The organism is Archaeoglobus sp. UBA230 (assembly GCA_002507545.1).
GTDB lineage: Archaea > Halobacteriota > Archaeoglobi > Archaeoglobales > Archaeoglobaceae > Archaeoglobus.
Map to the genome: position 1 here is coordinate 1 of DAVR01000037.1, position 50,712 is coordinate 50,712.

The window sequence follows — 50,712 nt, forward strand, 5'->3', positions numbered from 1 at the left end:
CCGAGATTTGAACTCGGGTCACGGCGTCCCGAACGCCGCAGGATCACCAGGCTACCCCACGGCCCCATGGAACCGGGATAACTCCTTAAGTACGGATTTATGAGTTATGAACATTCTCCTGCAGCAATATCTTTCAATTCCAAGCTCATCCAGTGCCTCCTTAGAACTTTTACCCTCCTTTAGCTTTTTCTGGTATTCCTCGTAGAGATGACCTATAACTGAACCGCATGAAAAACATCTGATGGGGAAGTCGCTTGCGCTCTCCTCTCTTGGCACATCCATCGGTATTCACCTATATGAGGTCTGCCTCCTCGCTCTTGCTCCTCTGCCTCCCTGTATCTTTGGAAGCTTTCTTCTGACATCGTTAACCAGAAGCATCCTGTCATACTCAAGAAACGCCTTTCTGAGTTCTTCGTCACCGCTGAACTCAAGCAAAGCTCTTGCTATTGCGGTTCTTGCAGCTTCAGCCTGAGCCATGAAACCACCTCCCCATGTCGTTACATCAATGTCAACTTTCTTTGCCAAGTCTTTGGCTATTATCAGCGGTTCCATGATCTTCATTCTGGCGAGTTCCGGTTCGTGAATTTCAACGGGAACCTTGTTGATTCTCACTCTGCCGACTCCGGGCCTTATCACTGCTCTTGCAGTTGCAGTCTTTCTCTTACCACTCGTAACAACAATTTTCATTTCAGACACCTCTGAAACCAAGATATCTGCTTACCTCTGCAAGAGTAACATACTTGTCTGTTTTTGAAACTTTCTCCAGTATAGCATCTTCAATCCTCTCGAAATTCTTATCTTTAAGCTCTTCGGGCACGCCCATAAATACACGGAGATTTCTGTAAGCTTCTCTTCCACGAGAGCTCTTCCAGGGGAGCATTCCTCTGACAGTTCTCTTGAAAATCTTTTCAGGGTGTCTTGGGAAGTATGGCCCCTTTTCCTTGCTTCCTCTATCGTACCTCTCCTTGTATCTCTCGAAAACCATGTACTTCTCTCCTGTAATCACAACCTTCTCAGCATTCACAACGACAATTTTCTCGCCGTTAAGCAATCTCTTTGCAATTTTGCTTGAAAGCCTTCCGAGAATATGTCCGGAAGCGTCAATAACTGTAAACTCATCGCCAAGAGTTCTTATAACCCTGCTCACATTTACCGCCACAGCATCACCTCACGCCATTATTCTAACTCCGCTCCCCTTCGGATTCTCTCTAAGAAGTTCGTCTATCCTCATGCACGTTCCTCCAGCCTCTGTAATCTTTCTCTTTGCCGTTTCCGAGAAGCTTAATGCTGCAACCTTGACTGGCTTTGTTATGCTACCGCTACCAAGAACCTTCCCCGGCACAACAACGTACTCATCTGCCTTAGCATACTTTTCAATCTTGGAAACGTTGACCTCCGCATGCAGCCTTCTCGGCTTCGCTAACCTCTCTGCTACATCTTTCCAGATTGCAGCACCATTCTTTGCTGACTCACTCAGCAGGACATCAATGAGAGTAACAAGATTTGGATTCGATTTTCTCCTCTGCAACTTTCTGATCTTGCTCATACCCTTTACACCTCAACGTAGTTCTGACCGTTACATCACTGAATTTAAATCTTTGCCGCATGTTAATTCTTTAATGTTCTTCCCCCCTGAGAAGGGCTAAAAATCCTTTCGAAAAGTAGATGTTATGCAGATTGGTGTGATTGGTGCCGGGCAATGTGATGAAGAAACTTACAAAATAGCCTATCGAGTCGGTCAGCTTATTGCAGAGAAAGGTCACATTCTGGTCAATGGTGGTTTGGGGGGAGTGATGGAAGCCAGTGCCAGAGGTGCAAAAAGCAGAAATGGCATAGTTGTCGCAATACTCCCACGAGGAAAAGAAATTGGCAACAAATTCTCGGATATAAGAATTGCGACAGACATGGGACATGCAAGGAACATTATAATCGTCCACTCGTCGGACGCTTTGATATCCGTTGGAGGTGGTTACGGCACGATTTCAGAAATTGCGATAGCGCTTAAAGAAGGGAAAAGAGTTGCATCCATCAGGCCTCCAGTGATTATAGAAGGTATGAAGGTCTTTGAAACTCCTGAAGAAGCAGTCAATTACTGTATTTCCTCCTCAGTCAAATAGCAGCTTGGATCCTCTCCCCACAGATCACCATAACGGTAAGCTCTAACTCTAAAACCTCCACAGAGTGTCTTGAATCTGCATCTGCCACACTTGCCCCTCAAGTATTCTATCTTGTTCCGCAGTTTCCTTAGGAGTTCATCATCTCTCATCCAGATTTCTTCAAAATCCTTCTCAAGAACATTGCCAACTGTGTAATCCCACCAGAACTGGTTAGGGTGCACGTCACCTCTGTGGTCTATACAGGCAAGTCTTGTTCCGCTACTGTCTCCTCCTCTGTACTTCAAAAACTCTAGAACCATTTCTGCTCTATCTTCATTCATCTGCTTCAGCCTTAGGTAGGTGTAGATACCATCTGCAGGGTTATCAACAGTCATAATCTCCATTCCCTCAACAACCGCTTCAGTAATCAGGTCATCAATTAACTTTCTTCTTTCAGAGTTGTTTATGTCATCCTCAAAATCAGCCCTTCCCGATGGAACGAGATGGTAAAGGCAAAATCTTGGAATCCCGTTCTCTCTTGCAAGTTTTATCAGTGGAAGAACCTCGTTATAGTTGTGTCTTGTTACCGTAAATCTTATGCCTGACAGAACAACTTCGCTGGCTATTAGAAGTCCCTTGAAAGCTTTTTCAAAGGCACCATTGACCCCTCTGAACCTGTCGTTTATTCCTTTAAGACCGTCAAGGCTCACTCCAACATATTCAAAAACCTCGAGATTTTCAGCAACGTCTTTGTCAATGAGCGTTCCATTTGTAGATAGAACAGTCCGTATCTTCTTCTTTTTCGCATACTCTGCAATATCAAATATGTCGGCTCTTAGCAAAGGCTCACCACCGCTGAAGAGTATCAACGGCACTTTAAAGTTAGAAAGCTTGTCAATTACCTCAAAGCACTGCTCGGTTGTTAGTTCGTAGGATTCGCTTCCAGCGGAGGCGTAGCAGTGCAAACATTTGAGGTTGCATCTGTTGGTCAGATTCCAGACTACGATTGGATGGAAGGAGGAAGCAAACTTTTTCAGGCTTTCTGGAATAAAGCTCGAGTCTCCTTCGTAAGTTAGATGCCTCGATACAGTCGCTTCACCTGATATCAACTTGCTGAGACTGATCACTCTTGTGACTTATTCCGGCTTTAGAAAAAGTTTGTGGGGAAAAGGATTAAAATCAGGTTTATCAAGTTAACTTGAGCCGGGGTTGCAGAGCCAGGCCACTGCGGGAGACTCGAGATCTCCTGCCCATTCGGGCGCGTGGGTTCGAATCCCACCCCCGGCGTCTTCAACTTATCTCTAACTCTTTATAATATCTGAACTCAGCTCAACTTTGGGAAAACTTTCTCCTCAAATATGGCCTCGTCTTCAGTCGGTAATACCATCTCCCGTGGAGGTTCTGATACCACCACACGAGGCGAAGCTGAATTGGAAGCTTAGGAATCCAGAAGCCCCTCGGAATGCTCTCGACTGGTTTTCTTCTTTCAAAGATAACATCAGCCATTACAAACCCTTCACCATCCTCCCTGCTCATCCTCTCCAGAACTCTTCCCTCAGCATCAACAATCATCGTCTCGCCGAGATAGTAGGACTTGAAGGGAAAACCTGGCAGCAGCGGCATTCCTCCCTCAAACTCACCAGCATGTGCTGCATGTATAACAGGCACACCGAGCAACCTCGCAAACCTAACGGGAGTTTCCCTCATTATTTCGAGATTTGTGTCGTGCAGCTTATCTGGAAACCCCGGAAGTCTTTTCTCCGGCAGCGTCCACCATGCTGAACCTCCAATTACAGCTTCAACTCTCCCTAGCATTCTTTTTGCGGTTCTCGTCCTAATGAACTCCCAGCACAGAGCTACGCCAACTTTTCCGAGGGGCGTGTCGAGAATGCCATCATCACTCCCGCCTATGTAGTAGCAGTTTTCCCACATCGTCGGCTGATCTTTGTCGTGCAGAAAGACGGAACCATCGGGAAACGCAAGAATGAAGGTGTTGTAGGCATCTCCATCACGGTAGGCTATGAAGGATCCTCCAACCACACCGCTGTGTTCTGCTGCAAGGTCTTTCAGCAGCTTGGCAGGTTCACCGTCTATAGGCTGAGGAACATCGAGCAGCTTGGGGCTGAATGCAACCGGGGAGGTGAAGAATTCGGGGAGAATGACTATTTCAGCCCCTTCTTTAAATGCCCTGCGTGCAAGATTTTTTGCCCTCTTCATGTTTTCTTGAACATTTCCCAGTTCAGCCCTCATCTGAACAGCCGCAACTCTAACATTCATGTTAATCCCTGCAAAACATATGGTCAATAGTATATATCATTCACTTTTTGAGCAAAAAGGGGTCTTAGTTTTAGTTGTAGTGTTGGGCGAGTGTAAGGAGATGACTGACAGTAGAAGTTTTTGTGGTAGAAGAAGTTCCCTTGGAGGAACGTTAATAGAATTGAACAAAAAATTTAAGTATAATCGAGGCTATCAACTATTGTGATAACAGTTTATCGAGATTTTGAAAAGTTATGAAAATTTAAAGAAGACTGTATTCTTCTGCCCCGACACTAACATCCTCTACCACCGCTTTATGACGAACTTGGGGATTGATTTGAGAAGTGTTTTACTCGTTAACGTTGTCAGAGACGAGATTGAAGCTTCGCTCAACTTCAAGTACTCTCCCAGCCAAATAGCCGAACTGAAAAAAGATGCCAAATACCAGTCATTCCTGCTCGATGAGTTCATCAACAGGAGGATGAAGAGGTCGAGACTCGCCTGCATTGCCCTGACAGAATACAGAGAGCTCAGAAGGTACGCTGTGGAGATAGAGGGTGTTGAGAGCTCAACAAACGATAAAGAGCAGAATGATTTAACGATCGTCAAAACCCTCAGAAGGTTCGAAAGAGAAAGAGCGGCTTTACCAGTAATGCTCACAGCCGACAGACAGATGGCAGACTTGTGTGAAGCTGAGGGGATAGAATACTTCCACTTCTCCATCCCACATGCCGTGAAGGCTGATTTCTGCGACCATTCTGGGATGATTAAACTGATATATAGCCTTGCAATGGTTTTCGGCGTTGTCAGACTGAACAGCGTTGTTGTATTTGGTGAATTCAAGGGAAAGAAAAAGATTGAAGAGCTGAAACTGAGATTTCTCGATAACGAATTCTGGAAAAGCTTCGAAAAACACCTGCGAATCTGCAGGAGGCTGATGGAACTTGGTATCAAGCAGTAAGTTCAGGTTCTCAGCCAAGAGACTTCAGCGGATTCGTGATAGGGTGAGAGAAATCAGTTTTTTCGATGTAGAGGGAGGCTGGCAGAAGTCCCCTGTAAGTCCGATGGAGGTTGCCAAGCTTTTTAAGAGAATAAGAGTTAAAGATGGGTTTGAACTGATAGCTTACGTTTTCAGAAGTAGTGTAGGTGGAAACGGAATTGTGTGGGCAGTTCCAGAAGGCTATTTTCCAGATGTCAGCGAGTGTGAGAGGCTCGGTGATCTGATGAGGACACCTAAACCCAGATGTGCCATTTCACCACATCACGTGGTTGAGGTGGACGGGTCTCCAGGATCTTACATTCAGAAATCAATTTTTATCAGAGAAATTGAGGAGTTCGGGGCTTTCTGGCATGGTTTAAGCTGGAGCCTGCATGAGATAATAGATAGCAAACCCAAAGGATTTAAGTGGTATGAGGATGTGGAGGACTTAAGTCCAAAGGTTGTGATGGGCGAAAAGGTTACAGTTGAGTTCTTTACCCTAAGCGAGTTCATCGGAGAAGCTGTTTACAGGCATGAGGATGTTTATGAGGGGGAGATGTTAGAGAGCAGCAGGAGAGTGATTGCAAGTGGAGGGATGGGGTATGTACTCTAAGATAAGGGCCGTAATCTTCGATCTGGATAACACTCTTGTTGATTTTGTTGAGGCCAAAATAAAGGCTTGCAAGGCAGTGATTAACAGAATCGGTTGCGGAGATGCAAACGAACTCCTGAACTACTTCCTCAGGTGGAGACACGGCTTTGAGAGCCACGAGAACATTGCCGATTATCTGAAGGATAAGGGTGTTTACAGCGATGAACTTTACAAAGAATGCTGTGAAATTTACGATAATGTTAAGCTGGAAAACATAACACTGTATCCAGGGATCAAAAATGTTCTCAGCAATTTAAAGCAAAGAGGGATAAAGCTGGCAGTCGTAACGGATGCCGAGAACGGTCATGCTATCTCGAGACTACAAAAAACCGATCTACTGAAGTACTTTGACGTCATAGTCTCTGCTGACATGACGGGGAAAAGAAAACCCGAGCCCGACTCCTTACTTTTAGCCCTCAAAAAGCTTGGAGTCGAGGCTGAAGAAGCTGCTATTGTTGGAGATAGCCTTCGCAGAGACATTGAGGCCGGAAAAAAGCTTGGAATGCTAACCGTGTATGCTGCATACGGAGACAGGAACTTCTTTGAGAGAGTAGGGTGTAAAGCCAACTTTGTTGCGAGAAGCCCCGAGGATATTTTGAAAGTTTTATTCTTTGAGTAATTCTTGATATGCTCAAAGCGGGCACTGACGACCTCGTTTAAAGGATGGACTTGGGAGGTATAATTTATCCCACTTTTAATAGTAAATCACCCAACTTGACCCACATACAAAAACATCTTTATAAAATCTTCTCACTGTTTTTTCCGTGATATGGGTGTATCCTCCTCTTGGCATGCTAATTCTGACCATGCTTGGTGGGATTTACACCTTCAGCCTTTTCTACGCTCCTATTCAGGATTACTATTCAATAAAGGACGTAGCCCCTTTAACTCTTGCCTTCTCTCTCATAACGCTTACATACTCAGTTTTTATAGTTCCTGCAGGGGTATTTTACGACAGAGTTGGGCCGAGGTTACCACTCCTACTTGGTGCGCTCGTGATTTTCCTTGGCTACACCTTAGCTTCGCAGATGAGATACTTTGACTGGAACACTGGTAAAATCCTATACTACACTGGACTTGGTGTTGCAGTAGGGTTGGGTATAGCGCTCGTTGATGCAGTTCCACGCCCGTTGGTTTCAAAATGGTTCCCAGACAAAACGGGAACGGCTGTTGGGATAGTGGCGGTTGGTTTTGGAATTGGGGCTGCCGTAATGACGCCGGTAATTTCATATCTTCTTAGCATCGCATCGGTTTTCGATACATTTGTTTACGTTGGAGTCATATACCTTATTGTTATCCTTCTCTGTACAATTCCAATGAGAGATCCAAGGATGGAGAGAAGAGAAGAAGAAGTTTCACTGAATCTTTCTGAAACTCTGAAAGATAGGAGGTTTCAGATTTTATGGTTGGCTTTTCTTCTTTCATCCTTCTCAGGATTGATGGTCATTGGAAATGCTGCACCTATACTGAAAGAAGGAGCGAAACAGACTCCAGAACTCGTGAGTTTAATTTCGACCTTCCTCATTGTCACATCAATAGCTAACGCGTCAGGAAGGCTAATTTGGGGTTTTCTGCTCGACAAAATCGGAGTTGTTAGCTCTATGTTGGCAAATTTTGTTACTACTGCCGTTTCTGCCTTTGCACTCTCGAAAACTTTCTCAACTTACTTAGTTTTCCCTCTGGCGTCTGTGATTTACGCAAACTATGGTGGGGTGCTGGCAATATTCCCTTCTGCAACGGCAATACTCTTCGGAAAGAAGTATGCTGGAAGGATTTATGGTGCGATATTCACAGCGTGGGGATTTTCCGGGCTTATAGCTCCATATGCAGGAGGGCTGGTGAGAGACGTTTTGCAGAGCTACACTGTTGCCTTCTACTTGGCCTCCCTTTCGGCTTTACTGGCAACACTTCTAATTCTTTTAAGCAGAAGATTTTTCAGATAGAAAAATGCGAATTTCTCTGATAAGCCTGTAAAGTTCACCTGTTCTCTTAATTTTGTAGATGGTGTAGGATAAAGGAAGATTCGCAATTAAAAAGGTCATCGGAATCCAGTAGAACTCGTTTTTCAGGAAAAACAGGGTGATTGCATGAATAAGCATCACCAGATTTTCGAAAAGAAGTGGAGTTAAAAAGAGTATCACACGGCTTTTCTGAGGAACCTTGAGGTAGCTTGCGTAATCGAGTTTCATTCCAAACTCAAGTGGGTTATACTTGTAAAATCCTTCAACCCTGATTCCCGAAATTTTCGCTCCTACAATTCTTCCTGTGAGGAAAGAAAAATAGAGGACAGAGAATTCAATTAAAAAAAGAGCAATTGGTTTCGGCAACAGAGGAATTTCTCCTAAGACCAGAAAGAAGAAAATGGTGTTCGAAATGATAAGGGAGAGGACGAAAACGACAACTCCTTTAGTGTAGTCGAGAACAATCTGCTTTTTGAAAAGTTTGTCTCTTAACTCAGCAACTCTTCTCAGAACATCATCATCAATATTTTCTCCTCTTTTTAACTCCCTGACAATTCTCTGGAAGTCTCTCTTAGCATCCTCTCCCTTTTTTACTTTCTCCTCAACAACTTTTAGTGCTTTTAAAATCTCCAATTTCTTACTTGCCCCTCTTGAGAAGGTAGTCATTTCACGAGTATTTTTCTCTCTCAATCCTGAAGATGACTGTGTTTTTGGGGTCGGGACACTGAAGGTGCTCCACAGCATTTATCCAGTCATCTGAAGGTGTCTCTCTATAAGCGGCAGTTATATATGGGATCAAAGCCGAAAAGGCGTATATGCATATCTTCCCCTTTGCCAGCGGGTCATCTATCTCTATCGTATCTCCTTTCTCGTATCCAGCGTAGCACTGTCCTTTAACATCCTCAACCACAATTTTAAGTCTGTGCATACCATGTATTGGATTAATTGTTTAAAAATTTTGAGAATGAGAAAAATTATATACTTCAAGTTTCAAATGAAGAGTAGATTTGGGCATGAAGCGGGCGAAAAAGTTCAAAGACTATTTCGAGGACATAAAGCCTGTAACTGATGAGGAGCTTGAGGAGCTTCTGAATGATCCTCCCAGACAGAGGAGGGGCAAAAGGGAGTTTAAAAAAGCGAAGAAGGAACTCTACAGAGAATTTTAAATCTCAGATAAGGCCAACAAGCTCCTCAAGAGCCATTTTCTGATCCTTAGCTTTGACTATTCCACTCGCAAGTAGCACACCTTCAGCCCCAAGCTCTAAGGCCTTGACGTAGTCCTCATGTGTTGTAATTCCAGCCCCACACAAAACTCTGACTTCTGGATTTACTGATTTTGCAGCCTTTACGGAGTTCTCCACTATCTGTGGTTCTGCTTTGCTTACCGGAATACCGCTTCCGATCAGCTCCGGTGGCTCTACAGCGACAAAGTCAGGGCTCAATGCTGCTGCGGCAGCGGTCGTTGGAACATTGTTCGTGCAGACGACAGAAGTCAGTCCCACTTCTTTAAGCTTCGAAACGTTGTATTCAATATCTGCCAGTTTCAGTCTTCTTTCGGAGTGGTTAATCAGACTGCCCTTGGCTCCGTATTCTGCAATCATTTCTGCGTTTATCCTCCCAGTGTGGCTGCCAAACCCAACGGCATCTACATGCTGGGCGTAAACGTCAACGCTAACCTCTCTTGCGATTACGGGTAGATCGAGGAAGGAAACAGCGATACCTATGTAATCATCGCACCTCGAAGCCACATTCTCAGCAATCCTTGCCAGTTCTAAAGCTCTTTTTCCAAACCCCTCCTTGTAAGCTTTGAAGTTGACAATTACAACACCCATTTTTTCACCTCAGAAGTCCGTCATTATTCTGAACTGATCTGTGTCGGGTTTCATGTGTCTCATGAACTTTCTCACAGCTCCTTCAATATCCCTTGCTTTCGTCACGGCTCTACCGACTACAATGATGTCAGCCCCTCCTCTGATAACTTCTTCGACGTTCTCAGGCCTTATACCTCCAGCAACTGCAACAAGAACATTGTATTTCTCTTTGATTTTAGATGCAAGCTTCCATGGAGGCTCCGCATTCTCGCTATCAATTGCTCTGTGCAGCTCAACTACGTCAGGGATAACACCTGCCTTCTCAATCTCTCCAAGTCTCTTAACAGGGTCTTCAACATTTAACATGTCCACATAGCTCAATATCCCGGTTTTTTCTGCCTCCTTTATTCCCTTCACTATAGTGCTTACCGGAGCAAGCCCGGATATGACGACGGCATTTGCGGTAGCGTCGGCAGCCATCCTCGCCTCAAGATTGCCAACGTCAAGCGTTTTGAGGTCGAGGATGTAGAAGGCATCTGGTTTTACTTCTCTCAGCTTTAGTATCACCTCACTTCCGTATCTCTTAGCGAGCGGCGTCCCAACTTCGAAGATAATGTGGTCACTATCGGGAATCTGCTCAAGAACCTTCAGCACCTCCCCGAGATCGGGGATGTCAATTGCAATCTGCAGATAGGGCGGGTCCCACAGCTTGGTAAGCTTCCTTCCCACGAAGGGGTGGAAGCTGCGATCTTTCTCGTACAGGACAGTATCCACATCCGGAAAGCTCTGCATCGCCCTCCTTATTGCGAGCTTTGTAGCCCCGTAGTTGTAATAGTAGATTTTGTGTTTATTTTTAGCTTCGGGATGGATGAATACACTCGCCACCACTACATAATCTTCAACCTTTTCCCTCGGGATTACCCCCTCTTCAACAGCATCTGCCACAGCTTTGGCAACTGCAGCCTGAGCCGGACCAAAGATAAGTTCAGCTTGTTCCATATCTCGAACGGTAACCTTGGGAACGATTACTGCAGGAGGTTTCGTTATTAGGTTCGGTCTCAGAACGGCGAGCAGTGGTGTGTGCCCGGCTGATAGTGTTGCAAGAGCGTTTGCAAAAGCAATCCCTGCTGGACTGTCTTTTGTGCCAATTATCAGATCAACATGAGCTACCTCGAACCCCTCACCAATAAGCGCCTCCCCAACTCTAAACTCCATGCCACTAAATCGCCAGCACCGTAATAAAGTTTTTGTTTAGCTCTGTCCACCCGCTCTTGCAATGTCTCCAGCAATAATCCTTAAGGTGTCAGCGAAAGCTCCCTCCTCCTCAAACTTCTCCCCCTGAACGATCGCCTTTATAATTCTGCCCGTTCTACTATCGAAGCTCGGTTCAACATTCTGACTGCCGTAGTAGTATCGAAGGATAAGCTTTTTTAGAGTTAGAGCATCTTCAGCCATCTCCCCCCCAGCCTCTATCAATTTGTCAAAGCAGTGCATGAAATTGACAGACTGAAATCCGAAGTTTCTGTAGGCTAAAAATGCCAGACATCCTGCCTCCATGTAGAGATTTAACGCCTCCTGTAATTTACCTTCTCTCTCGGCTTTTTTCGCCTTAAAATACACAATTTTCGCTTTTAGGTCAAGCGGCAGATTTTCGATCTTTTCCAGCCTGCTTAGAACATCCTCAGCTTCTGCCTCATCCAAAAACGGAAGCATGTTCTGCAGAACTGCTGCTAAGCTGGCATCCTCTTCACACTCTTCTATAGCATCGAGAGCCATTTTTAGAAGCATTCCTGCCTCTCTTTTCCTTCCGCTTCTCTGATAGACGACCGCGAGATTGTTTAGCAGCATACCCATTACACGTGGGTTTCTGGTTGCTTTGGCAAGTTTGAAGGCTTCGATAAGGTATTTTTCCGCCCAGTCTCTTAAATCGAGCTTTGCATACATCGTTCCGAGTGCAGTCATGATTGCTAATCTCTGCTCATTTTGCCCGTCTCCAAGCAGCTTGAGAGCGTCGGTGTATGCTCTCTCCGCTTCCTCATACCTTTTCAAAATCTGATATAGATTCCCGAGATTGTAAAGACAACCCGCAACATAGGGTATAAACTGCTCATCTTCCTCAGCAAGCTTGATGTACAGATTCAAAGCTTTCAGATATGTTTCCTCTGCCCTCTGGAATTTCTGGAGGGCGTAGTATATATTACCAAGCGTCCCCAACACTCTTCCTCTATCGTGCCTCTCTAAGGACTCTACAAGTTCAGCTCCAATCTCAGCAAGCTTTTCAAGTTCTGATAAATCCTTTGCAGAGTTGAAACTCTGAATAAACTCATCAGCGTTCATCCTTCTTCCCCTTTTTGAATATTTTTTCAATTTCAGCGTCCATATATCTCCGCTTGTGTTCACTCCCGAGGGCTTTTCTGTAATCAGCCCTCAGCTGTTGGGAAGCAAGCTTTTCGAGGAGTCTCTCCTTTTCCTCGTCGTCCATAGCATTGCTTTGATTTCGGTTCATTTAAAACTTGCCCAAAGTTTTTATTACCCATTCGTCATCTCCAAAATCGTGCAGGTCAAAATCCTTGATACGACGCTAAGGGATGGCGAACAAACACCAGGTGTTTCACTGAGTGTGGAGCAGAAGATAATGGTAGCCGAAGCCCTTGACAATCTCGGGGTAGATATAATAGAAGCAGGGACGGCAATAGCTTCTGAAGGAGACTTTCAGGCGATTAAGGAGATATCTCAAGGAGGATTAAGAGCCGAAATCTGCAGCTTTGCAAGGATAAAGAAGGAAGATATTGACGCTTCTGCAGATGCTGGAGCAGACTCAATTTTCATGGTCGCCCCGTCATCGGACATCCACATCAATGCCAAGTTTCCCGGAAAGAGCAAGGAGTTTGTTATTGAGAAGAGTATTGAAGCTGTAGAGTATGCAAAGGAGAGAGGATTGATTGTTGAGTTTGGTGCTGAGGATGCTTCAAGAGCTGAGCTTGACTTTGTCATCGAACTGTTTAAAAAGGCTGAGGAGGCAAATGCCGATAGAGTTACCTTTGCCGACACTGTTGGGGTTCTCTCTCCAGAGAGAATGGAGGAGATAGTTAAAAAAATTAAAGCTGAAGTAAAGCTCCCTCTTGCTATCCACTGCCATGATGACTTTGGACTTGCGACGGCAAATACAATCTTCGGTGTTAAGGCTGGAGCGGACGAGTTTCATGGAACCATCAACGGGTTGGGTGAGAGAGCAGGAAATGCAGCCATTGAAGAGGTGGTTATTGCCTTGGAGTATCTCTATGGGATAAAAACGAATATAAAGAAGGACAGGATTTATAACACTTCAAAACTTGTGGAGAGACTTTCGAGAGTAGTGGTGCCTCCAAACAAGCCTGTTGTCGGTGAAAATGCATTCACGCATGAAAGTGGAATCCACACCTCTGCCCTTTTCAGAGACGCCACAGCCTACGAACCAATTTCACCCGAAGTTGTGGGGAGGAGAAGGGTGATAGTCCTCGGAAAACACGCTGGAAGGGCGAGTGTTGAAGCAATAATGAACGAGCTTGGTTACAAGGCTACGCCAGAGCAGATGAAGGAAATACTCGTGAGGATAAAGGAGATCGGTGATAAAGGTAAGAGGGTGACCGACGCAGATGTCAGGACGATAATTGAGACTGTACTGCAGATAAAGCGTGAGAAGAAGGTCAAGCTTGAAGACTTGGCAATCTTCAGCGGTAAGAACGTTACGCCTATGGCAAGCGTCAAGCTGAAGATTAATGGACAGGAGAGGGTAGAGGCTGCAGTTGGTCTTGGACCTGTTGATGCAGCCATAAATGCAATCAGAAAAGCAATCAAGGAATTTGCAGACATAAAATTGGTCAGTTATCGTGTTGACGCCATAACTGGAGGTACCGATGCCCTCGTTGATGTGGTTGTGCAGCTAAAGAAGGATAATAAGGTTGTGACTGCGAGAGGAGCGAGGACTGATATCATCATGGCTTCAGTGGAAGCCTTTATTGAAGGATTAAACATGCTTTTCTAATTCTATTTCTTCGTTACAGTATTTTATCAGCAGTAAGCATCGAGATGCTTGTTATAATTCCAGTGTAGGCAAAAACAAAGAGAATCTGCGACAGCTCAATATTTCCTGATAGGGCGAGATTGACGAGAGAAACTGTAGAGCTTATCAGCGGGAAGACAATTGGAAAGAGCACAACAGGTAGCAGCATCTCCCGCGATCTGGATTGAGAGAGCAGAGGAGAGAGGGCAGTAATGGCTACGGCGATGGAGGCATTGCAGGCTGTGAAGACTATAAAGGAGAGGCCAAAGTTCCCTGAAACGTCAAAAAGGGCATAACAAACAGGAAAAATGATTGACTGAACGGTAAACATCAGAATAATGTTAAAGACGATCTTACCAGCAACAATCTGCTGTGGTGTGAGTGGAGAGGCTTTCAACCCCTCGATGGTTTCCGAATCAAACTCTTTTAAGAAAGATGTGGAGTAGCCAAGAATTCCTGTTAGGAGGAATATCAGGAGGAGCAGAGAGGAAAAAATCTCCTCAGGATCGGAAATCGCGGCACTGAAGAGAAAAGCAGATGTAAGGCTGAAAAGGAGCATCAGGCTTAAGCTTGACTTTGTCCTGAATTCCAATTTTAAATCTTTTTTAGCAAGCTCAAGAACCCTCATTCAGTATCTCCACAGCTTCATTGAAGTTCCTTCCGAAGTAGACCCTTTTTCCAAATTTAAGGACAAGGAAGCAATCGCAAAACTCTGCCTCTTCCAGCATGTGGGTTGTGAAGATTATACAGCCTTTATATTTCTTCAGCATGTCAAGTATGGTGTCTCTGACAGAAATATCAAGTCCGGATGTTATCTCATCGAGCAAAAGAAGGTCAGGTGTGTTGATCAGAGCCTTTGCGAAGGCAACCCTCTGTAAGAACCCCCTCGAAAGTTCAGAAACTCTTTTGTCCAAATATCTCTCGAACTCAAGCTTCTCCGCGAGAACTCTGATGTCTGTGCTGCAGCCGTAGAGCTTGGAATAGAACTCAAGGTTCTCCCTGATGGTTAGTTCTTTATAAAGCATAGGGTTGTGGGAAGCGATGCCTATCCTTTTTCTGATTTCCGGAGAAAAAGCGGGATTTTCGCCAAAAACCTCCAGAGAACCTGTTGTAGGTCTCAAAATTCCCCCTATCAGCTTAACCAAGGTTGATTTCCCCGCTCCATTGTATCCAAGCACTGCTAACTTCTCCCTCTCAAGCTCGAAGTCCACTTTATTGATTGCATAGCCTGACCCGAATTTTTTGCTAAGATTCTTTGCCTTTACGATCATCAGTCAAGCACTCCTTTTGCACTTCTGTAATCTTCACCACTTTTTTTCAGTGCTTTTCTGAGAGAGATAGCAAGTGCCTTGAAGGCAGCCTCCATCATGTGGTGGGAATTGCTGCCCTTCACTCTCAAATAAATGTTTAGTCCAGCATTTCTGCAGAGTGTGTCAAGAAAATGCAGAAAATCCTCACTCCTCATTTCTCCATCTCTTATTTCACCATCGAAAACGAAAACGCCTCTTCCGCTGAAATCAAGCCCACAAATGGCCACGGCATCATCCATCGGAACTATTGCATCTCCAAATCTTTCGATCCCCTTTTTGCCAACTTCTCCAATCGCATTTCCAAGGCAGATGGCAACGTCTTCGATGATGTGGTGCTCGCTATCGCCCTTTGCTCTTACAACAATCCCGTATCCCGAATGCTTTGCCAATGTTTTCAGCATATGGTCGAGAAAGGGGATTGTGGTGTCAACCTCGGTCTTGTCTGCACCGAAGGTTACGGTGACTTCAGTCTCCACAGTTTTTCTGCTAAACTTTTTCATACTCCACCTTTATTGCTTCCTCAAATTTAAGCTTTTTAGTATACAGGGCTGAGCCAATTACAACTCCTGCTGCTCCAGCCCTTTTGATAAACCTGATGTCTTCAACACTCGTGATTCCGCCTGCAACGTAAACGGGATTTCTGAGACTTTTAACGATTTCTATAATCTTTTCTCTGTCTATTCCCGAAACCAAACCCTCAACATCGATGTTTGTGTAGAGGAATGAAACATTTAGATCGTCATAGAGCTTTGCGAGTTGAATCGGGGTTAGCTCAACAGTCTCCTTCCAACCCTTCACCGCCACCTTGCCCTTTTTTGAGTCTATCGCGACTGTAACCTTCCCCTCCCATTTTTCGGCAAATTTTCTCAGCTCCTCAACCCTCTTAACCGCAAGTGTCCCGAAGATAACTCTGTCAACACCCAGATTGAACAACCTTTCGGCTACATCAAAATCCCTTACTCCTCCCCCAACCTGAACCTCCGCCATCTTTGCGATTTTTGCAATAATATCCTCATGTCTCAGCCTTCCCTGAAAGGCTCCACTCAGGTCAATTACATGCAGAACTCTCGCTCCTTTTTCAACCCACCGCCTCGCAATTTCCACAGGGTCCTCAGCCTCAAAGGTCACTTCATCTTCCCTACCCTGTCTCAGTCTTACAGCCTTTCCGTCCTTAAGGTCAACAGCCGGGATTACCCTGAACATTGGGTGAAAAGAGTTGAAAAAATTTAAAAATTATTTGATGCAAACAACAGGCTGCTTCGCGTGCAGTATAACCTGCTGTGCAACACTGCCAAAAAGCAGCTTTCCTGCAGGTCTCCTTTTTCTGACGCCTATGACTATCATCGAAGCCTCCACTTCCTCAGCAAACTCTACGATATCCTCTTCGGGTTCCTTACCCCTTATAAGCAAATGTTTCTCTGCCTCAATACCTCTGCTTTCAGCAAGGCTCACGACATAGTCCAGTAACCTCTCTCCAGCCTCTATCTCCTTCTCGCTCGTCTTATCACCACCATAGAGGGAATGTATGAACATCAGCTTCTCCCCCCTGAGCTTTGCCTCCTCTACAGCAAAGTCAACTATTCTCGGAGTCCTCTCAGAATGGTCAATTGCCACAACAATTGCCATAATTAAACACCTAAGTATGCCTTTTTAATATCTTCGCTCTCCTTAATCTCATCAACACTACCGCCAAAAGCGATTTTACCCTCGTGTAGAACGTAGGCATAGTCTGAAATGTCGAGGGAGGAAAATACGTTTTGTTCTACGAGCAGTATCGTCAGCCCCTCCTCTTTCAGCTTGTATATAGTTTCAAATACTTCCTTTACGAGTTTTGGTGCTAAACCCTGACTTGGTTCATCCATGAGAATCAGATTTGGGGATGTCATTAACGCTCTGCCGATTGCCAACATCTGCTGCTCTCCTCCGCTTAGCGTTCCCGCTTTCTGTTCCTCTCTCTCTTTAAGTCGGGGGAAAAGTGTGTAAACAAGCTCCAGAGAGTCCTCAAATTTCTCCTCAGCCCTGCTCAGGTAGGCTCCCATAAGAAGGTTATCCTCGACGGTCATGTTTGGAAAAAGATGTCTACCCTCGGGAACCATTGTGATTCCCATTTCAACTTTCTTGTGTGGTGGGGTTTTGGTTACATCCTCACCAAAGTACTCGACCATCCCATTCCAAGGACTTATTATCCCAAAAATTGCTTTTAAAGTTGTACTCTTTCCTGCTCCGTTCGGACCAAGAACGGTGGTTATGCTCTTCTCCTTTACTTCCAGATCGACCCCCCAAAGAACCTGCATCTCACCATAACCGGATTCAAGTTTTGATACTTTCAGCATCAGACCACCCTCCCACCGAGGTAGACTTCAATAACTTCGGGATGATTCAGAACTTCAATAGTTGGACCTTCCAAAAGTTTTCTTCCCTGATGCATAACCACAACTCTTTCCGCAAATTTTGTTATGGCGTGCATCAAGTGTTCGACCATTGAAACTACTGCTATGTTCTCCTCCTCCTTAACTCTCTTGATCAGGTCGATTATCTTGTCTATGTCCTTTGGATTCATTCCCGCAAGCAGCTCGTCCAGCAACAGAAGTTTCGGCTTCATCGCCAGAGCTCTCGCAAGCTCCATCAATTTCTTCTCAAGAGGGGTTAGAAGTTTTGCTTCCTTGTTTCTGAGTTCGTAAATTCCGACAATCTTCAGGTATTCGTCAGCCATCTCCAAAGCCTCGTCAACTCCAGCGTGAGCCCTTCCGAACATCGCTCCAATTGCCACGTTCTCTCTTACACTGGCGGATCCAAATGGACGGGGAATTTGAAAGGTTCTGGCGAGTCCAAGTGGCGCCCTTTTATGGGGAGGCAGGTTTGTAATATCTTTACCCTCAAATATAATTTTACCCTCATCGGGAATGTACACTCCGCTAATCAAATTGTAAAGTGTAGTTTTTCCACTCCCGTTTGGGCCGACTATTCCAAGAGCCTCTCCCTCCTCAACTTCGAGATCCAGCTTGTTCACCGCAACAAGCCCACCAAACCTCTTTGTTACATTTTCGAGCTTCAGTAGCATTTTGTCACCTCACGTAATGTACTCGATAATTCCCCTTTCCTGTAATTTTTTCTTGACAAATCCCACAACTCCTTCTGGAAAGGCGACGACTATTACAAGCAGTAGAGGTGCGAATACAAGCAACTGGAAGCCCGGTAAGATTACTGAGAGATAGTACTTCAACGCACCGTATATCAGACCTCCGACAACTGGCCCGAGGAGAGTACCAGCTCCTCCGAGCATAACAATGACTATTGCTTCAACCGTGTAGTGGATGAAGAAAACGTCTTCTGGGAAGACGTAGGTAAGCTTCAGCGTCCATGCAGAAGCTCCGATCATGGCTCCGATAGTTGCACTTGTGAAGAATGCGATAAGTTTGTACTTCGTAACATTTATGCCCATAACTTTGGCAGCATCTTCATCTTCCCTAACTGCAAGCAAAGCATAACCGACCCTGCTATTAATCATGTAAACCGTAATCACTGAAGCGATGAAGATTATTATTATCAATGCCGCATCAGCCACAAATGTGGACAAATAGTTTGCAAACTCAGGTCCAAAGGTCTTACGGAGTTTTCCTGAGAGGATTATACCTTCAGAGCCGCCCCATATTTTCGCCCCTTCAATGAGGTATCTCAACCCCTCGTTAACACCGATTGTAGCGATAGCGAAATAGGCCCCTCTCAATCTCAACGCCACTCCACCAACAGCGGTGCAAAGCAGTGCTGCGAAAATTAGGGCAAGGACAAATCCGAGGGGAATTGCCCATATCCCCAAGTACGTGAAGTACCCAAGTGCAACGCCCATGCCGTAAGCACCCATTGCGAGGAAGGCAACATAGCCGAAATCAACATATCCTGTGAGACCCATGAAGTTGTTCAACGCAACACCGATTCCGATGTAAAACATTATGTACATTATCGGCTGCCACAAACCCGGTTGAGAAAGTCCTATAGCTATCAAGATAATGTAGATGGCAAACGGAATTATCAGAGATTTGAACTTAAACAAGTCACTCACCTCCGAGAAGACCTGTTGGTTTCAGTAACAAGATCAGCAGGAGTGCGGTAAAACTAACGAACCTCGTGAGACCAAAGGGCTCAACTCCCGGAATGAGACCGAGCAGAGTGTAGGAACCATTTTCGAGCAGGCCAAATATAAATCCTGCATAGAATGCACCCCATGGAGAGCCAAGGCCTCCAAGAACAGCTATGACGAACGCTTTGAGTGTGTAATCGCCTCCCATGTAAACATTAATACCGACGGGCGTGAAGAGTGTGACGAGAACTCCGCTCGTAACTGTGAGCGCAATTCCTATTGCGAAGCTTAAAGCGTAGACCATGTTGACGTTTATTCCGCAAACCATCGCCCCCTCCTTATCCTCCACCACGGCCCTTATAGCCTTTCCGAGTTTAGTTCTGCTGAACCATACGTAGAGCAATGCTGCGATTACGATACTTGAACCAAAAGCGTAGAGCTTTGTAAACGGCAGTTCTGTAAAGGGTAAGGATATACCGCCTATGTCCCAGCTATATCCCACATAATCCGGACCCCAGAAGAACTTTGAAAGCTCTTCAATGAAAACACCAATACCAAAAGTAGCAAGAAGGGTTGAAAGTTCAGGAGCATCAAGCAATCTTCTAATAATGGTCATGAAAACGACAAATCCCATCGCAAGACCGACAATAACCGCCACTACTATGGAAGCAAGTGGCGGTATGGAGTAGAGAGTGAACATCCAGAAGGCGGTAAATGCACCAACCATTATGAAGGCTCCGTGGCCCACATTAACAACTCTTAAAACACCAAATATGAGGCTTAAACCCATTGTCGCGAGCCCGTAAACACCACCAAGCAGTAAACCGTAAATGATATTGGCTGCAAGCTGCTCTGCAATCATTCATTCACCTCAAAAATTTAAAAATTAAAAATTTTAACTTCCACAAGTCTTGCCCTCCGCCTTCTCATCCCACGTGGGCATTGGATAGCAAGGTTTGGCATTCGCAGCACTTTCTGGCCATACAATCTTCTTCTCTTCGTTCTGCCACTGTATTATGACCATGTCGTGTCCAACCTGCTTCCCTGTTTCGGGGTCAATGCTCCACATTCCGTACACACACATGAACTCTAAGTCATTCATAGCCTCTCTCACTCTATCAACATCCGTGCTCTGAGCCTTTTCGATGGCTTTTGCATAACTTAACACTGCTGCGGCAGCCTCAGCAACATGGTAGCTCGGCTCAGCATCTTCTCCCGCAAGATCCTTGAACATTTTGATGAACTCTTCCTGTGTTGGTCCGTACCATTCTACTCCAAGCTTTTCTGCGACTTCTGGACTGTATTTGACTCCAGTTTCCCACTGGGCTGGTGCAGATATGCCCTCTGCCTTTGTACCCAGAGCCTCGTAGAATGCAGGTAATGATGGTGCAACAAGGATTGATATCGCCTTGATGTTTATGTTAAGTTCCGCAAGCTGCTGAGCGAGCAACTGTCCATCGGCGAAGTGTCCACCACCAATCAATACATCAGGATTCGCTGCTTTGAGTTCGTTAAGTATGGGTGAGAGATCGGTAGTACCCGCAGGGTAGGTTTTTTCGTAAACTATCTCGAATCCAAGTTTCTCAGCGTATTCCTTGGCTGCCTGATGGACTGCTCTTGAGAATTCTTTGTCCTCGTAAACCAAAGCCAATCTTTTTGCATCTGGATCTAAGGTCTTCACCATGTCAAGGAATCCTGTCTGGTATTTACTTGCCGGACTTAGAGTCTGGACAACATAATAGTAACCCTGTTCGAAGATGTAATCACTTGCACCACCATGGCTGTTCATCAAAACACCGTATTTTTCCGCAATTGGTGCTGCTGCCATTGTCAATCCGGAGCTGTATGGTGCCAAGATGAACTTGACTTTGTCCACAGTGGCGAGCCTCTCTATGAGACTTTGGACGGACTCTTTCTTCGATTCATCGTCGTAGTATTTGATTTCAACTTTGTAAACCTTGTTTCCTACCTTGATACCTCCATTCTCGTTTATCCACTGAGCGGCCACCTGCATACCCCACAGAGACATCTGACCTTCTTTGGCGAATTTACCTGACAGGCTTATTGGTGCTCCAAAATATAGCGTTTCTTCCTTAGGTCCAGTAGGCGTTGCTGCGGGTGTTGTTGTGGTTGGCTTCTCCTCTGGTTGTTGTGCACATCCTGCGAAGAACAAAACAAATCCAACGAGTACTAATACGAAAACTTTCTTCCGCATCCCTTCTCACCTCACAGTTTTCACCCTTAAAAAAATTACATTTTAAAAAATTTTTCATTTTTAATCACACCACTCCTTCACTTTTCAGTCCTTCAATTTCCTCGATGTCGTATCCAATAGACTTTAGTACCTCTTCGGTATGCTCTCCAAGTTTCGGCGGTCTTTTAACCTCTATTTCGAATCCTGAAAATTTAACAGGATTGTTAAAGAGCTTTATTTTTCCCAAACCGGGGTAATCTACATCAACAACCGTTTTTCTGTACTTCGTCTGAGGATGTTCTATTACCTCTCTAATGGTGTTCACAGCTCCGCTTGGCACTCCGGCTTTGAGTAAAATTTCAACCCATTCATCTCTTGTTTTCCCTTTCAGCTTTTCAACTATTATTCTCTCAAGTTCTTCTCTGTTTTTCAATCTGTCCCTGTTTGTCGCAAAACGTGGGTCATCAATTAGTTTTTCAAGCCCTACAGCCTTACAGAACTCCCTCCAGTGCCACTCAGTTGCAACAACTATGTTGACGAGCTTGCCATCCCCAGCCGGGTAGGGCTCGTAGGGTGTGGCCAAGAAATATTTAGTTCCCATTCTCAACTCTTCGTCTTTCATTCCCTCTACGATGGCCATGTTCATCAGGTTTAGCATCATGGTAACTGCACAGTCGAAGAGGGAGATGTCAATCTCCATTCCTTCTCCCGTCTTCTCCCTCCTAAGCAGTGCTGCAAGGACTGCATACACACCATACATTGATGCGAGTAAATCGGTTATTGGTATATTGATTTTACATGGCGTATCCCTCGTCCCAGTATAGCTGATTATACCTGCCTCACCCTGAATGAGCTGGTCAAAGGCTGGTCTATCCCTGTAAGGACCATCCTGTCCGAATCCTGATACGTGACAGTAAACTATGTCTGGATTGATCTTCTTTACAGCCTCATAATCTACTCCAAGCTTCTTAACAACTCCCGGAACAAAATTTTCGATGATAACGTCAGCCTTTTCTGCAAGTTTGAAGAAAATCTCCTTTCCCTTTTCGTGCTTCAAGTCGAGGGTCATTGACTTCTTGTTCCTGTTTACGACGCCAAAGTAAAAGCTGAGATCTGCCTTTATGGGAATCCAGTGCCTTGCCAAGTCACCGACTTTTGGTCTTTCGATGTGTATAACCTCCGCCCCAAGATCCGCCAACAGCGTGCCGATATAAGGTCCAGCTACCGCCTGTCCCAGCTCAATGACGAGCATCTCGTCAAAAGGGGGAAAATCCAATGCGATCACCCTACAGTTCTCTCCTAAACGCCTGATACCCAGTAATCGCCCTACCTAAGATCAGCGTGTGGATGTCATCTGTCCCCTCGTAAGTATATACCGACTCAATGTTCGCCATGTGCCTTATCGGAGAGTAGTCCAAGCTTACCCCATTCGCCCCCAGCAGCTCCCTCGCAGTCCTCGCACAGTATCTCGCCACCCTCACATTGTTCTTCTTCGCTAAGGATATCTGCTCTGTCGTGGCCTTGCCCTCGTCCATCAGCCTTGCAAGCCTCCATGCGAGTAGCTGCCCCTTGGTGATCTCAATCAGCATCTTGACGAGCTTCTCCTGCACGAGCTGGAACGAAGCCAAAGGAGCCCCGAACTGCTTCCTCTCCTTTGTGTAATTCAATGCCGTCTCATAGCAATCCATAGCAGCCCCGATAGCCCCCCAGGAAATCCCGAACCTTGCCTGATTCAGACAGCTCAGAGGAGCTCTCAGCCCCCTTGCCCCTGGCAGTCTGTTCTCCTCACTAACTCTGCAGTTCACAAGGCCGAGCTCACCAACACTTCCAGCCCTCATAGAACCCTTCTTTGTCAGGGCACTCTGCTGAAAGCCCTTCGTGCCCTTCTCCACAATAAACCCCTTGATCTTGCCATCCTCCACATCCCTCGCCCACACTACAGCTATGTCCGCCATATCAGCCTCGCTGATCCAGGTTTTGGTCCCATTCAGCACCCACTCATCCCCATTCCTTCTCGCAGTAGCCTCCATACTCCCCGGATCACTTCCATGGTTAGGCTCGGTCAAACCAAAACAACCAATGATTTCGCCCTTGGCAAGCTTCGGCAGATACTCCTTCTTCTGCTCCTCACTGCCGTACTGCCATATCGGATACATTACCAAGCCAGAAGTTACTGCAACGAAGCTTCGCAAAGCACTGTCAACCCTCTCCACCTCTTGGCAAACTATTCCAAAGGTCGTGTAGCTCATTCCCGGACAGCCATACTCCTCGGGAATGAATGTGCCCAGCATCCCGAGCTCTCCGAACTTCTTTCCAAGCTTATGGAAGTTCAACGGCTTCTCCTCATGCCACGCATCAGCAACAAGCGGTACAACCTCCTTCTCAAGAAATTCTCTGACAGAATTCCTGACCAGTCTGTCTTCATCGCTCAGAAGCTCATCTATATTGTAGAAATCAACTCCTCTGAACATTTTCTCACCTCTAACTATTGTGTTTAATTTTTATGAAACTTTTACTTTAAAAAATTTTGCGGAAATTTATTGCCATTTTACAAATAGTAATCCGGAGTTCTGAAATCCTTATAATCAACAAAAAACTCATTTATTCTGATATCCAGCGGAATTCCATCTTCGTAGAGTGGAGCGAGATAATTTAGCCCTGCGCTGACTATCAATCTCGCTCTGCTTCCAGTTGGTAAACCAAATCGCCTGTCTGCTGGGTGAAGAATCTTTATTATCCCCCCAAACCCTTTGGATTCTGCTATTTCCAGCTCTCTCCTTGCAATATCCATTGCGTATCTGCTGAACGATCTTATAGCCACTATGATCTCTCCTCTTCCTGATTTCGGAATTAATGAGATTGATGTAAGACCAGATTTAAGAAAGAGTTGTCCAGGGCTGAGAGTTGTGCCGATGTAGCTTATAAGCTCGGTAATCCCCTTTGGCTCCCTTTCTTCAATGCTGAGCAATGCAGCATATTCGGGATATGTGTTTACTCCTGCAGATCTGAGTATGACGTCAAAAAGGGTGTTTGATATCACTGCAATTGCGAATTTGTCCTTTTCAACTGCATAATCTCCTACTCTTTCTCCCTCCTCGATTACGGTTATCAGGTTCGAAACAAGATATGGAAATTCCGAAAATTCGTTAATAATATTTATTGCTTTTTCAAAATAATCTTTGTTTATGAAAGCGATATTGGTTGGAACGAGGCCAGAAAGAGTGTAGAGGTTAAAATTGCTTAGGTAAACATTGTATTCTATTCTCTCTGAGAATTCTCCAAGTCGCTCAAAAGCACTCTTTCTTTTCAGCACTTTAAGTCCTTTTTCGGTTAGTTCAGCCTTCCCGTTGCTGCCTCTTTTTACTAAGCCTTTCTCTTCCAACTTCTTTAAGTGATATCTAACGGTTCTTGCCCTGATGTTTATACCACGAAGCCTCAGTTCCTTTTCAATTTCATTGGAACTCAAAGCTCCCGACTCTTCGAGAATACCTATAATCTCCTCTTCGATCATCACTGGATGTCAAGCATTAAAGATTAAAATCTTTTTACTCACTTGACCTCGTAAACCCCCAGTTTTCTCTGGGAGTATGATACCAATCTGCTGAGCGGTATGGTCATCATTAGGTAAAACAGAGCAACTCCGAGGAAAGGTGTCCATGCGTTGAAGGTTGTGTTGACTATCTGCCTTCCCACCCTTGTGAGTTCGACAATCGAGATCACTGAAAGCAGCGACGAATCCTTTAGGAGTGCAATGAATTCATTTCCTAAGGCTGGCAGAATGTTCCTGAAGGCCTGTGGGAAAATTACGTAACGCATTGCCTGAAGGTAAGTCATACCCAAGCTCCTTGCTGCCTCCATCTGTCCAATAGGTATTGACTCAATCCCAGCCCTGACTATCTCAGCTATGTAAGCTCCGCTGCAAACGCTAAGTGCTATTATCCCTGCAGGTTCTGGCTGGAGGTTAATTCCAATAGCAGGTAGACCGAAATAGACAATGAGAATCTGTACGAGGAGTGGAGTTCCTCTGATTACTTCAACATAGGCTGTTGAGATGGCGAAAGGGAGAAAGTTCTTTGAAACCCTGCCAAGACCTGCAACTGTGCCTATAATAAGTCCGAAGATAATGGAGAGAACTGTGAGCTTTAGAGTAACCATGGCTCCAAATGCAAGGTCTGGGAGTATCTGGACAAACAGCTCGACGTCAAATTGATTTATCGCAGCCATTGAACTCAGAAAAAAGTTGAGATATAAAAAAATTTATTTTTCACTCACCAAACCATTTGTTGTAAATCTTATCGTATGTGCCGTCTTCTTTGATTTCCTTCAGAACTTCATTGATCTTCTCAAGCAGTGCTGGATTGTCTTTGTTCACAGCAATTCCATAGTATTCTGGGGCAAATTCATCGGATTCGACAACGCGGTATATGTCTGGGTTCTCTTTGGCGGCTATGTAGGCAACGAAGTTGTCAATAATTGCAGCATCCGCATCCCCTTTCTGAACCGCCATGAGTGCTTCTGGAGTGCCCTCAAATCTCTTGATTTCAAGCTGTATTCCTTTCTCGTCCTTCAACCTCTGAGCTGCAAAGTCTCCGGTTGTTCCCTGCTGTACTGCAACGATCTTTCCATTTAAATCGTCAACGTCCTGTATCTCCGTGTTGTCTGCTTTAGTTAGGATGACCTGCTTCGCCTCAAAGTAAGGGTCGCTGAAGTCAACCTGCTTTGCCCTTTCCTCGGTTATCGTCATTGCCGAGCATATTACGTCATATTTGTGTGCCAGAAGCCCCGGAATAATTCCATCCCACGCTGTGTTGACGAACTTAACCTTAAGCCCCATCCTGTTTGCGATTTCTGTCATGAGATCAATGTCAAACCCCGTATATTCTCCTGTTTTCTCGTCGGTGTATTCGAATGGTGGATACGCTATATCACTCCCAACCGTCAGAAAGCCTTCTTCTACAAGCTTTATCTTTTTTTCTTCGGTTGGTGTCTGTTGTGCACATCCCAGAATTAGAACTGCTGCCAGAATTACCATAGCAGTAACAACCCTCTTCATTCTTACACCTCGCCTTTAGCAAGATTTGATACTTAAAAAATTTTCGAAACTTTAAAGTTAATTTTTTAAACAAACTGCAACTTCTGCCAAAGGTGAAGAGGTTATACGCTGATCTGGGGCTTGCGGTTGTTGCTTTGATATGGGGCTCTACATTTCCGGTTGTGAAGATAGCTCTGGACAGCATGTCGCCTTTTGCTTTTAATACAGTTAGATTTTTCATAGCATGCCTTTTCTTTGTCCCATTCCTCAAATGGGGGAATTTTAAAGACGGTTTCAAGATTGGAGTGGTATCTTTTCTGGGCTATACTTTCCAGACGGTCGGGCTTGATTACACTACAGCAACCAATGCAGGTTTTATAACCTCGACCTATGTTGTATTAGCCCCAATAATTTCTTGGCTTGTTTACAAGGATGTGTTTGATAGGCGAGACGTTTTTGGAGTGATTCTGGCATTTACGGGGTTCTACTTTCTTTCCGGATACTCAGGATTCAATATCGGCGACATTCTCATGCTCTTCTGTGCCCTCTTTTTCGGAGCAGAGATCGCCATGATCTCTCATTACTCTCGCCTCAGTAATCCAACCATGCTCGCCTTCTGGCAAGCCTTTGCTATATTCATTCTCTCCGCCCCATTTGCAGCTTTCACAACGGTCAAATTTGAGATGAACACAACTGTTATTGCAGCGATACTTATCACGGCTTTCTTCGCGACATTTGTTGCAAAGATGCTCCAGAACTGGCTTCAGAGTTACACCAAGTCCTCAGACGCTGCTGTGATACTCTCCCTTGAAGGTGTATTTGCCCACCTTTTTAGTGTTTTATTTCTTGCCGAAATTTTAACATTAACCCAGTATTTTGGCGCGCTTTTAATATTATTGGCAGTAATCATAGTTTCACTCAGAGAATAGTCTCCAAATCTGAGAAATTTTGATTTACCGTAATATTCTTATATTTCAAAAACAAAGATAAAATTGGGTGATAGTATGGGTGTGCATAGAATAACGAGTGAGGCTGCTAAGTATTATGCTCAGAGGGAGAGAGTAGTTGGAGCGGGGATAGCCCTCCTCGGTGAGGCAAGCATGAATCTTGATAAGCTTGATAAAGACCAGTTTGAAAAACTTGGAGATTTGGCTGCAAAGCTTCTTCCTCATTCTCCGGGATATGCAGGCAAAATGATGCCGATAGTCGCAAGATTGTTCTGGAGACTCGCTGGTGTTAACGAGAAGGAATTTGGCTTCGCTGAGCTTGAAGAGCTTGAGAGGGAGATTGAAGAGGTCAAAAAAGAACTTGGCTTTTAAACTATTTTTTAAAATCCTTACAGCACGAAACTCAGTTTTGCGAGTATTGGATGTGAAAGTCAATGTAAGTCTGAGGCAGTCTTCATAGCTGCTGGAGTATCACTCCTTATTTCATCAGTCATACCAATGCTTGAAATCTACGACGACACCTGCAGATATACTGTCCATTCAATCGTGGCTCTGACAGCAATCTCAGTTTTCAGACGCTCTGCTTGTTGTTTTTATAGTTCTTTATTCCCGTCTTTTTATATTCGATCAATACACGTGAGTCGAAGCTTTATTATGCTCGGCTGTCCTGCAGCCATGAGCGTTGGAAAGTTGCGAAGTCCAAAAATGTGCTTAGAGATGCAAAAGCTTTAAACATTAGATGACTACGTGCTGTATGAAAGTAGTCCTCTCGTACTCTGGAGGCTTGGACACAACAGTGTGTATACCTTTGTTGAAAGAGAAATATGGATTTAATGAAGTCATTACGGTAACGGTTGACATCGGACAGCCTGAGAGTGATGTTAAACAGGCTGAAGAGAGAGGAAAGAAGTATGCCGATAAGCATTACACCATAGACGCAAGAGAAGACTTTGTTTTGGAACTCTTTAAGCTGATAAAGGCAAATGGCGAGTATGAGGGCTACGTTCTTGGAACTGCCCTTGCCAGACCCTTGATAGCCGAAAAGGTTGTAGAGGTTGCGAAGAAGGAGAATGCTGATGCAATCGCACACGGTTGCACCGGGAAAGGAAATGACCAGCTTAGATTCGAAAACGTGTTCAGGCAGTATGGCTTCAAGGTTATAGCGCCGGTGAGAGACCTCAACTTGACAAGGGAATGGGAGATTGAATACGCGAAGCAGCATGGGATAGATGTGCCAGCGACGAAGGAGAAGCCCTACAGCATTGACGAAAACCTCTGGAGCAGAAGCATAGAAGGTGGAAAGCTTGAAGACCCGTCCTTCACCCCACCAGAAGACATTTACGAGTGGACTGCAAGTCCTGAAAAAGCCCCAGACGAGCCGGAGCTCATAAAAATTGAGTTTGAAAAGGGAGTTCCGGTAGCCCTAAATGATAAGAGAATGGGCGGCTTTGAACTGATCAATAAGCTAAACGAAATTGGTGGCAGACATGGCGTGGGCAGGACGGATATGATAGAGGACAGGGTTCTCGGACTTAAGGCAAGGGAGAATTATGAGCATCCCGCAGCCACGATCCTGATCACAGCCCACCGAGACCTTGAAAAACTCGTTTTGAGCAGAAGGGAGCTGAAGTTCAAGAAGTTTGTTGAGGAGGAGTGGGCAGAGCTTGTTTACTACGGGTTAACGAATGACCCGCTTTACGACGACCTGAATGCATTCATTGATAAGACTCAGGAAAGGGTTACGGGGTGGGTCAAAATGAGGCTTTTTAAGGGAAGCATCATTCCAGTGGCGAGACACTCAGAATTTGCACTCTATTCGGAAGAACTCGTCTCCTTTGACACAGGTGCGATTAACCAAAGGCTTGCTGAGGGCTTTGCAGCTTTTCATGGTCTGCAGGGAAGGCTGTTCAGAAGGCTGTTCCAGTAACATTTTAAATTTAAAACTCAATTTTCATTATGGAGTTTATCATAATCTCTGTGGGGAACGAGATACTCAGTGGAGACATAAACAACACGAATGCAACCTACATGGCAAAGAAGCTTACCAAACTGGGTCACAGGGTAAGGAAGATCATAACAGTTCCTGATGATGTGAACGTTATAGCAGAGGAGGTCAGAAAAGCTTCGGAGGAGGCGGACTTCGTTCTTGTCACAGGTGGACTTGGCGCCACCCATGATGATGTCACTGCAGAGGGAATTGCGAGGGCGTTTGGAAGAGAACTTGTTGTAAACAAAGAGGTTTACGAGTGGCTGAGCAAGCTGAGCAGAAACGAGGAGGCTGTGAAAAAAATTTCTTCTGTACCTGAAGGCAGCGAGATAATCTGGAATGATGTTGGGGCAGCTCCGGCATTTATCGTCGAGAACGTTGCCGTTATGCCCGGAGTGCCTGCAGAAATGGAAAACACCTTTGGGAAGATACTGGAGAGGTTCGAAAGAGCGAGTTACTATGAGGATACGGTGAGAGTTGAAGGTTTTGAGGTTAAGATCGTGGACAAGCTAAACAAGGTGGTTGAACAGTTTCCCGATGTGCAGATCGGCTCGTATCCGAAATCGGGTTATGTTCTGGTGAAGTTTTCTGGAAGCGATGACAGGAGGGTTAAAGAGGCGATAAAAAAGTTTGAGGAACTTGTAAATGCTAAGAGGTAAGGTATTCTACCAAGGAGAGCTCGTTGAAGCTGGAATTGAAATCGAAGAGGGAAGAATTAAGCGAATTGGTAAACTTGTTAGGGGAAGAGAGGTTAAAGGTATAATCCTGCCCGCTGGAATTGACGTCCATGTCCACCTAAGGGACTTTGATGAAAAATACAAGGAGACGATTGAGACAGGAACAGAGGCTGCACTGCATGGGGGAATCTGTTTAGTTGTTGATCAGCCGAACACTAAGCCCGTTGTTGACTCAGAGCATGTTTATTTCAGGAGGATGGAGAGGGCAAAGAAAAAGGTCTTTGTTGATTACTCTCTGAACCTTGCCCTAACAAACTCAAATTTCAGCAGGATTGAGGATATAGTGGAAAAAATCATACAAAAATATCATCTTCCGGCAGTTGGAGAGGTCTTCATCCAGCACAACAATGAGGATTTGCAAATTGACTACGAAACTCTCAAAAAAGTTGTGGAGAAAGTCAAAAACTTAATTACACTTCATGCAGAAGACCCTGAATTGGTCAAACCCGGTTCTCCAAACTTCAGATTCAGGAGCAGAGAGGCAGAGATAAGAGCGGTTGAGAAGGCCTTGGAGATTTCAAGATTCCACTTTTGCCACATCTCCACCAAAGACTCGGCTGAAAAGATAATGAAAAGCACCTCGACCTTTGAAGTTACTCCTCATCATCTCCTTCTTTCCGTTGATGACTATGCAAAACTTGGAGATGCTGTAAACGTAAATCCACCCCTTAGAAGTAGAGACGAAGCTGAGTGGCTGCTGAGGAATTTCAATAATGCCGATATCCTCGCATCAGACCACGCACCCCACACGCCTGAGGATAAAAAGGTTGGTGCACCGGGTTTTCCGGGTGTGGAGACAATGTATCCTATTTTTGTCTTCCTCGCAAAAGAGGGTGTTGTCAGTTTCAGAGACCTTGTTGAGAAGGTAGCTGAAAACCCATCGAGAATTTTCGGTTTTAAAGGTTACGGGGGGATTGAGGTTGGAAACTTTGCGAATTTTGCTGTTTTTGACTTGAGAGATATTGTGAAAATAAGGGACGAAATGCTCCACTCAAAATGTGGGTGGACACCCTACGAGGGTTTCAAGGCTGTGTTTCCGAAGGAAGTTTATCTCAGGGGAACTGAAGTTTTGGAATGTAATGAGAGGCTTGGAAGGGTTTTGGATTTAAGACTCTGATGCATTCTTGCATTTTCGATGTTAAGAGAAAAGCTTTTAAAGTTGTTTACGATAGTAGTAATAATGAGCATCAGATTGTTGGTAGTTGATGATGATGACAGCATAAGGGAGATTGTGAAGGTGATGCTGAAGGACTACGAAATAATCGAGGCTACCAACGGATATGAAGCAATTAGACTGTATGAAAAAATACGTCCCGATCTCGTCCTGATGGACGTTTCAATGCCCCAGATGGATGGAGTCGAGGCTACAAAAGAGATTGTGAAAATTGATCCTAAAGCCATCGTAATTGGTTTGACAGCTTTTGCCAGAAGTAGGGGCAAAGAGATGCTTGCTGCAGGGGCGAAAGAGGTGGTAGAGAAACCCTTCACGAGGAGAATGCTAAAAGATATAATAGAAAGACACTTAGCCAGTGCTGTTGCCGGCTCATGATTAAATTTTTCTAACAGATATGAGCTCTTTTCCTCAATGGAACTGTTGGTTTTGCTGCTTGCAATCCTTCTTGATATCTTAATCTCTGAGCCACCCTTAGCCATTCATCCAGTCTCTTGGTTCGGTAAACTCATCTCTTTTTTTGAAAAACTTAAAATTTCAAATCCTGTTGCCGATCTCGTCTACGGGATATTTTCAACGCTTACAGTAGCTTTTTTCTCTCTCATACTTGTATTTGTTCCAATTCCTCAGCCTTGGAACTATATGTGGCATTCCTACCTTCTTTTCTCTGCAGTATCTATCAGAAGCATGATATCGCACGCTGAAAGGTGTGTGAGGGACGGAATTGATAGAAATGCAGTCCAGCAGATTGTGAGCAGAAATACCGCAGAGCTGAATGAGGAGCAGCTTTGTTCTGCTGTGATAGAATCGGTGGCCGAGAACTATGTTGATGGTGTTGTATCTCCACTATTCTATTTTTCAATTTTAGGGATTGGAGGGGCTATGGTTTACAAGGCTGTGAATACCTGTGATGCCATGATTGGGTATAGAATGGGGAGATATGAGCATTTTGGCAAGTTTACTGCAAGGATTGATGACATTCTGAACTTTCTGCCTGCAAGACTTTCTTTAGTATTTTTCGAGTTGGTGAAAAGAGGGGCGTTAAGGTATGGCTTGGAAAAGAATGTCAAACTGAACGGATGTACAATTGCTGCCATGTCCTACGTTCTTGGTGTGAAACTTGAAAAGCCCGGCCATTACATGCTTCCGGGTAGAGATGCAGATGTATCACTCGTGCGGGAGGCCATCAAGGCATTCAGAGTGCTGAGCGCCATTGCTGTTGCGTTTTTCGTCTTTGTGACTGCAATCCGGATAATGTTATTAACTCACCTATAGCCCTTTGGAATAATGAAATGCGATACCTGTGATGGCAAAGGTTACATCGAGATAGAGAAAGCATGCGAAATATGCAGTGGCACGGGAAAGGCGAAAAGCTTTGATCCAAAACTGACAGCAGAACTTACAGATGAGCAGATAAAGATGTTTATGGACGGTATTTGTGGGGCTTGCAGAGGGTCAGGAACGGTCAAGATCATGCAGGTTTGTAAAGAGTGCAATGGAACAGGGAAGGCAGGAAGGTGTAAAATATGTGGGGCGAAGGTGATTGGTAATCATGAACTCTGCCCGTCATGCAGAAAGAAGCCTCATGCCTACAGATTGAGCAATAGCTGTGGACTCGAGGATGTCAGAATTAATAGGGTTTATCTGGGAAAAGTATCCGCTGTCACAGACATTGGTGTTTTCGTTAACCTGAACAAGAGGCTGAGGGGTTTGATTCACCGCAAAAATCTTGGAGGATTTAAATTCAGCGAGGATGATGACATTCTTGTTCAGGTTAGTGGGATAGGGTTGAGTGGAGATATAGACCTGAAGCCGGTTAGGATGGACGGTTTTGCGGTTGTTGATGTCTCAAAGGACGTTAAGAGGGTTGACATCTCAGAGCTTGAGAACTACACTGGCAAGATGGTCGAGGTTAGGGGAATGGTCACCCACATCAAGCTGACAGGGGGGCCAACAATTTTCACACTTCTCGATGGCAAAGCGAGTGTAAATGCTGCAGCATTCGAGGGGGGAGAAAGAGCTTACCCAGAGGTGAGAGTTGACGATGTTGTGAGGGTTGTGGGAATTGTAAAAAGGAGGGAGACGAAGCTTCAAATAGAGATTCTCGAGATGGAAAAGCTGCTTGGAGAGGAAGCTTATGAGATAAGAAAGAGAATTCAAGAGGAGATAGAGAAAGCATGTGAACCTGAATTCAAGGGCTTTCTTATTGAGAGCAAGGTTCTTGATGCGCTTAAGGATGACATGCTCCGAGTTGCGAAGGAGCTAAAGAAAGCCGTCTACGAGTCGAGACCGATAATCATAAGGCATCACTGGGATGCCGATGGCACCTGTGGAGGAGTTGCCCTTGAGAAGGCGCTGATTAATCTCGTTGAAAATGTTCACTCGGACAGCGATGCGAAATATTATCTGGTTAAGAGAAGGGTTTCAAGAGCACCCTTTTACGAGCTTGAGGATGTTGTGAGAGACCTCGACGAAAGTCTTGAAGACATGGAGAGGCATGGGGATAAGATTCCTCTTGTCGTTCTGGTGGACAACGGTTCGGGAATAGAGGATGTGCCGGCAATAAGGCAGTTTCTACTCTTCGGAGCGGATGTTATAACAATAGACCACCACTTTCCTGATGAGGAAGTGGATCGCTACCTGCTTTACCACGTCAACCCCTACAAGGTTGGTGGAGACAGCAACTACACCTCTGGCATTCTGTGTGTTGAAATAGCCAGGATGATCTCCGACCTTGACATGAAACACCTTGCTGCTATCAGTGTTGTAGGCGATAGGGCTGAGGGCGAAGTCGAGAAGTACGTTGATCTTTCTGGGAAGAGCAGGGAAGAACTTGCAGATATAGCCCTTGCAGTAGAGTATGAGGGATTTTATTTGAGATTTAGATCAGCGAGCCAGATTATGCATGAGATACTCGGCTTTGGCAGGCAGGACAGACATGTTAGGTTTGTTGAGATGCTTTCTGAATATGCAAAAGAGGCTATAGAGGAGCAGGTTAAGACCGCAATGGATGGTGTAAAAATCCAACTGCTACCCAACGGCATAGCCCTCGCAGCCCTTGATGTGGAGAACTATGCTAAGAAGTTCACATTTCCTCCACCGGGAAAACTTACTGGAGAGGTGCATGACAGGTTAAAGCAGAAATACGATAGGATAGTGACAATTGGCTATGGCCCAGATTTTGCCGTGATAAGGAGTGAAGGAGTTGAACTTGACATTCCCAGACTTGTTCAGGAGTTGCGGGAGGAAATAGTTGCTGGGGTGGATGGAGGGGGACATCTGATTGTTGGTTCGATAAAGTTCGTTCAGGCGAAAAGGAAGGAGGTTCTGGCAAGGCTTGCAGCTAAAATTGGAAGCATTAAGTGATTTGTGTTTTTATTTAACTACCGTGCTGCAGCTTCTCGAATTCTGGTGAGAGGTATTGAGCATTATTAATCAGTGGGAAAACTTAATAAACCGGAGATGGCACTTTCACGGGGAAAAATGAGGAGGACAACGTTTATCGCAATAATGCTGTGTGGAATTCTGGCATATGGAATAAGCGTCGCCTACCCACCACTTGATGCACTCTTTCTGTCACTGATCTTCGGGGTTTTCTCGAACACGTTTTTTGATGGAGATTACAAGGAGGACGCTGAAAAATTCCTCTCAATAATGCTTCCGATCGGAATTGCAATGTACGGTGCCAACATCAAGCTAAATGCTGAATTGCCATCGAATTTCGTAGCAATGGCTGTGGTGTCAGCAATCATGTTGGGAACCCTTGTTTATTTTTTCAGCAAATACGTATTCAGCCTCAATAACAGACTGTCTTTTCTGCTTTCATGTGGAACAGCCATATGTGGTGCATCAGCCATTGCAATCGTTGCATCACTGACCAAACCAAAAAAGGAGGAGTTCTCGTCTGCCGTCATTGTTATAACCATCGTCGGGCTGACAGGTGCAGTTATACTGCCCTACCTCTACAATGTTTTTCATCCGTCACTTGAGAAGTACGCACTACTGTGCGGGGCAACGCTACATCAAACAGGTCTTGTGGAGATTGCCACCAAACCGTTTGGTGTTGAGGCTGTGAGAAGTGCATTGGAGGTAAAGAGTGTCAGAATTGCCTTGATCGCTGTTGTGGCATTCTTCACCTCAATATCCTACTCCGAACATCGCTACTACGTGCCCTGGTATATAGCCGCATTTCTCGTGCTGTCTTACTTCTCCAGCTACTTACCCTCGGGCATACTCAGCGTTCTAAAACCGGCGTCAACAATAGCATTCTCAATAACCCTCGCAGCAGTTGGTTTCTCGGTAAATATAAAGGACATACAGAACATGAGGCTCGACCCTCTCGTAGCAGCCTATGCCGGGTGGATTTGTGCATTTATTGTGGTTTTTGCGGTCGTGATATTATGAGGTCTATATTTGTCAAAATAGTGATATCCTCCCTGATAATCTCGACCATTTCAGCAGTGCTCTACACAATACTCCAGTTTCTGCCGGAATACTTCGCAATTGCATACGATTTCTACGTCCTAATCATAATTCTCGGAATTTCCATGTTTCTCGCGGGAAGTATAACGGAGCCCCTCGAAAGATTGCGAAATGGATTCGAGTATCTGCTTAATGGTAAGTATATTCAGGTGGAGATAGATACAAGAGATGAATTCGAGGATATGGGTAGGTTCTTCAACAAAGTTGCGAAAGAGCTCATCGAAAGGGAGAAGATACTTCGAGAAACCGAAAAGAAATACAGGAACCTCGTTGAGAACCTCAACGACTGGATTTTCGAGACTGACAATGATTTGAACATAATCTTCTCAAATATTAAAGGCTACGAGTTGTTCAGGGAGAAGAAAATTATCGGACGGAATCTGAGAGATTTTCTTCTCGATGTGCCAGAAATAGGACATGACTCATGTAGTTTTGAGACTCACACGATCAGCGGTAGAATTTTCGAGTTCAGTCTTAATCCGCTCTACGAAGAAGGGAAAGTTGTTGGATTTATTGGAATAGGTAGAGACATTACAGACAGAAAGAGGGCTGAAGAAAGACTTGCCCATCTCGCCGCAATCACCGAACACACGATTGATGCTGTCGTTTCCTTGGACATAGACGGAAACATCGTGTCTTGGAACAAGGGTGCTGAAGCCATGTTCGGCTACAAGGCTGAAGAGATGATAGGAAAGAAGTTTACAATTCTTATGGCAGACGGTATGAGCGAGCAATGCAGAGAGAACTTCAGAAAGGCAATACTGGAGGGATACGCCAAGGATATAGAGACTGTAAGATTGACAAAAGACGGCAGGAAGATTATTGTTGATCAAACCCTCACATCAATCCACAATTCGAAAGGAGAGGTCACAGGATTTGTAGTCATAATGAGGGATATAACCGAAAAGAAGAAGAGCGAAGAGAAGCTCAAAAAAGCTTATGAAGAGCTTGAAAAGAGGACTGCGGAGCTAAAATATCTTGCAAATATAATCGGGAACTCAAACGAGGCTATATACTCTTTTGACATGGAAGGAAAGATAACAAGCTGGAATAAGGGTGCTGAGAATCTGTTTGGATGGCAGAAATCTGAAGCCTTGGGAATGCACGTTAAGGAGCTTTTACCCGAAGATTTCGAAAAAGAAACCGAATACATAATCCAGAAAATAAAGAACGGTATTCAGAACCTCTCGTTTGAGGGCAAGAGAAAACGCAAGGATGGAAGCATAGTTGATGTGGAGATAACAGCATCACCAATTCTTGAAAATGACGAAATTTCGGGTATTTCGATGATTGTCAGAGATATGTCGTACAGAGTTAAATCCGAACAAGAATTGTTGAGAAGGATTCTGAAGTACAAGGTTGATATCGGAAAGGTCTATCTGACAGACAACTTCGAACTTGCCCTTGACGTGCTGTCAGATATGGCAAAGGCCAGCTTTGTAGGGACAGTAATCACGAGAAGACTGCCGGAGGAGGTGAATGTTGACTGCAAGGTGCTATGGCTTTCAGAGAAGGAGGGCAAGGATACCATCCACCCTGACGCGACGACTATTGAGAAGACAATTCTCAACTTCCCGGCCAAGAACAACGTTGTTGTGCTTGAACTCGACTATCTCGTAACAAAAATTGATTTTGAGTCACTACTTTCGATGATCCAGCGTATTAGAGAGGACTTCTACATTCTCAAGAGAGGGGTCGTCATCTTAGTGGCAACACCGGGAATTCTGGATGCCACCCAGCTATCTCTCCTCAAAATGGAATGTAATCAGCTGGAGAAGAAGAAGATAAAGCTATCTCCAGAACTTTACGAAATGCTCAGATTTGTATACATGAAAAACAAAACCGGAGAGAAACCATCCATAAAAGAGGCCATGGATGAACTTGGGCTTGCCAGAAACACTGTGAAAAAGAGGATAAAGCAGTTGAGGAGCAGGGGGCTTATCAACATTGTCAAGTACGGTAGAACCAAAATATTAGAAGTTACCGAGGAGGGAAGACTGATATTTGACTAAGTTTCTGCATAGTTTAATCGCCGATTATCCAATTTATTTTGCTTTAATCAAAAAATGAACTGTTTACACAGCTCTAAAAATTTAACAGAATTTGACACTTTAAGGTGGCAATATCAATAAGTTTTCTGTCACGAAATAGCTGTTTTTGAGGTGTTTTTATGTCGGATGAGGGTGAAAGAGTAGAGGTTGCTAGGGGTGTACAGACGCTCTGGAAGACAGAGGACTGGTGGGCTGTGTGGATGGCATTCATCGTGCTGGGAATAGCATTAGCATGTTACTACACCAACAACGTGCCCATACTGAAGACCCTCGCCGTTTCTGCACCTGGAAAATGGACTTCGTGGGATCAGGTGGCAGCCTACTACTCCGCCAACTGGGCAGGATACGTGGTTAACTTCCTCTTCTGGGCAGTGGTGTTCACGATAAGCAGCAAGATACTTGGATTCAAAGTAAGCGAGTTCTTGCCGTCGTTCATATTCGTGTACATTGTGTCAATTTTAATATTCTTAGTAGCGGCAAACGAGACAGCACACAATTACAACATCGAACCACCAATACTCGCCGTCATTCTCGGTCTAATACTCGGCAACGTCTTCAAGTTTCCGAAATGGATGGATGCGGGCTTCAGAGTCGAATACTATATAAAGACAGGTATCGTCCTGCTCGGTGCTACCCTGCCATTCTCGCTGATCTACATGGCCGGCCCATATGTTATCGGACAGGCAGCAACAGTGGCAATAGCGGCATTTCTCATAATCTTCTACTTGGGACAGAAATTCGGTCTTGATAAGAGAACCTCTGCCGTTCTCGGTGCAGGAGGTGCGGTTTGCGGAGTTTCTGCATCAATCGCAATGGCAGCAGCTGTAAGGGCAAAGAAAGAGGACTACGTTCTTGGAATTGCGGCAGTCATCATCATGGCTATCGTGGCAATATTCCTTCTGCCCATAGCTGCAATGTCAATGTCTCCACCAATGCACCCTGGTGTTGCCGGAGCGTGGATCGGTACATCAGAGTTTGCCGATGCTGCTGGATTTGCCGCTGCTGACTGGTACGGAACATGGTATGCCACCCACATTTCACAGTCCGTTGGAGGTGCTGACGCCCGTGACCTTGCATTGTGGGCATACACACTGATGAAGGTCATAGGGAGAGACATCTGGATCGGTCTCTGGGCTTTCGTGATGGCCATAGTAGCAACCACGAGGTGGGAGGCGGAAGAGACTGGTGCGAGACCATCAGCTATGGAAATATGGTGGAGATTTCCAAAGTTCGTTATCGGTTTCCTCGCGGCATCCCTGCTGATAACTGCCGTTGTTGGTTCAGTGGACACATACACCTATCTCCACACGATGAAGCCAAATCTCATAGGACCGATAAAGACGATGAGAACGTGGACGTTCATATTCACGTTCTTCAGCATCGGTATGACTACGAGGTTCAGAGAGTTCGTAAAGTTCGGTGCAAGGCCATGGGCTACGTTCTTCATCGGTGCTTCGATAGTCATAGTACTTGGATTCATCCTGTCCTACTACGTCTTCGGACCGATTGCATGGGTCAGACTGCCAGAATGGGCACCGAAGATCTAATTTTTCCAATTTTTTGATCGGTATGTTCGGATACAGGTGTAAAGGAGAGATAAAGACCATCGAAGTCAGAGACGATCTGGTTGCAGTGGGATGCAGCGATGGCTGGATACATGTTTTCGATGGCGATGGAATTCTATGGAGCAAAAAGCTGACAGCAACTTACTACAGAGACCCGTACACTGACGTTAACGTAATATCTGCCGATATCAACGACAAGTACGTTGCCATAGGAACAGATTTCATGGACGGCAAAGTGTATTTGTTCACGCTGGACGGAGAGCTTGTTTGGTACAAACAGTTCTTGTGCATCGTTGGCTGCTGGGAACGTCCAGAAGACATAGTTGCTGTTGCCGTAGATACAGACAGAGTTGCAGCATGTTCCGAATGGCTGAACGGAACCCTACACGTCATGGACGTGGATGGCAGAACTGTTGAAGAGAGAGACCTTGATGGATCCATTAAGGATCTGATAATGTGGAATGGAGCAGTAGTCGGAACTTCCAGAGCTCTGTATCTCAATGAATTGAAACTTAATATATCTGCTAACAAAATTTTGACACACAAAAATGAGCTTTATGTGTCCAACGCTAATGGTGTGTACGCTGTAAACGGAAAAGCTGAGATGTTGTACAGCTGCCGACAGCCACTTATATCGGTATCAGATAAATTCGTTGCTGTATATGACGGCATTAAGCTGAGTATGATATCAAAAAATGGAGATGTGATCTGGGAGATTATCCCAGACAAACAAATTTCAACACTCTACTGTGTCAAAGAGTGTGTTTATGCAGGCCACACAAATGGCATAGACATAGTAGAGGGGGGCGAGGTTACAGAAAAGATTCAGATTGACGGAGAACCCGTGCACATCGGAAAAGTTGTAGTGTGCGTTGATAAGGAAGACGGGAGAGAGGTTAAGGTTTACAGGATGTTCTAAGTTTACACCAATTTTTCTATTATGATTAGTAATCGAAATTTTTTGCTACGAGCTAATTTTTAGAAAACTTTTAATTCAATATGCATAGTGAAACATATCGGTGAAACCATGAAGAAGGTAGTTGCTTTCGTTGCTGTCATACTGATTACAGCAGCATGGTATTTTATGACTCCAAAGGAGAGAGTTTTAACAATATCAACGACGACCAGTCTCTACGACACCGGACTGCTGGAAGATGCTATCGCTCCCGCCTTCAAAGAGGAGACCGGGATAACCCTGAGATTCATACCGAAGGGAACTGGGGCAGCAATACAGGATGCAAAGCACGGACTGGCTGATGCGATAATGGTTCATGCAAGGAGCAAGGAGATTGAGTTCATGAAAGACGGTTATGGTGTGAACAGGAAAGTTTTCGCATACAACTTCTTTGTTATTGTTGGGCCAAGCAACGATCCTGCAGGCATCAAGGGAATGAGCCCAACGGAAGCTTTGAAGAAGATCGTTGAAGCCGGGAGAGAGGGAAGGGCTATATGGGTTTCGAGAGATGACGGTTCAGGCACAAATGTGAAAGAGGAATCTCTGTGGAAGGCTGCGGGTTTTGAATACGAGGAGCTTAGAAATGAGAGCTGGTTCAGGGCAACAGGAACTGGGATGGGAAAAACTTTGCTTTACACAAGTAACACCAAAGCCTATACACTGTCCGATATAGGGACGTATCTCAAATACAAGAAAGATGGTCTGATTGATCTTGATGTGCTCGTAAACGAGGGGGAGGAACTAATCAACATCTATAGTATAATTATCACAAATCCTGAGAAATTTAACAAAGATTACGAGGGGGCTATTTTGCTTTCAAAGTGGTTGACAAGTGAAGAGGGACAGAAAATAATAGGCGAGTATGGGTTAGAGGAATATGGTATGCCTCTGTTTTATCCGATCGTAGGTGTTTTGAGAGATGGCAGTGGCACGACATATGAGTGGATAGTCAAATACGGATTCATTCAGGATGACGGTGTTATGACCGAGTGTCCAAAAGACTACAGATATAAATCCGATCTGAGCTTCTTTGAAGTGCCATGGAGCTCATAATATCTGGAATCCAGCAAGCATTACATTTGATACTCACAGCAAATCCAGATATAATGGATATTGCAGTGAGGTCTGTGAGAGTTTCAGGCTTTGCTACGCTTCTTGCAACACTCTGGAGCCTCCCAATCGGTGTTGCCATAGGATTATTCAATTTTTTTGGCAAAAATGTCGTGAAGGGCTTATTCAATGCATTACTTGGCATACCAACAGTTGTGCTCGGTCTGATCCTCTATCTTATGCTTGCCCCAACTGGTCCATTTGGATTTCTTGGTCTGATATACACCGAGATAGGGATAAGCATAGGACAGGCGGTTTTGATTACTCCAATTATCGTTAGCTTCGCTGCAAGCTCTGTAGAGCTTATCGAGAGAGAAATAAGGGAACTTGCTCTGACACTCGGTGCGGACAATATAGATGCTTCAATTGCCGTCATAAGGGAGGCTGCAAGTGGAATTTTGCTCGCTCTCATTGCAGCATTCAATAGGGCAGTGGCTGAACTTGGAATTGCGATAATAATCGGAGGAAACATCTTTGTAAGAGATAGCGCTCTGAATACAAGAGTCCTTACAACTGCAATACAGATGTACACAACCCGTGGGGAAATAGACATGGCAATAGCACTCGGAATAATACTCCTGTCCATTGTGTTTGCCGTTAGCTTACTTTCAAATTTGCTTCAGAGAAGGCTGGTGAGAGCTTGATTGAACTGCACAACGTTTCGAAGAGTTATGGAAGCGTTAAAGCTCTTGAAGACGTTAACCTCAGAATAGACAGAGGAGAAATTTTTGCTATCGTCGGTCATAGTGGAGCTGGTAAGACCACCCTTTTGAGGATTCTTGCCTTGCTTGAGAAGCCGGACAGTGGGAAGTATTATTACAAGGGAGAAATTGCCAATGATAGCCGCAAGAGGGAAATAACCATGGTCTTTCAGAAGCCTGTAATGTTCAGCGGCAGCGTTTACTCAAACGTGGCATACGGTCTGAAAATCAGGAAATACAGCAGAAAAGAGATTGAAAAAAGGGTTAAAGAAGCTTTAAAACTCGTAAATCTTGAAGGGTTCGAGAAATACAATGCTAAAAGACTGTCTGGTGGGGAACAGCAGAGGGTGGCGATAGCAAGGGCTATAGCTATCAATCCAGAAGTGCTGATAATGGACGAGCCTACAGCAAATCTGGATTTGGTCAATGCAACAATTGTTGAGGAGGTAATAGAAAAGATATCGAAGAAGGGCACAACAGTAATTTTAGCTACCCATAACCTGTTTCAGTCCAGAAGACTGTCTGACAGAGTTGCCCACATCTTTTCGGGTAGAATTGTCGAAGTTTCAAAAACCGAGGAATTCTTTGAAAACCCAAAAACCGAGATTTCAAGAAAGTTTATCAATGGTGAGCTGCAGTATTAGTTTGAGCTTTTTCTGTTCATCCAGATTTGTGCAGGGTTGAGGAAGTTATGCAGGATATTAAGATACTTTTTAGTAGCTGTATTCCTCATAAAGCACCGAAAATACCTTTTTCTGAAGCATTATCACGAGTGGAATGTTTATCGTAATGGAGAAAATTTCCCTGTTTTCAGCAAAGCAGAGAAGAGACTTATTGTCTGATATTGCAAGTAGCTTGGGGCTTGTTTCTACACCAGCAGCATTCGTACCATCCAGAATCTGAGCAAATTTTGAAATAAAACTGTCTTCCGACCTCATGAGCTTATCTCTGTCTACAATTCTGAAATTCTTGACGTTTTCTGGAACCGCCACCTTCTCATAAAGCAAAACCCTGTGAGGACGGTTTATTTCCCTCAGTACGTAGGAAAGGTCACCGTCTATCAAAAAGAGCTGAATTTCTCCATCTCTCTCCTCTATAAACTCTCTTATTCTGCTTTTTACTGCCCAGATTCCCCTTGATACCCACGCATGCTGAGTTTTGCCAGTGTTCTCAACCCTTATTTGCTCAAGTTTTCTGCGAGCCGTTTCGAGTTTATCGTTCAAATCTCTCTGCAAACTATCTATAATCTTAGACGGTTCAATCGCCCTGTAGATCGCTGGACTGCCGGGTTGGACTTCAACAAAGCCCCTCTCGATTAGCCTCTCAAGAACCTCGTAAACCTTTGTTCTCGGAATTCCTGCACTTTTACTTATCTCTCTCGCAGTTGCTTCCTGCAGGGAAATGAGTGAAACGTATGCAGAGGCTTCATAACCTGAAAGACCTATCTCCTTCAGTATCTCAACAGCTTCATTCATTCACTAACTTTAGTGACAACAGATTTATTAAGTTTAATGGTGTATGTGTAAAAGTGAACATCTTGGAAATCTCAGACCTCACAGTCAGATTCGCTGAATTTTTAGCGGTAAAAGACCTGAATCTCTCAGTAAAGAGGGGAGAGATTTTGGGTCTTCTCGGACCGAACGGTGCTGGAAAGACCACAACCATAAGAGCAATATTCGGGATGGTTCCCTACGAGGGTGAGATCAGAAACTATGCCTCCTCTGTGGGATGGATGCCACAGCATTCGCCTCTTTACCTCAATCTCACCGTTGAGGAGAATCTAAGGTTTTTCGCCTCGCTTCACGGTTTGAAGAATCCTAAGGAGAGAGTTGAAGAGATGCTTAGGCTCGTTCAGCTGGAAGAGTCCAGAAACAGGCTTGTCAGGAACCTGAGTGGTGGTATGAAGCAGAGAGCGATGCTTGCGTGTGCGATGATACACGACCCCGAACTTTTAATTCTTGATGAGCCTACCGCTGGCGTTGATCCACCCTTGAGGATGAACTTCTGGGAGCACTTCCAGAGATTAAAGGATGCTGGAAAGACGATTCTTGTTACTACACACTACATGGACGAGGCGGAGAGGTGCGAGAGGATCGTTATGATGAGAGCTGGTGAGAAAATTGCTGAAGGAAGTCCTGAGGAGATAAAGAGATTCGCTGGAGAAGAGACCGTAATGCTCTGGGTTGAGGATATGAAAGGCAGTTTCAGAATCCTCTCCAAGTATTACGATGTCTCTTTGAACGGGCAAATTTCCATCTCTGTCAAAGATGCACCGTCAGAGTTACCTAAGATCATCTCAATTCTGGAAAAGGCCGGAATTAAGGTTTTGAAATCAGAAATTAAAAGGCCAAGTCTTGAGGACGTTTTTCTAAGGCTGATGGAGGAGTGAAAATGCTGGAAAGGGTTTCTGGTGTTTTTGTTAAGGAAATAAAGGTTATTTTCAGAGAAAAAAGGCTGCTTGCCATCTTGATACTTCAGCCAGTAATCCTTGTCTCTCTTTTCGGCTACGCCTTTTCGGGAGAGGTTAAGAATATCAAGGTGGCTGTTGTTGACGAAGACAGCAGTGATCTTTCCGAAATGCTCATATCATCGCTCCACAGCACCGATACCTTTAGCATATCCTACTTCACAGCAACGAGAAGTGAGCTCATGGAACTGATAAGGCTCGGCAAAGTCCATGCGGGAATTTACATTCCAAAAGGATTTCAGGAAAATACCAACAAGGCTATAGAGGTTTACGTTGACGAGTCTAACTACAACGTCGCGGCAACAGCAATTTCAAAAATCAATGCCATGACTGCAAGCCTCTCTAAGAAATTTTTTGGAGGCTTAGAGGTGGAGCAGAGGTTTGTATTCACCACTAAATCGAGGATGATAGACTTCATCGCTCCAGCCATCATTGGTGTTGTGATTCAGATGCTGACTTTAATTCTTTCATCAAGCTCGATTTCGAGGGAGAGGGAGGAGGGGACACTTGAGCTGATTTTCTCCACACCGCTTAGCAGTTCTGACCTAATAATAGGAAAATTCTTGGCGATAACAGCTTTAATAACGGTTGATGTGTTTATAGTCGTCGCACTCGCCCACTACGCCTTCGATGTTGAGGTGAGGGGCAGTTTGCCCCTTCTCCTTTTCACCCAGTTTCTATTCCTGACGGGAACGATAGGGGTTGGGTTGATCATCTCAGCTTTATCTCAAACGCAGCTTCAGGGGATTCAGGCGTCAATGATCTTTGGTCTTGTTAGTATTTTTCTGTCTGGGTTTTTTTATCCGCTCGAAAGCATGCCTGAAGGGGCGAAGACTATCTCCTACTTTGTTCCTCTTACCTATGCCAACATCGCCTTCAGAGAGGTGATGGTAAAGGGGAACGGAGTAGAGGTGATTTTTCCACAGATTGTTGTTTTGTCGGTATACACACTTATGAGCGTAGCAGGAGCTATTTTAGCACTGAAAAAAGTAATGGGAGGTGGTTCAAGTGTTTAGAAAATTTTTTGCAGTTTTTCTGGTTCTTATTGCAGTTCAGACTGCTTTGGCCGTGGAGGCAGAGGATGAGCCGGAACTGGCAGCTTATTCAACGAACACCATTTTAAAGGCAGGAGAAATTAACGAACTCAGAATTGTTTTGATGAACACTGCAAAGCCCGAAAACGTAATGGGTGGGAGCTTGGAGAGAGAAATTATTCAGAATGCGACCTTAACAGCTTACAACCTCGAAATCTGGCTTGTGAGTGAGGATTTCGACGTCAAGAGCGGCAAAATTTACCTCCAGTCTCTTCCACCTTCGGCGAGTGTTACTTTGCCATTTCTCGTGTCTGTGCCTGCAACATTCTCTGGAGAGAGCGTTGTTAAGCTGAAGGTCAAGTACGAGAGGGTTAGAAGTGTAGATGTTGTTTGGAATGGGAGCAACTACACAGCTGAGTACGACTACACCGAAGAGTCAGAGGAGTTTGAAATAAGGGTAGAAGTCCTTGAGGTGCTAAAACCCGATTTAATGGCTGTGCTGCTGACGCCGGAAATTTACAGCGGAAACTTCAACAGACTGTCAATCCTTCTTGCTAACACAGGATTGAGGGAGATGAAAAGTCTGACTGTCAGGATTGAGGGTTTTGAAGATGTTAGTCCGTCGGAACTCTATGTCCCATCTCTCCCACCATCCTCTTCAGTGCAGATTGATTTCAGCGTTTTTGCAAAGAATGAAACGGAATTCAAGGTTGTGGCACACTACACTTACTTTGATGAGGGTAAACTTGTTGAAGAGAGCAGGAAGATAAATCTGTCAGTTGAGATTAAAAATCTCGGTGGAAGGGTTGAGATCATACCTGAAAATCCTGAAATCCAGAGAGGACGTGGAATTCTGGACTTGGCAGTCATGAACACCCACCTAAATCCGGTTTCCCAGTTGAAAATAAAAATTGAGGCTCCTGACGAATTTGATCTGAGTAGGGAGGAAGTTGTTGTTGGAACTTTACCAGCAGGTGGTGTTGTGAGAGTGCAGATTCCCTACTCCTTGGACGATGATGCGTTAAGCGGTAATAAGGTCTGGAATCTGAACCTGAGCTACATACTTAACACTCAGAAGCTTGAAAAAAGACAGGAAAGCAGATATATTGTCTTAAATCTTGGAGATGATCCGTATTTTGTTGTTACAAACAAACCCACTGTATATCATGGTGAGAACATAGTCAAGTTTGAAGTTGAGAATACGGGCGGTTATGCAGAGGACATTCACTTCAAACTCCTTCCAAGCCCTGGATTGAGGGTTAAGATGCCTGAAGCCTTCCTTGAGAGGGTGGGTAAAGGTGAATCCTTCAGCATCAGCTTCTACGTTGATGTTGATGAAGATGTTATTCCTAATGAGGAGTACAGAGTGGAAATCAGGTGGGAAGCAGAAAATCAGGCTGGAAAGGATGTTGAGGATAGTGTTTATGGATACTTAGTGGTTGAAGAGCGACCGTGGCTGGAGAAATACTGGGGTGTGTTGGTTTTGGTGATGGCGATCGTCATAGTTGTAGGAGTGGGGGTTTCAAGAAAAAGAATGGGCAAAACTTAAATTTTCAGCACTTAATTTCAAACGAATGATAGACAAAATCATATCAAGGCTCATCTCGATGGGAGCAGATTTAAGCTCTAAGAACGCGATAAAAGGAGCACTCAAGATTCTGGGAGAGGACGAGGGTCTTGCAGACCTCGTATACATCATAGTAAAGAACAGAGCATACAGAAAGGATTGGGAAAATTTGCCTCCTTCCAAAAGAGTCATATTTTTGCCTCAGTGCCTCAGGAATTCAAAGAATTGCCAAGCGGAGCTTACCGAAAAAGGTTATGTATGCAAAAAATGCGGCTCCTGCGATGTTGCAGAAATAGTGGAGTTTGCTGAAAGTCTCGGTTACAGGCACATTTACATAGTTCCGGGCGGAAGTATGGTTTATAGAATACTGAAAGAGGTGGTAGCTGAGCTGGACAGCTTTGCAACTCTTGGTGTTGCGTGCGTTCCTGAACTCTGCGAGGCGAGTGAGAGGCTTTCAATGAAGGGTGTGCCTCACCAGTGTATCCCCCTCAAAAAGACAGGTTGCGTTGATACGGAGGTTGACGTGGATGAGGTTAAGAGGTTTCTGAAAACGGGATTTTCGGATGAAGAAGAGGGAGCTGGAGATAATCCTTGAAAATTTGAAGGGTTTTGAAAGTCCTAAAATCCAGCTTGAGCAGTATGTAACTCCCCCAAGCCTTGCTGCTTTTATTGCTGTAAATGCCAGACTTAACGGTGACCTAAATACCGTTTTTGACCTTGGATGCGGAACAGGGGTTCTTGCAATAGCTGCATCTCTGCTTGGTGCTTACTCTATTGGGTTTGATATTGATTTGGAAGCTTTGAAGATTGCAAAAAAGAACGCCTTGGAGGTTAACACAGATGTGGACTTTGTGCGTACGGACATTCGGAGACTGGAAACCAAAGTAAGGGGGACGGTTATAATGAACCCCCCTTTTGGAATCCAGAAAAGGCATGCTGACAGGCCTTTTCTAAAAAAGGCATTCGAGATTTCTAAGGTGGTTTATAGCGTGCATTCAGCAGGCAGCGTGGATTTTGTCAGAAAAATGGCCTTAAAGAATGGATTCAGGGTTACACACGTATGGATGTTTTCGATTCCGCTGAGAAAAACTTATTCTTTCCATGAAAAAGCATTTAAATATATACCCGTAGAGGTATTCAGGATTGAGAAATATGAAAATTGTAATGCCGGGGGATAGAGTAGGATCAACAGAAGAATACATCAAGGGTAGAGGTGTTTACGAGGAGAATGGAGAGCTTTTTGCAGCGGTTGCTGGTTATCTCGTTATAAAAGATAGGGTGGCAAGCGTTGAGAGTTTTTCCAATATCCCTGAAGTTATGAAGGGTGACGTTGTACTTGGCAGGGTTGTTGATGTCAGGAATACTATGGCTCTTGTCGAGGTTGTTAGTAAGAAGGGAGAGGAGAGAACTCTCACCACTCGCAGTCTTGGCTTGCTCCATATCTCCAATGTTGATGAGAAGTATGTGAAAGACATCTCGGAGGCGGTTGGTTATCTGGACATAGTCAAGGCGAGAGTTATTGGCGACAATCTAAGGCTATCAACAAAGGAGGAGGATATGGGTGTTCTGAAGGCTCTTTGCAGCACATGCAGAAGTGAGATGATCCGAGAGGGCGACATGCTTAAATGCCCTGATTGCGGTAGGGTTGAGAAGAGGAAAATATCGAGTGATTATGGAAAGGGTGAGTGGTAAAATGGAGGTTAAGATCGTTGAGATTGGGGACGACTTCGTAAAGCTGGTACTCAGGGGAGAGGGACACACGTATCTCAATCTTCTCCAGCACTACCTCTTGGAAGATGAAGACGTGATTGTGGCGAGGTACAACATCCCCCATCCTCTCGTGGGAGAACCACACCTTTATGTCCGGACAAAGGGTAAAAATCCGCTTGAAGTGATTAGAAGAGCAAATGAAAAAATTGTTGAGGCATGTAACACTCTTATCGAGCAGATTTAGAGCAGATTTAGAGCTCAGAACTCAAAACCCTCATCACGAGTCAGAGGGGCCCTTTCATCATCGCTAATCAGACTTTTTCTCGCGGCTTTTAACCTTATCACAAAGGTTGCACCATGCGGCTTAGTATCCTCAATCCAGACTTTTCCACCATATCGGTCAACAACCTTCTTGACGATGTATAGTCCCAAGCCTGTTCCCGCATCCTCACCAAACTTAAAACCTTCTTTGAAAACCTCACTCCTTATTTCTGGTTCAATTCCCAATCCGTAATCTACAATCTTTATCTCCGCTTCATCCTCAAACTCACTCAGCCATACGTCAATCTTCTCCGTTCTTCCATGCTTTATTGCGTTCGAGATAATATTATCCATAACAGAATGTAACGCCTCATCTGCCATCACAAAGCAGAAACCGTTTATGTTTATTGGGACAGAGTAGGACTTTGCCACGTCTTCAACTACCCTTCTGACGTTTATGGGCTTTAGCCCCTCACCCTCAGTTATTACTATTTTTTCGAGTTCTCTGATCTTCTCTATATAATCGCTGCTTTCTTTTACAGCCTTTAATGCTTTTTCAAGCAAAGATTCGTTTTTGGTCATCATGAAGGTCTCTATGTAACCTGATATAATCTGCAGCTTGTTCAGGATGTCATGCCGGAGCATTCTGTTTGTCAACCTGAGAATCTCCTGAAGCTCCCTTACCTTCTCATATAGTTCAGCGTACTTCTTTCTCTCCGAGTCAAGTTCATAATAACTCAGAAAGGTCACTTCTTTGCTGTAGATATGTCTGATTCCTGAGAACATCAGTGTTGAAGCGGCTAAATATAGGAATATGGTGAGATCAAATCCCGAAACTTCAAGAATTTTTAGAAAGATAAGATAGTCCACAACGTATTTTACTGAGAAATACCCAGATAGAAACCCGTAATACGTAAGGGTCTCCGTTTTGAAGTATTCAGAAAGGAAAATCAGCAGTAATGATAAAACAATTATGTCACAAATTAAATTTCCGACCAAAAGGTAATCAGAAAATTCTGCTATACCTCTAAATGACGTGACAAGCAAAATGATCATGATGGTGGTAGCAAGAACAGGGAGGACGAAGTGTTTCACGTCAAGGTAACGGGCTTCTCTTACAGTCTTCCAGATTAAAAAGCTTATTACAGGAAAATTTGCCACCAACGAGACTGGTATAAAATATTTGAGGTGATCGAGTGTCAGAAGGAAGTAACCTCTGGTCCAAACAGCCTGTCCAACTGTAGTTACAGCGAAGATATTCAGGGAGAGGAAACCTAGCAGTGAAAGAAACAGCCCCCTTCTTTCGTCTTTTGAAGACCTTGCGAGGAAGATCGTCATGACTGCTGAAAGGGTTAAAAGTAAGAGGATGTAGATATAGACAGAACCGAGGTATAGATCATTGGGAATGAGGTTAAACTTGTGCACTATAAATGGGATTGCGCCGATAAGGGTAAATACCCCCCAAGATGTGTAGATTCTCATTATAGTAATTATGTTTAAGTAACATAAATAAATTTATCGGTTTGAAGTTCGAAATGTATAGTCCCAAAAAATTT

General features: G+C 44.6%; 58 protein-coding genes and 1 tRNA gene. 30 read left to right on the top strand and 29 right to left on the bottom strand.

Annotated elements, in window-relative coordinates:
• Positions 1-51 precede the first annotated feature (51 nt).
• Genes BP688_RS11010 through BP688_RS11025 form a run of 4 tightly spaced genes read right to left on the bottom strand, consistent with a single transcriptional unit; the run spans position 52 to position 1,546 of the window.
• Positions 52-282, bottom strand: coding sequence for a DNA-directed RNA polymerase subunit N (locus tag BP688_RS11010; RefSeq protein ID WP_290597372.1), 231 nt, complete (start codon positions 280-282; stop codon positions 52-54).
• Positions 283-288: 6 nt separating this feature from the next.
• Complete coding sequence (locus BP688_RS11015) at positions 289-687, bottom strand: 30S ribosomal protein S9 (RefSeq protein WP_290597371.1); 399 nt, start codon at positions 685-687, stop codon at positions 289-291.
• A 1-nt stretch (position 688) separates the two neighbouring features.
• Entirely contained in the window at positions 689-1,159 is a 471-nt protein-coding gene (gene rplM, locus BP688_RS11020) for a 50S ribosomal protein L13 (protein ID WP_290597370.1), read from the bottom strand.
• 9 nt (positions 1,160-1,168) lie between these two features.
• The gene (locus BP688_RS11025; protein ID WP_290597369.1) at positions 1,169-1,546 is read right to left on the bottom strand and encodes a 50S ribosomal protein L18e; all 378 of its coding nucleotides are present in this window, start codon (positions 1,544-1,546) and stop codon (positions 1,169-1,171) included.
• Between the two features lie 124 nt (positions 1,547-1,670).
• On the opposite strand from BP688_RS11025, the gene BP688_RS11030 reads away from it, so the two are divergent.
• The gene (locus BP688_RS11030; protein ID WP_290597368.1) at positions 1,671-2,117 is read left to right on the top strand and encodes a TIGR00725 family protein; all 447 of its coding nucleotides are present in this window, start codon (positions 1,671-1,673) and stop codon (positions 2,115-2,117) included.
• Here BP688_RS11030 and BP688_RS11035 read toward each other — a convergent pair.
• Positions 2,090-3,223 carry a radical SAM/SPASM domain-containing protein gene (locus BP688_RS11035; RefSeq protein WP_290597367.1) on the bottom strand — a complete coding sequence of 378 codons (1,134 nt, stop codon included), beginning with the start codon at positions 3,221-3,223 and terminating at the stop codon, positions 2,090-2,092. The two genes, BP688_RS11030 and BP688_RS11035, sit on opposite strands and share 28 nt — an antisense overlap.
• 75 nt (positions 3,224-3,298) lie before the next feature.
• Here BP688_RS11035 and BP688_RS11040 point away from each other — a divergent pair.
• A tRNA-Ser gene (locus BP688_RS11040) sits at positions 3,299-3,383 on the top strand.
• A gap of 42 nt (positions 3,384-3,425) precedes the next feature.
• Here the strand turns inward: BP688_RS11040 and BP688_RS11045 are convergent.
• Positions 3,426-4,373 (bottom strand): carbon-nitrogen hydrolase family protein, encoded by a 948-nt coding sequence (locus tag BP688_RS11045; RefSeq protein ID WP_290623816.1) that lies wholly within the window; start codon positions 4,371-4,373, stop codon positions 3,426-3,428.
• A gap of 223 nt (positions 4,374-4,596) precedes the next feature.
• Here BP688_RS11045 and BP688_RS11050 point away from each other — a divergent pair, with 223 nt between their 5' ends.
• The 4 genes from BP688_RS11050 (at position 4,597) to BP688_RS11065 (ending at position 7,926) form a co-directional block, all read left to right on the top strand.
• A complete protein-coding gene (locus BP688_RS11050; protein ID WP_290597365.1) occupies positions 4,597-5,313 on the top strand; it encodes a PIN domain-containing protein in 717 nt (238 codons plus the stop codon).
• Complete coding sequence (locus BP688_RS11055) at positions 5,297-5,944, top strand: hypothetical protein (protein ID WP_290623818.1); 648 nt, start codon at positions 5,297-5,299, stop codon at positions 5,942-5,944. The genes BP688_RS11050 and BP688_RS11055 overlap by 17 nt, the downstream gene beginning before the upstream one ends.
• Positions 5,934-6,602, top strand: a complete 669-nt coding sequence (locus BP688_RS11060) for an HAD family hydrolase (RefSeq protein WP_290597364.1) — start codon at positions 5,934-5,936, stop codon at positions 6,600-6,602. The genes BP688_RS11055 and BP688_RS11060 overlap by 11 nt, the downstream gene beginning before the upstream one ends.
• Before the next feature lie 145 nt (positions 6,603-6,747).
• Complete coding sequence (locus BP688_RS11065) at positions 6,748-7,926, top strand: MFS transporter (protein ID WP_290597363.1); 1,179 nt, start codon at positions 6,748-6,750, stop codon at positions 7,924-7,926.
• On the opposite strand, the gene BP688_RS11070 is transcribed toward BP688_RS11065, so the two are convergent.
• Both BP688_RS11070 and BP688_RS11075 read right to left on the bottom strand, forming a co-directional pair.
• Positions 7,903-8,577: a hypothetical protein gene (locus BP688_RS11070; protein ID WP_290597362.1), complete on the bottom strand. Its 675-nt coding sequence runs from the start codon at positions 8,575-8,577 to the stop codon at positions 7,903-7,905. The genes BP688_RS11065 and BP688_RS11070 overlap by 24 nt on opposite strands.
• Positions 8,578-8,611: 34 nt before the next feature.
• A complete protein-coding gene (locus BP688_RS11075; RefSeq protein WP_290597361.1) occupies positions 8,612-8,872 on the bottom strand; it encodes a TIGR04076 family protein in 261 nt (86 codons plus the stop codon).
• An 85-nt stretch (positions 8,873-8,957) separates the two neighbouring features.
• Here BP688_RS11075 and BP688_RS11080 point away from each other — a divergent pair, with 85 nt between their 5' ends.
• Positions 8,958-9,110 carry a hypothetical protein gene (locus BP688_RS11080; protein ID WP_290597360.1) on the top strand — a complete coding sequence of 51 codons (153 nt, stop codon included), beginning with the start codon at positions 8,958-8,960 and terminating at the stop codon, positions 9,108-9,110.
• A gap of 3 nt (positions 9,111-9,113) precedes the next feature.
• Here BP688_RS11080 and tpiA read toward each other — a convergent pair whose 3' ends face one another.
• Genes tpiA through BP688_RS11100 form a run of 4 tightly spaced genes read right to left on the bottom strand, consistent with a single transcriptional unit; the run spans position 9,114 to position 12,237 of the window.
• Positions 9,114-9,776 (bottom strand): triose-phosphate isomerase, encoded by a 663-nt coding sequence (gene tpiA, locus BP688_RS11085; RefSeq protein WP_290597359.1) that lies wholly within the window; start codon positions 9,774-9,776, stop codon positions 9,114-9,116.
• Between the two features lie 9 nt (positions 9,777-9,785).
• Positions 9,786-10,970 carry a bifunctional 5,6,7,8-tetrahydromethanopterin hydro-lyase/3-hexulose-6-phosphate synthase gene (locus BP688_RS11090; protein WP_290623820.1) on the bottom strand — a complete coding sequence of 395 codons (1,185 nt, stop codon included), beginning with the start codon at positions 10,968-10,970 and terminating at the stop codon, positions 9,786-9,788.
• 36 nt (positions 10,971-11,006) lie between these two features.
• Complete coding sequence (locus BP688_RS11095) at positions 11,007-12,092, bottom strand: tetratricopeptide repeat protein (protein ID WP_290597357.1); 1,086 nt, start codon at positions 12,090-12,092, stop codon at positions 11,007-11,009.
• Positions 12,082-12,237, bottom strand: coding sequence for a hypothetical protein (locus BP688_RS11100; protein ID WP_290597356.1), 156 nt, complete (start codon positions 12,235-12,237; stop codon positions 12,082-12,084). The genes BP688_RS11095 and BP688_RS11100 overlap by 11 nt, the downstream gene beginning before the upstream one ends.
• 72 nt (positions 12,238-12,309) lie before the next feature.
• Here BP688_RS11100 and BP688_RS11105 point away from each other — a divergent pair, with 72 nt between their 5' ends.
• Positions 12,310-13,779 (top strand): 2-isopropylmalate synthase, encoded by a 1,470-nt coding sequence (locus BP688_RS11105; protein ID WP_290597355.1) that lies wholly within the window; start codon positions 12,310-12,312, stop codon positions 13,777-13,779.
• Between the two features lie 13 nt (positions 13,780-13,792).
• Here BP688_RS11105 and BP688_RS11110 read toward each other — a convergent pair whose 3' ends face one another.
• The 15 genes from BP688_RS11110 to BP688_RS11180 all read right to left on the bottom strand — a co-directional run bounded on the left by BP688_RS11110 (position 13,793) and on the right by BP688_RS11180 (position 26,432).
• Complete coding sequence (locus BP688_RS11110) at positions 13,793-14,425, bottom strand: heme exporter protein CcmB (RefSeq protein WP_290597354.1); 633 nt, start codon at positions 14,423-14,425, stop codon at positions 13,793-13,795.
• Positions 14,412-15,068 carry an ABC transporter ATP-binding protein gene (locus tag BP688_RS11115; RefSeq protein WP_290597353.1) on the bottom strand — a complete coding sequence of 219 codons (657 nt, stop codon included), beginning with the start codon at positions 15,066-15,068 and terminating at the stop codon, positions 14,412-14,414. The genes BP688_RS11110 and BP688_RS11115 overlap by 14 nt, the downstream gene beginning before the upstream one ends.
• The gene (locus tag BP688_RS11120; protein WP_290597352.1) at positions 15,068-15,607 is read right to left on the bottom strand and encodes an imidazoleglycerol-phosphate dehydratase; all 540 of its coding nucleotides are present in this window, start codon (positions 15,605-15,607) and stop codon (positions 15,068-15,070) included. The genes BP688_RS11115 and BP688_RS11120 overlap by 1 nt, the downstream gene beginning before the upstream one ends.
• Positions 15,594-16,310, bottom strand: coding sequence for a 1-(5-phosphoribosyl)-5-[(5-phosphoribosylamino)methylideneamino]imidazole-4-carboxamide isomerase (hisA, locus tag BP688_RS11125; RefSeq protein WP_290597351.1), 717 nt, complete (start codon positions 16,308-16,310; stop codon positions 15,594-15,596). The genes BP688_RS11120 and hisA overlap by 14 nt, the downstream gene beginning before the upstream one ends.
• Positions 16,311-16,340: 30 nt before the next feature.
• Positions 16,341-16,733 (bottom strand): universal stress protein, encoded by a 393-nt coding sequence (locus tag BP688_RS11130; protein WP_290597350.1) that lies wholly within the window; start codon positions 16,731-16,733, stop codon positions 16,341-16,343.
• Between the two features lie 2 nt (positions 16,734-16,735).
• Positions 16,736-17,443: an ABC transporter ATP-binding protein gene (locus tag BP688_RS11135; protein WP_349677342.1), complete on the bottom strand. Its 708-nt coding sequence runs from the start codon at positions 17,441-17,443 to the stop codon at positions 16,736-16,738.
• Complete coding sequence (locus BP688_RS11140; protein ID WP_290597348.1) at positions 17,440-18,168, bottom strand: ABC transporter ATP-binding protein; 729 nt, start codon at positions 18,166-18,168, stop codon at positions 17,440-17,442. The genes BP688_RS11135 and BP688_RS11140 overlap by 4 nt, the downstream gene beginning before the upstream one ends.
• 9 nt (positions 18,169-18,177) lie before the next feature.
• Positions 18,178-19,158, bottom strand: coding sequence for a branched-chain amino acid ABC transporter permease (locus BP688_RS11145; RefSeq protein WP_290623822.1), 981 nt, complete (start codon positions 19,156-19,158; stop codon positions 18,178-18,180).
• Position 19,159: 1 nt separating this feature from the next.
• On the bottom strand, positions 19,160-20,047 hold the full coding sequence (locus BP688_RS11150) for a branched-chain amino acid ABC transporter permease (protein WP_290597346.1): 888 nt from the start codon (positions 20,045-20,047) through the stop codon (positions 19,160-19,162).
• Between the two features lie 33 nt (positions 20,048-20,080).
• Positions 20,081-21,400, bottom strand: a complete 1,320-nt coding sequence (locus BP688_RS11155; protein WP_290623824.1) for an amino acid ABC transporter substrate-binding protein — start codon at positions 21,398-21,400, stop codon at positions 20,081-20,083.
• A 64-nt stretch (positions 21,401-21,464) separates the two neighbouring features.
• On the bottom strand, positions 21,465-22,655 hold the full coding sequence (locus BP688_RS11160; protein WP_290597344.1) for a CaiB/BaiF CoA transferase family protein: 1,191 nt from the start codon (positions 22,653-22,655) through the stop codon (positions 21,465-21,467).
• 10 nt (positions 22,656-22,665) lie between these two features.
• A complete protein-coding gene (locus BP688_RS11165) occupies positions 22,666-23,850 on the bottom strand; it encodes an acyl-CoA dehydrogenase (RefSeq protein WP_290597343.1) in 1,185 nt (394 codons plus the stop codon).
• A 77-nt stretch (positions 23,851-23,927) separates the two neighbouring features.
• Positions 23,928-24,890 carry an NrpR regulatory domain-containing protein gene (locus BP688_RS11170; RefSeq protein WP_290597342.1) on the bottom strand — a complete coding sequence of 321 codons (963 nt, stop codon included), beginning with the start codon at positions 24,888-24,890 and terminating at the stop codon, positions 23,928-23,930.
• Positions 24,891-24,928: 38 nt separating this feature from the next.
• On the bottom strand, positions 24,929-25,603 hold the full coding sequence (locus BP688_RS11175) for an amino acid ABC transporter permease (protein ID WP_290623826.1): 675 nt from the start codon (positions 25,601-25,603) through the stop codon (positions 24,929-24,931).
• A 40-nt stretch (positions 25,604-25,643) separates the two neighbouring features.
• Positions 25,644-26,432 carry a basic amino acid ABC transporter substrate-binding protein gene (locus BP688_RS11180; RefSeq protein ID WP_290597340.1) on the bottom strand — a complete coding sequence of 263 codons (789 nt, stop codon included), beginning with the start codon at positions 26,430-26,432 and terminating at the stop codon, positions 25,644-25,646.
• A 92-nt stretch (positions 26,433-26,524) separates the two neighbouring features.
• On the opposite strand from BP688_RS11180, the gene BP688_RS11185 reads away from it, so the two are divergent.
• The 15 genes from BP688_RS11185 (at position 26,525) to BP688_RS11255 (ending at position 42,761) form a co-directional block, all read left to right on the top strand.
• Entirely contained in the window at positions 26,525-27,340 is an 816-nt protein-coding gene (locus tag BP688_RS11185; RefSeq protein ID WP_290597339.1) for a DMT family transporter, read from the top strand.
• A gap of 75 nt (positions 27,341-27,415) precedes the next feature.
• A complete protein-coding gene (locus BP688_RS11190) occupies positions 27,416-27,730 on the top strand; it encodes a hypothetical protein (protein ID WP_290597338.1) in 315 nt (104 codons plus the stop codon).
• Positions 27,731-28,112: 382 nt separating this feature from the next.
• Positions 28,113-29,285 (top strand): argininosuccinate synthase, encoded by a 1,173-nt coding sequence (locus BP688_RS11195; protein ID WP_290597337.1) that lies wholly within the window; start codon positions 28,113-28,115, stop codon positions 29,283-29,285.
• A 29-nt stretch (positions 29,286-29,314) separates the two neighbouring features.
• Positions 29,315-30,004 (top strand): competence/damage-inducible protein A, encoded by a 690-nt coding sequence (locus BP688_RS11200; RefSeq protein WP_290597336.1) that lies wholly within the window; start codon positions 29,315-29,317, stop codon positions 30,002-30,004.
• Positions 29,991-31,199, top strand: a complete 1,209-nt coding sequence (locus BP688_RS11205) for a dihydroorotase (RefSeq protein ID WP_290623828.1) — start codon at positions 29,991-29,993, stop codon at positions 31,197-31,199. The genes BP688_RS11200 and BP688_RS11205 overlap by 14 nt, the downstream gene beginning before the upstream one ends.
• 63 nt (positions 31,200-31,262) lie before the next feature.
• Positions 31,263-31,631: a response regulator gene (locus tag BP688_RS11210; protein ID WP_290623830.1), complete on the top strand. Its 369-nt coding sequence runs from the start codon at positions 31,263-31,265 to the stop codon at positions 31,629-31,631.
• 36 nt (positions 31,632-31,667) lie between these two features.
• On the top strand, positions 31,668-32,528 hold the full coding sequence (gene cbiB, locus BP688_RS11215) for an adenosylcobinamide-phosphate synthase CbiB (protein ID WP_290623832.1): 861 nt from the start codon (positions 31,668-31,670) through the stop codon (positions 32,526-32,528).
• Between the two features lie 12 nt (positions 32,529-32,540).
• The gene (locus tag BP688_RS11220) at positions 32,541-34,619 is read left to right on the top strand and encodes a DHH family phosphoesterase (RefSeq protein WP_290623834.1); all 2,079 of its coding nucleotides are present in this window, start codon (positions 32,541-32,543) and stop codon (positions 34,617-34,619) included.
• A 117-nt stretch (positions 34,620-34,736) separates the two neighbouring features.
• Complete coding sequence (locus BP688_RS11225; protein WP_290623836.1) at positions 34,737-35,657, top strand: putative sulfate exporter family transporter; 921 nt, start codon at positions 34,737-34,739, stop codon at positions 35,655-35,657.
• On the top strand, positions 35,654-37,747 hold the full coding sequence (locus tag BP688_RS11230; protein ID WP_290597330.1) for a PAS domain S-box protein: 2,094 nt from the start codon (positions 35,654-35,656) through the stop codon (positions 37,745-37,747). Before BP688_RS11225 ends, BP688_RS11230 begins: the two co-directional genes overlap by 4 nt.
• A gap of 158 nt (positions 37,748-37,905) precedes the next feature.
• On the top strand, positions 37,906-39,333 hold the full coding sequence (locus tag BP688_RS11235) for a YeiH family protein (protein WP_290623838.1): 1,428 nt from the start codon (positions 37,906-37,908) through the stop codon (positions 39,331-39,333).
• A gap of 22 nt (positions 39,334-39,355) precedes the next feature.
• Positions 39,356-40,270: a hypothetical protein gene (locus BP688_RS11240; RefSeq protein ID WP_290597328.1), complete on the top strand. Its 915-nt coding sequence runs from the start codon at positions 39,356-39,358 to the stop codon at positions 40,268-40,270.
• Between the two features lie 108 nt (positions 40,271-40,378).
• A complete protein-coding gene (locus BP688_RS11245; RefSeq protein ID WP_290597327.1) occupies positions 40,379-41,359 on the top strand; it encodes an ABC transporter substrate-binding protein in 981 nt (326 codons plus the stop codon).
• Positions 41,347-42,060, top strand: coding sequence for an ABC transporter permease (locus BP688_RS11250; RefSeq protein WP_290597326.1), 714 nt, complete (start codon positions 41,347-41,349; stop codon positions 42,058-42,060). Before BP688_RS11245 ends, BP688_RS11250 begins: the two co-directional genes overlap by 13 nt.
• On the top strand, positions 42,057-42,761 hold the full coding sequence (locus tag BP688_RS11255; RefSeq protein WP_290597325.1) for an ABC transporter ATP-binding protein: 705 nt from the start codon (positions 42,057-42,059) through the stop codon (positions 42,759-42,761). The genes BP688_RS11250 and BP688_RS11255 overlap by 4 nt, the downstream gene beginning before the upstream one ends.
• Positions 42,762-42,830: 69 nt before the next feature.
• Here the strand turns inward: BP688_RS11255 and BP688_RS11260 are convergent, their stop codons facing one another.
• Complete coding sequence (locus BP688_RS11260) at positions 42,831-43,592, bottom strand: TrmB family transcriptional regulator (protein ID WP_290623840.1); 762 nt, start codon at positions 43,590-43,592, stop codon at positions 42,831-42,833.
• Between the two features lie 53 nt (positions 43,593-43,645).
• Here BP688_RS11260 and BP688_RS11265 point away from each other — a divergent pair, with 53 nt between their 5' ends.
• From BP688_RS11265 to BP688_RS11295, 7 genes are read left to right on the top strand one after another with little or no spacing between them, the layout of a single operon-like run.
• Positions 43,646-44,506 carry an ABC transporter ATP-binding protein gene (locus BP688_RS11265; RefSeq protein WP_290597323.1) on the top strand — a complete coding sequence of 287 codons (861 nt, stop codon included), beginning with the start codon at positions 43,646-43,648 and terminating at the stop codon, positions 44,504-44,506.
• 2 nt (positions 44,507-44,508) lie between these two features.
• Positions 44,509-45,600, top strand: coding sequence for an ABC transporter permease (locus BP688_RS11270; RefSeq protein ID WP_290597322.1), 1,092 nt, complete (start codon positions 44,509-44,511; stop codon positions 45,598-45,600).
• The gene (locus tag BP688_RS11275) at positions 45,593-47,167 is read left to right on the top strand and encodes a COG1361 S-layer family protein (RefSeq protein WP_290623842.1); all 1,575 of its coding nucleotides are present in this window, start codon (positions 45,593-45,595) and stop codon (positions 47,165-47,167) included. Before BP688_RS11270 ends, BP688_RS11275 begins: the two co-directional genes overlap by 8 nt.
• A gap of 25 nt (positions 47,168-47,192) precedes the next feature.
• On the top strand, positions 47,193-47,780 hold the full coding sequence (locus tag BP688_RS11280) for a DUF116 domain-containing protein (RefSeq protein WP_290597321.1): 588 nt from the start codon (positions 47,193-47,195) through the stop codon (positions 47,778-47,780).
• Positions 47,749-48,363, top strand: coding sequence for an METTL5 family protein (locus BP688_RS11285; RefSeq protein WP_290597320.1), 615 nt, complete (start codon positions 47,749-47,751; stop codon positions 48,361-48,363). Before BP688_RS11280 ends, BP688_RS11285 begins: the two co-directional genes overlap by 32 nt.
• On the top strand, positions 48,338-48,877 hold the full coding sequence (locus BP688_RS11290) for an exosome complex RNA-binding protein Csl4 (protein WP_290597319.1): 540 nt from the start codon (positions 48,338-48,340) through the stop codon (positions 48,875-48,877). The genes BP688_RS11285 and BP688_RS11290 overlap by 26 nt, the downstream gene beginning before the upstream one ends.
• A 1-nt stretch (position 48,878) precedes the next feature.
• Positions 48,879-49,139, top strand: coding sequence for a DNA-directed RNA polymerase subunit L (locus tag BP688_RS11295; RefSeq protein ID WP_290597318.1), 261 nt, complete (start codon positions 48,879-48,881; stop codon positions 49,137-49,139).
• 14 nt (positions 49,140-49,153) lie between these two features.
• Here BP688_RS11295 and BP688_RS11300 read toward each other — a convergent pair whose 3' ends face one another.
• Entirely contained in the window at positions 49,154-50,638 is a 1,485-nt protein-coding gene (locus BP688_RS11300) for a sensor histidine kinase (protein WP_290597317.1), read from the bottom strand.
• Positions 50,639-50,712 lie beyond the last annotated feature (74 nt).

What these genes read in the sequence shown, in the direction of transcription:
- BP688_RS11025 (WP_290597369.1), bottom strand. Translation starts at nt 1,546, where the DNA reads ATGAGCAAGATCAGAAAGTTGCAGAGGAGAAAATCGAATCCAAATCTT.
- BP688_RS11205 (WP_290623828.1), top strand. Translation starts at nt 29,991, where the DNA reads ATGCTAAGAGGTAAGGTATTCTACCAAGGAGAGCTCGTTGAAGCTGGA.
- BP688_RS11080 (WP_290597360.1), top strand. Translation starts at nt 8,958, where the DNA reads ATGAAGCGGGCGAAAAAGTTCAAAGACTATTTCGAGGACATAAAGCCT.
- BP688_RS11175 (WP_290623826.1), bottom strand. Translation starts at nt 25,603, where the DNA reads ATGGCTGCGATAAATCAATTTGACGTCGAGCTGTTTGTCCAGATACTC.
- BP688_RS11140 (WP_290597348.1), bottom strand. Translation starts at nt 18,168, where the DNA reads ATGCTACTGAAGCTCGAAAATGTAACAAAGAGGTTTGGTGGGCTTGTT.
- BP688_RS11295 (WP_290597318.1), top strand. Translation starts at nt 48,879, where the DNA reads ATGGAGGTTAAGATCGTTGAGATTGGGGACGACTTCGTAAAGCTGGTA.
- BP688_RS11030 (WP_290597368.1), top strand. Translation starts at nt 1,671, where the DNA reads ATGCAGATTGGTGTGATTGGTGCCGGGCAATGTGATGAAGAAACTTAC.
- BP688_RS11045 (WP_290623816.1), bottom strand. Translation starts at nt 4,373, where the DNA reads ATGAATGTTAGAGTTGCGGCTGTTCAGATGAGGGCTGAACTGGGAAAT.
- BP688_RS11015 (WP_290597371.1), bottom strand. Translation starts at nt 687, where the DNA reads ATGAAAATTGTTGTTACGAGTGGTAAGAGAAAGACTGCAACTGCAAGA.
- BP688_RS11170 (WP_290597342.1), bottom strand. Translation starts at nt 24,890, where the DNA reads ATGATCGAAGAGGAGATTATAGGTATTCTCGAAGAGTCGGGAGCTTTG.
- BP688_RS11150 (WP_290597346.1), bottom strand. Translation starts at nt 20,047, where the DNA reads ATGATTGCAGAGCAGCTTGCAGCCAATATCATTTACGGTTTACTGCTT.
- BP688_RS11100 (WP_290597356.1), bottom strand. Translation starts at nt 12,237, where the DNA reads ATGGACGACGAGGAAAAGGAGAGACTCCTCGAAAAGCTTGCTTCCCAA.
- cbiB (WP_290623832.1), top strand. Translation starts at nt 31,668, where the DNA reads ATGGAACTGTTGGTTTTGCTGCTTGCAATCCTTCTTGATATCTTAATC.
- BP688_RS11130 (WP_290597350.1), bottom strand. Translation starts at nt 16,733, where the DNA reads ATGGCAATTGTTGTGGCAATTGACCATTCTGAGAGGACTCCGAGAATA.
- BP688_RS11095 (WP_290597357.1), bottom strand. Translation starts at nt 12,092, where the DNA reads ATGAACGCTGATGAGTTTATTCAGAGTTTCAACTCTGCAAAGGATTTA.
- BP688_RS11075 (WP_290597361.1), bottom strand. Translation starts at nt 8,872, where the DNA reads ATGCACAGACTTAAAATTGTGGTTGAGGATGTTAAAGGACAGTGCTAC.
- BP688_RS11110 (WP_290597354.1), bottom strand. Translation starts at nt 14,425, where the DNA reads ATGAGGGTTCTTGAGCTTGCTAAAAAAGATTTAAAATTGGAATTCAGG.
- BP688_RS11165 (WP_290597343.1), bottom strand. Translation starts at nt 23,850, where the DNA reads ATGTTCAGAGGAGTTGATTTCTACAATATAGATGAGCTTCTGAGCGAT.
- BP688_RS11200 (WP_290597336.1), top strand. Translation starts at nt 29,315, where the DNA reads ATGGAGTTTATCATAATCTCTGTGGGGAACGAGATACTCAGTGGAGAC.
- tpiA (WP_290597359.1), bottom strand. Translation starts at nt 9,776, where the DNA reads ATGGGTGTTGTAATTGTCAACTTCAAAGCTTACAAGGAGGGGTTTGGA.
- BP688_RS11280 (WP_290597321.1), top strand. Translation starts at nt 47,193, where the DNA reads ATGATAGACAAAATCATATCAAGGCTCATCTCGATGGGAGCAGATTTA.
- BP688_RS11285 (WP_290597320.1), top strand. Translation starts at nt 47,749, where the DNA reads ATGAAGAAGAGGGAGCTGGAGATAATCCTTGAAAATTTGAAGGGTTTT.
- BP688_RS11120 (WP_290597352.1), bottom strand. Translation starts at nt 15,607, where the DNA reads ATGAAAAAGTTTAGCAGAAAAACTGTGGAGACTGAAGTCACCGTAACC.
- BP688_RS11290 (WP_290597319.1), top strand. Translation starts at nt 48,338, where the DNA reads ATGAAAATTGTAATGCCGGGGGATAGAGTAGGATCAACAGAAGAATAC.
- BP688_RS11250 (WP_290597326.1), top strand. Translation starts at nt 41,347, where the DNA reads ATGGAGCTCATAATATCTGGAATCCAGCAAGCATTACATTTGATACTC.
- BP688_RS11300 (WP_290597317.1), bottom strand. Translation starts at nt 50,638, where the DNA reads ATGAGAATCTACACATCTTGGGGGGTATTTACCCTTATCGGCGCAATC.
- BP688_RS11090 (WP_290623820.1), bottom strand. Translation starts at nt 10,970, where the DNA reads ATGGAGTTTAGAGTTGGGGAGGCGCTTATTGGTGAGGGGTTCGAGGTA.
- BP688_RS11220 (WP_290623834.1), top strand. Translation starts at nt 32,541, where the DNA reads ATGAAATGCGATACCTGTGATGGCAAAGGTTACATCGAGATAGAGAAA.
- BP688_RS11115 (WP_290597353.1), bottom strand. Translation starts at nt 15,068, where the DNA reads ATGATCGTAAAGGCAAAGAATCTTAGCAAAAAATTCGGGTCAGGCTAT.
- BP688_RS11155 (WP_290623824.1), bottom strand. Translation starts at nt 21,400, where the DNA reads ATGCGGAAGAAAGTTTTCGTATTAGTACTCGTTGGATTTGTTTTGTTC.
- BP688_RS11190 (WP_290597338.1), top strand. Translation starts at nt 27,416, where the DNA reads ATGGGTGTGCATAGAATAACGAGTGAGGCTGCTAAGTATTATGCTCAG.
- BP688_RS11195 (WP_290597337.1), top strand. Translation starts at nt 28,113, where the DNA reads ATGAAAGTAGTCCTCTCGTACTCTGGAGGCTTGGACACAACAGTGTGT.
- BP688_RS11240 (WP_290597328.1), top strand. Translation starts at nt 39,356, where the DNA reads ATGTTCGGATACAGGTGTAAAGGAGAGATAAAGACCATCGAAGTCAGA.
- BP688_RS11210 (WP_290623830.1), top strand. Translation starts at nt 31,263, where the DNA reads ATGAGCATCAGATTGTTGGTAGTTGATGATGATGACAGCATAAGGGAG.
- BP688_RS11225 (WP_290623836.1), top strand. Translation starts at nt 34,737, where the DNA reads ATGAGGAGGACAACGTTTATCGCAATAATGCTGTGTGGAATTCTGGCA.
- BP688_RS11060 (WP_290597364.1), top strand. Translation starts at nt 5,934, where the DNA reads ATGTACTCTAAGATAAGGGCCGTAATCTTCGATCTGGATAACACTCTT.
- BP688_RS11180 (WP_290597340.1), bottom strand. Translation starts at nt 26,432, where the DNA reads ATGAAGAGGGTTGTTACTGCTATGGTAATTCTGGCAGCAGTTCTAATT.
- BP688_RS11260 (WP_290623840.1), bottom strand. Translation starts at nt 43,592, where the DNA reads ATGAATGAAGCTGTTGAGATACTGAAGGAGATAGGTCTTTCAGGTTAT.
- BP688_RS11235 (WP_290623838.1), top strand. Translation starts at nt 37,906, where the DNA reads ATGTCGGATGAGGGTGAAAGAGTAGAGGTTGCTAGGGGTGTACAGACG.
- BP688_RS11230 (WP_290597330.1), top strand. Translation starts at nt 35,654, where the DNA reads ATGAGGTCTATATTTGTCAAAATAGTGATATCCTCCCTGATAATCTCG.
- hisA (WP_290597351.1), bottom strand. Translation starts at nt 16,310, where the DNA reads ATGTTCAGGGTAATCCCGGCTGTTGACCTTAAGGACGGAAAGGCTGTA.
- BP688_RS11270 (WP_290597322.1), top strand. Translation starts at nt 44,509, where the DNA reads ATGCTGGAAAGGGTTTCTGGTGTTTTTGTTAAGGAAATAAAGGTTATT.
- BP688_RS11010 (WP_290597372.1), bottom strand. Translation starts at nt 282, where the DNA reads ATGGATGTGCCAAGAGAGGAGAGCGCAAGCGACTTCCCCATCAGATGT.
- BP688_RS11245 (WP_290597327.1), top strand. Translation starts at nt 40,379, where the DNA reads ATGAAGAAGGTAGTTGCTTTCGTTGCTGTCATACTGATTACAGCAGCA.